55 protein-coding genes and 1 tRNA gene (1 of these 56 cut by a window edge) are annotated in these 57,142 nt (G+C 57.3%); 44 read left to right on the top strand and 12 right to left on the bottom strand.

Annotated elements, in window-relative coordinates; genetic code table 11:
- Positions 1-1,361 precede the first annotated feature (1,361 nt).
- Both MHK05_RS11915 and MHK05_RS08055 read left to right on the top strand, forming a co-directional pair.
- Positions 1,362-2,816, top strand: coding sequence for an NlpC/P60 family protein (locus MHK05_RS11915; RefSeq protein ID WP_239205975.1), 1,455 nt, complete (start codon positions 1,362-1,364; stop codon positions 2,814-2,816).
- 31 nt (positions 2,817-2,847) lie between these two features.
- Positions 2,848-3,921, top strand: coding sequence for a ferrochelatase (locus tag MHK05_RS08055; RefSeq protein ID WP_239205977.1), 1,074 nt, complete (start codon positions 2,848-2,850; stop codon positions 3,919-3,921).
- Here MHK05_RS08055 and MHK05_RS08060 read toward each other — a convergent pair.
- Positions 3,918-4,691 (bottom strand): Rv1486c family protein, encoded by a 774-nt coding sequence (locus tag MHK05_RS08060; protein WP_239205979.1) that lies wholly within the window; start codon positions 4,689-4,691, stop codon positions 3,918-3,920. The genes MHK05_RS08055 and MHK05_RS08060 overlap by 4 nt on opposite strands.
- Positions 4,692-4,724: 33 nt before the next feature.
- Between MHK05_RS08060 and MHK05_RS08065 the strand changes: the two genes are divergently transcribed.
- A complete protein-coding gene (locus MHK05_RS08065; protein ID WP_239205981.1) occupies positions 4,725-5,564 on the top strand; it encodes a DUF3097 domain-containing protein in 840 nt (279 codons plus the stop codon).
- Here the strand turns inward: MHK05_RS08065 and MHK05_RS08070 are convergent.
- The 3 genes from MHK05_RS08070 to MHK05_RS08080 all read right to left on the bottom strand — a co-directional run bounded on the left by MHK05_RS08070 (position 5,561) and on the right by MHK05_RS08080 (position 7,072).
- Complete coding sequence (locus tag MHK05_RS08070) at positions 5,561-6,139, bottom strand: hypothetical protein (RefSeq protein ID WP_023021534.1); 579 nt, start codon at positions 6,137-6,139, stop codon at positions 5,561-5,563. The genes MHK05_RS08065 and MHK05_RS08070 overlap by 4 nt on opposite strands.
- A gap of 54 nt (positions 6,140-6,193) precedes the next feature.
- Positions 6,194-6,910 (bottom strand): TVP38/TMEM64 family protein, encoded by a 717-nt coding sequence (locus tag MHK05_RS08075; RefSeq protein ID WP_239205983.1) that lies wholly within the window; start codon positions 6,908-6,910, stop codon positions 6,194-6,196.
- Between the two features lie 76 nt (positions 6,911-6,986).
- A tRNA-Leu gene (locus MHK05_RS08080) sits at positions 6,987-7,072 on the bottom strand.
- Positions 7,073-7,299: 227 nt separating this feature from the next.
- On the opposite strand from MHK05_RS08080, the gene MHK05_RS08085 reads away from it, so the two are divergent.
- Positions 7,300-7,839 (top strand): YbhB/YbcL family Raf kinase inhibitor-like protein, encoded by a 540-nt coding sequence (locus MHK05_RS08085; RefSeq protein WP_239205985.1) that lies wholly within the window; start codon positions 7,300-7,302, stop codon positions 7,837-7,839.
- The gene (locus MHK05_RS08090) at positions 7,839-8,231 is read left to right on the top strand and encodes a hypothetical protein (RefSeq protein WP_239205987.1); all 393 of its coding nucleotides are present in this window, start codon (positions 7,839-7,841) and stop codon (positions 8,229-8,231) included. The genes MHK05_RS08085 and MHK05_RS08090 overlap by 1 nt, the downstream gene beginning before the upstream one ends.
- A 98-nt stretch (positions 8,232-8,329) precedes the next feature.
- On the opposite strand, the gene MHK05_RS08095 is transcribed toward MHK05_RS08090, so the two are convergent.
- Both MHK05_RS08095 and MHK05_RS08100 read right to left on the bottom strand, forming a co-directional pair.
- Positions 8,330-9,445 (bottom strand): quinone-dependent dihydroorotate dehydrogenase, encoded by a 1,116-nt coding sequence (locus MHK05_RS08095; protein WP_239205989.1) that lies wholly within the window; start codon positions 9,443-9,445, stop codon positions 8,330-8,332.
- A 4-nt stretch (positions 9,446-9,449) separates the two neighbouring features.
- The gene (locus MHK05_RS08100) at positions 9,450-10,496 is read right to left on the bottom strand and encodes a YncE family protein (protein ID WP_239205991.1); all 1,047 of its coding nucleotides are present in this window, start codon (positions 10,494-10,496) and stop codon (positions 9,450-9,452) included.
- A 66-nt stretch (positions 10,497-10,562) separates the two neighbouring features.
- On the opposite strand from MHK05_RS08100, the gene MHK05_RS08105 reads away from it, so the two are divergent.
- The 9 genes from MHK05_RS08105 to MHK05_RS08145 all read left to right on the top strand — a co-directional run bounded on the left by MHK05_RS08105 (position 10,563) and on the right by MHK05_RS08145 (position 20,267).
- A complete protein-coding gene (locus tag MHK05_RS08105; protein WP_239205993.1) occupies positions 10,563-11,417 on the top strand; it encodes an undecaprenyl-diphosphate phosphatase in 855 nt (284 codons plus the stop codon).
- Positions 11,418-11,442: 25 nt separating this feature from the next.
- Entirely contained in the window at positions 11,443-12,681 is a 1,239-nt protein-coding gene (gene mshC, locus MHK05_RS08110) for a cysteine--1-D-myo-inosityl 2-amino-2-deoxy-alpha-D-glucopyranoside ligase (protein ID WP_239205995.1), read from the top strand.
- 24 nt (positions 12,682-12,705) lie between these two features.
- Positions 12,706-13,089: a hypothetical protein gene (locus tag MHK05_RS08115; protein WP_023021542.1), complete on the top strand. Its 384-nt coding sequence runs from the start codon at positions 12,706-12,708 to the stop codon at positions 13,087-13,089.
- Positions 13,090-13,217: 128 nt separating this feature from the next.
- Positions 13,218-13,934, top strand: coding sequence for an HAD family hydrolase (locus tag MHK05_RS08120; protein WP_324291866.1), 717 nt, complete (start codon positions 13,218-13,220; stop codon positions 13,932-13,934).
- Positions 13,935-13,992: 58 nt separating this feature from the next.
- Positions 13,993-14,256: a phosphoribosyl-ATP diphosphatase gene (locus MHK05_RS08125; RefSeq protein WP_239205997.1), complete on the top strand. Its 264-nt coding sequence runs from the start codon at positions 13,993-13,995 to the stop codon at positions 14,254-14,256.
- Positions 14,257-14,285: 29 nt separating this feature from the next.
- Positions 14,286-15,131 carry an ATP phosphoribosyltransferase gene (gene hisG / locus MHK05_RS08130; protein ID WP_239205999.1) on the top strand — a complete coding sequence of 282 codons (846 nt, stop codon included), beginning with the start codon at positions 14,286-14,288 and terminating at the stop codon, positions 15,129-15,131.
- 110 nt (positions 15,132-15,241) lie between these two features.
- Complete coding sequence (gene aspA / locus MHK05_RS08135; protein ID WP_239206001.1) at positions 15,242-16,801, top strand: aspartate ammonia-lyase; 1,560 nt, start codon at positions 15,242-15,244, stop codon at positions 16,799-16,801.
- A 352-nt stretch (positions 16,802-17,153) separates the two neighbouring features.
- On the top strand, positions 17,154-18,461 hold the full coding sequence (locus MHK05_RS08140) for an anaerobic C4-dicarboxylate transporter (protein WP_239206003.1): 1,308 nt from the start codon (positions 17,154-17,156) through the stop codon (positions 18,459-18,461).
- 138 nt (positions 18,462-18,599) lie between these two features.
- On the top strand, positions 18,600-20,267 hold the full coding sequence (locus MHK05_RS08145) for a formate--tetrahydrofolate ligase (RefSeq protein WP_239206005.1): 1,668 nt from the start codon (positions 18,600-18,602) through the stop codon (positions 20,265-20,267).
- A gap of 12 nt (positions 20,268-20,279) precedes the next feature.
- On the opposite strand, the gene MHK05_RS08150 is transcribed toward MHK05_RS08145, so the two are convergent.
- The gene (locus MHK05_RS08150; RefSeq protein WP_239206007.1) at positions 20,280-21,110 is read right to left on the bottom strand and encodes a RecB family exonuclease; all 831 of its coding nucleotides are present in this window, start codon (positions 21,108-21,110) and stop codon (positions 20,280-20,282) included.
- Positions 21,111-21,156: 46 nt separating this feature from the next.
- Here MHK05_RS08150 and MHK05_RS08155 point away from each other — a divergent pair, with 46 nt between their 5' ends.
- The 13 genes from MHK05_RS08155 to MHK05_RS08215 all read left to right on the top strand — a co-directional run bounded on the left by MHK05_RS08155 (position 21,157) and on the right by MHK05_RS08215 (position 36,401).
- Positions 21,157-22,410 carry a M18 family aminopeptidase gene (locus MHK05_RS08155; RefSeq protein ID WP_239206009.1) on the top strand — a complete coding sequence of 418 codons (1,254 nt, stop codon included), beginning with the start codon at positions 21,157-21,159 and terminating at the stop codon, positions 22,408-22,410.
- Between the two features lie 28 nt (positions 22,411-22,438).
- Positions 22,439-23,275, top strand: coding sequence for a tRNA (adenine-N1)-methyltransferase (locus MHK05_RS08160; protein WP_239206011.1), 837 nt, complete (start codon positions 22,439-22,441; stop codon positions 23,273-23,275).
- A 73-nt stretch (positions 23,276-23,348) separates the two neighbouring features.
- Positions 23,349-24,914 (top strand): proteasome ATPase, encoded by a 1,566-nt coding sequence (arc, locus tag MHK05_RS08165; protein WP_239206013.1) that lies wholly within the window; start codon positions 23,349-23,351, stop codon positions 24,912-24,914.
- Entirely contained in the window at positions 24,911-26,443 is a 1,533-nt protein-coding gene (gene dop / locus MHK05_RS08170) for a depupylase/deamidase Dop (protein WP_239206015.1), read from the top strand. The genes arc and dop overlap by 4 nt, the downstream gene beginning before the upstream one ends.
- 54 nt (positions 26,444-26,497) lie before the next feature.
- Complete coding sequence (locus MHK05_RS08175) at positions 26,498-26,689, top strand: ubiquitin-like protein Pup (protein WP_005324778.1); 192 nt, start codon at positions 26,498-26,500, stop codon at positions 26,687-26,689.
- 38 nt (positions 26,690-26,727) lie between these two features.
- Positions 26,728-28,107 carry a Pup--protein ligase gene (gene pafA / locus MHK05_RS08180; RefSeq protein WP_239206107.1) on the top strand — a complete coding sequence of 460 codons (1,380 nt, stop codon included), beginning with the start codon at positions 26,728-26,730 and terminating at the stop codon, positions 28,105-28,107.
- 38 nt (positions 28,108-28,145) lie between these two features.
- A complete protein-coding gene (locus MHK05_RS08185) occupies positions 28,146-29,132 on the top strand; it encodes a helix-turn-helix transcriptional regulator (protein WP_239206017.1) in 987 nt (328 codons plus the stop codon).
- Positions 29,133-29,134: 2 nt separating this feature from the next.
- The gene (locus tag MHK05_RS08190) at positions 29,135-30,091 is read left to right on the top strand and encodes a helix-turn-helix transcriptional regulator (RefSeq protein WP_239206019.1); all 957 of its coding nucleotides are present in this window, start codon (positions 29,135-29,137) and stop codon (positions 30,089-30,091) included.
- 97 nt (positions 30,092-30,188) lie between these two features.
- On the top strand, positions 30,189-30,452 hold the full coding sequence (gene tatA, locus MHK05_RS08195; protein ID WP_239206021.1) for a Sec-independent protein translocase subunit TatA: 264 nt from the start codon (positions 30,189-30,191) through the stop codon (positions 30,450-30,452).
- Positions 30,453-30,561: 109 nt separating this feature from the next.
- Complete coding sequence (tatC, locus tag MHK05_RS08200) at positions 30,562-31,656, top strand: twin-arginine translocase subunit TatC (protein ID WP_239206023.1); 1,095 nt, start codon at positions 30,562-30,564, stop codon at positions 31,654-31,656.
- A gap of 21 nt (positions 31,657-31,677) precedes the next feature.
- A complete protein-coding gene (locus MHK05_RS08205; RefSeq protein WP_239206025.1) occupies positions 31,678-34,494 on the top strand; it encodes a DEAD/DEAH box helicase in 2,817 nt (938 codons plus the stop codon).
- Between the two features lie 32 nt (positions 34,495-34,526).
- Positions 34,527-35,654, top strand: a complete 1,128-nt coding sequence (locus MHK05_RS08210; RefSeq protein ID WP_239206027.1) for a M24 family metallopeptidase — start codon at positions 34,527-34,529, stop codon at positions 35,652-35,654.
- Positions 35,655-36,401, top strand: a complete 747-nt coding sequence (locus MHK05_RS08215; protein ID WP_239206029.1) for an SDR family oxidoreductase — start codon at positions 35,655-35,657, stop codon at positions 36,399-36,401.
- On the opposite strand, the gene MHK05_RS08220 is transcribed toward MHK05_RS08215, so the two are convergent.
- Positions 36,398-37,204: a precorrin-3B synthase gene (locus tag MHK05_RS08220; RefSeq protein ID WP_239206031.1), complete on the bottom strand. Its 807-nt coding sequence runs from the start codon at positions 37,202-37,204 to the stop codon at positions 36,398-36,400. The genes MHK05_RS08215 and MHK05_RS08220 overlap by 4 nt on opposite strands.
- Before the next feature lie 85 nt (positions 37,205-37,289).
- Between MHK05_RS08220 and MHK05_RS08225 the strand changes: the two genes are divergently transcribed.
- The 3 genes from MHK05_RS08225 to MHK05_RS08235 are packed head-to-tail and all read left to right on the top strand — an operon-like array spanning position 37,290 to position 40,320.
- Complete coding sequence (locus MHK05_RS08225) at positions 37,290-37,892, top strand: FxsA family protein (protein WP_239206033.1); 603 nt, start codon at positions 37,290-37,292, stop codon at positions 37,890-37,892.
- Positions 37,892-39,421 carry an apolipoprotein N-acyltransferase gene (gene lnt, locus MHK05_RS08230; protein ID WP_239206035.1) on the top strand — a complete coding sequence of 510 codons (1,530 nt, stop codon included), beginning with the start codon at positions 37,892-37,894 and terminating at the stop codon, positions 39,419-39,421. The genes MHK05_RS08225 and lnt overlap by 1 nt, the downstream gene beginning before the upstream one ends.
- A gap of 5 nt (positions 39,422-39,426) precedes the next feature.
- On the top strand, positions 39,427-40,320 hold the full coding sequence (locus MHK05_RS08235) for a polyprenol monophosphomannose synthase (protein WP_239206037.1): 894 nt from the start codon (positions 39,427-39,429) through the stop codon (positions 40,318-40,320).
- A 78-nt stretch (positions 40,321-40,398) separates the two neighbouring features.
- On the opposite strand, the gene MHK05_RS08240 is transcribed toward MHK05_RS08235, so the two are convergent.
- Positions 40,399-40,782 carry an RNA polymerase-binding protein RbpA gene (locus tag MHK05_RS08240; protein WP_023021567.1) on the bottom strand — a complete coding sequence of 128 codons (384 nt, stop codon included), beginning with the start codon at positions 40,780-40,782 and terminating at the stop codon, positions 40,399-40,401.
- Between the two features lie 121 nt (positions 40,783-40,903).
- Here MHK05_RS08240 and MHK05_RS08245 point away from each other — a divergent pair, with 121 nt between their 5' ends.
- The 4 genes from MHK05_RS08245 to MHK05_RS08260 all read left to right on the top strand — a co-directional run bounded on the left by MHK05_RS08245 (position 40,904) and on the right by MHK05_RS08260 (position 43,639).
- On the top strand, positions 40,904-41,254 hold the full coding sequence (locus MHK05_RS08245) for a hypothetical protein (RefSeq protein WP_239206039.1): 351 nt from the start codon (positions 40,904-40,906) through the stop codon (positions 41,252-41,254).
- A gap of 3 nt (positions 41,255-41,257) precedes the next feature.
- Positions 41,258-41,959 (top strand): YceI family protein, encoded by a 702-nt coding sequence (locus MHK05_RS08250; protein ID WP_239206041.1) that lies wholly within the window; start codon positions 41,258-41,260, stop codon positions 41,957-41,959.
- 13 nt (positions 41,960-41,972) lie between these two features.
- Entirely contained in the window at positions 41,973-42,137 is a 165-nt protein-coding gene (locus MHK05_RS08255) for a hypothetical protein (protein ID WP_023021569.1), read from the top strand.
- A gap of 593 nt (positions 42,138-42,730) precedes the next feature.
- Positions 42,731-43,639, top strand: a complete 909-nt coding sequence (locus MHK05_RS08260) for a Dyp-type peroxidase (protein ID WP_239206043.1) — start codon at positions 42,731-42,733, stop codon at positions 43,637-43,639.
- Here the strand turns inward: MHK05_RS08260 and MHK05_RS08265 are convergent.
- Positions 43,636-44,949: an SAM-dependent methyltransferase gene (locus tag MHK05_RS08265; RefSeq protein WP_239206045.1), complete on the bottom strand. Its 1,314-nt coding sequence runs from the start codon at positions 44,947-44,949 to the stop codon at positions 43,636-43,638. The genes MHK05_RS08260 and MHK05_RS08265 overlap by 4 nt on opposite strands.
- Before the next feature lie 232 nt (positions 44,950-45,181).
- Here MHK05_RS08265 and MHK05_RS08270 point away from each other — a divergent pair, with 232 nt between their 5' ends.
- The 4 genes from MHK05_RS08270 to MHK05_RS08285 all read left to right on the top strand — a co-directional run bounded on the left by MHK05_RS08270 (position 45,182) and on the right by MHK05_RS08285 (position 49,742).
- Entirely contained in the window at positions 45,182-46,525 is a 1,344-nt protein-coding gene (locus MHK05_RS08270) for an NAD(P)/FAD-dependent oxidoreductase (protein ID WP_239206047.1), read from the top strand.
- A gap of 246 nt (positions 46,526-46,771) precedes the next feature.
- Positions 46,772-47,584, top strand: a complete 813-nt coding sequence (gene thiM / locus MHK05_RS08275; RefSeq protein WP_239206049.1) for a hydroxyethylthiazole kinase — start codon at positions 46,772-46,774, stop codon at positions 47,582-47,584.
- Positions 47,585-48,214 (top strand): thiamine phosphate synthase, encoded by a 630-nt coding sequence (gene thiE, locus MHK05_RS08280; RefSeq protein ID WP_239206051.1) that lies wholly within the window; start codon positions 47,585-47,587, stop codon positions 48,212-48,214.
- Positions 48,207-49,742 carry a bifunctional hydroxymethylpyrimidine kinase/phosphomethylpyrimidine kinase gene (locus MHK05_RS08285; protein WP_239206053.1) on the top strand — a complete coding sequence of 512 codons (1,536 nt, stop codon included), beginning with the start codon at positions 48,207-48,209 and terminating at the stop codon, positions 49,740-49,742. The genes thiE and MHK05_RS08285 overlap by 8 nt, the downstream gene beginning before the upstream one ends.
- Here the strand turns inward: MHK05_RS08285 and MHK05_RS08290 are convergent.
- Positions 49,739-50,341: a class I SAM-dependent methyltransferase gene (locus MHK05_RS08290; protein ID WP_034655351.1), complete on the bottom strand. Its 603-nt coding sequence runs from the start codon at positions 50,339-50,341 to the stop codon at positions 49,739-49,741. The two genes, MHK05_RS08285 and MHK05_RS08290, sit on opposite strands and share 4 nt — an antisense overlap.
- A 108-nt stretch (positions 50,342-50,449) precedes the next feature.
- Here MHK05_RS08290 and MHK05_RS08295 point away from each other — a divergent pair, with 108 nt between their 5' ends.
- Positions 50,450-51,523, top strand: a complete 1,074-nt coding sequence (locus MHK05_RS08295) for a magnesium and cobalt transport protein CorA (RefSeq protein WP_239206055.1) — start codon at positions 50,450-50,452, stop codon at positions 51,521-51,523.
- 23 nt (positions 51,524-51,546) lie between these two features.
- Positions 51,547-52,713 carry a saccharopine dehydrogenase family protein gene (locus MHK05_RS08300; protein WP_034655349.1) on the top strand — a complete coding sequence of 389 codons (1,167 nt, stop codon included), beginning with the start codon at positions 51,547-51,549 and terminating at the stop codon, positions 52,711-52,713.
- Here MHK05_RS08300 and MHK05_RS08305 read toward each other — a convergent pair.
- On the bottom strand, positions 52,710-53,156 hold the full coding sequence (locus MHK05_RS08305; protein WP_239206057.1) for a PaaI family thioesterase: 447 nt from the start codon (positions 53,154-53,156) through the stop codon (positions 52,710-52,712). The genes MHK05_RS08300 and MHK05_RS08305 overlap by 4 nt on opposite strands.
- Positions 53,157-53,215: 59 nt before the next feature.
- On the opposite strand from MHK05_RS08305, the gene gnd reads away from it, so the two are divergent.
- From gnd to MHK05_RS08325, 4 genes are all read left to right on the top strand, one after another.
- A complete protein-coding gene (gene gnd, locus MHK05_RS08310; RefSeq protein ID WP_239206059.1) occupies positions 53,216-54,667 on the top strand; it encodes an NADP-dependent phosphogluconate dehydrogenase in 1,452 nt (483 codons plus the stop codon).
- A 105-nt stretch (positions 54,668-54,772) separates the two neighbouring features.
- Positions 54,773-56,074: a DEAD/DEAH box helicase gene (locus MHK05_RS08315; protein ID WP_239206061.1), complete on the top strand. Its 1,302-nt coding sequence runs from the start codon at positions 54,773-54,775 to the stop codon at positions 56,072-56,074.
- 19 nt (positions 56,075-56,093) lie between these two features.
- Positions 56,094-56,942, top strand: a complete 849-nt coding sequence (locus MHK05_RS08320; protein WP_239206063.1) for a 3-methyladenine DNA glycosylase — start codon at positions 56,094-56,096, stop codon at positions 56,940-56,942.
- Positions 56,943-56,982: 40 nt separating this feature from the next.
- On the top strand, positions 56,983-57,142 hold the beginning of the coding sequence (locus MHK05_RS08325) for a hypothetical protein (RefSeq protein WP_239206065.1). Its footprint extends 686 nt past the window's final position; the window shows 160 of its 846 coding nt (coding positions 1-160); its start codon is at positions 56,983-56,985; the stop codon falls past the right edge of the window.

Below are 57,142 nucleotides of genomic sequence, written 5' to 3' on the forward strand. Positions count from 1 at the left end.
GGTCAACTCTTAGGGGTTGACTCGGGGTGGGGGAGTGGTCGATTTGCTTCCATACTGTCCACAGGGGGCGGTTTGACGCGCGTGTCCATCCAGTTCGTGCGTGATTAAAATCACAATAACGGGATGGTAACAAAATCATTGCAGGTTAGGTGCTCATGTTGAGTCATGTGAATTAACTTGACTCACGTGAATTGCGGGAAAATTGTGCGAAGCGGGCGTGTCGTGACGTAAGGTTCGGGTGTCGACTCAGGGGACATTTCTTGCTTCCTGGGTTCATGGGCTTAGCCTTGACTGTCACGAGAGAACTCGCATGGGTATGTGGGGAAGCACGCCTCGAGCGAATGATGGAACATCGAGTGGCCGTCCTTGAAAGTCAATGAACCGGGCTCCATCGAAAGAGATTGGGGATGCAAGTTAAAAACTTGAGCGATTGCAATGTTCGAAAAAATTAAACATCAACCCACCTTCCGTTTATGAGGTGAGACGGGTTCATTAGAACTCCACCGTGTGGAACTTTTGGTGCGAATCTTTCGATAGGGCAGAGCGCGAAGCTCAGAGCCACGAAAGGGGCGCACGGATAGGTCCATAGGGTTTTGGGGCTAGGAACTCCTGTTCACTCCGCCAGGGCCAGCTTCGTGTGGCCTGTTCATGGTTTGTGGCTGCTTGCCCTCGACGGCTCAGGATTGTTTTAAAGGGCTAGACCTTTTAACAAAGTCAGCCGGCGCCGCGGCGAGTCATGCCAGAACCCGTAGAGCAGTTCTCACGGCGCTCAGTGCAATAGAACGTGATCGGGGCATGCGGAATCTTGGGTTGTAAAACGCATCCTGGAACGTATGTCGCAAATATCGCGAACGAGTAAGTGGACTTCGCAGTCATGGGAACTTCTGCTGTGAACAAAGGATATGTGTAGACCTTTTGCGCCAGCCTGTTGATTTTGGGCGAGTAGGCTTTTAACAAATTCAGCCGGATCCAAAGGTGTCTGATTTTCGCTGTTGTGGGGAAACAGTAGCGATTTAAGGCAGTCGGCTGGAATGCGATAAAGGTCAGGTTTTCCAGTTACAGCACGAAAAGTCCCTGGACTGTTGGGTGGTCCATAGAAACAACACGCCCGGAGTGAAGTCTCAGCCAATTGAGGCAGTCCATAACCATTTACCCCTCTAGTGTCTACGGGCGCTTGAGAATAGCTTCGCGTACCTATCTTTATCATCTCGAGGCGATTTTCTAGTTACCCCGGTTAGACATGCGATAACGCCTGCGTTTGTGCGAAATAGGCAGGCGGGGAGCCCGGGCATTCCTATGCCCGGAAGCGGTGATGGGCACTTCTTAAAGGAACTGTGTGGGTCCAATCTAGGAGTATTTCAGTGGCCACCATTCGCCTTCCGCGCATTCGACATGTTCGCGCTTTCCTTGCTGCAGTAGTAGGTACCGCAGCCGTATCAACTCTTTCTACCGTAGCGCCAGCAGGCGCCGATGATTCACCGGCGGACAATGCTGGTGTAATCCAAGCACACGACTCAGAGCGTGCGGCAATCGACCGCGCGGTTAACAACGCAGACTCTTTGCAGGGGGCTGTTGAGGCTTCGCGTGCAGAGCTAAGTCGAGCGGAAGCTGATGTCGCTGAAGCCGAGGATCGTATCGCTCGGATCCAGAGCCAAATGGAACAAGTTAGCGACGATCCAGGGGCGAATGAAGAGTACCTTGCTAGCCTGCAGGGCGAGTTGGATCAGGCAGACAAAGACAAGCGAGACGCCGAGAATCGTGTGGTGCAAGAGCGTCGAGAGTTAGCACAAAATGAGGCTCGACTGAACGCTACCCAACGGTTTGCGGAGGCAACTTCTGCTCGCCAGCAGGGAGCGCAATCCCAGGCGGCGAACGAAAGTGGTCTTCAGCTCTCTCAGCAGGACACGCTTGATACCGGCCTAAATCCAGTTAATGAGCTTGACAATCAAAAGACTTCCGACGCAGTGACGGTCAGTCCTGAAAACTTGACCGAAGAAATCAAGTCAGAAAACTTTACCGATGAGGTTGTTGGAGAGGGTGCCCCGCAGGTTTCTGCTGACCCGAACGTGTCCAATAATTCGGCAGAGCGAGGTGCTATCAACCAGGGCGGTACCGCTCCGGAAGCTGAATTTGGAAACGCCCTCAATCAGGGTGCTACACCAACGTTCCAGAACGTTGACTTCACAACTGGGTCCTCTGTAAATGATGCGCTCGGACTTGCGAATGATATCGCTGCTGCAGTTGATGAGGACGATGTGCGCACCCTCATGCAAGGCTCATCTGACTTGCTTGGATTGGGAAGCCCGAACACTGCACCCGCTGCTAGCGCTGATGCGCCTGAGGTGGATGAGGTGACGGAGTCTGACGATGCTATTGCGGGCGCAGATGCTGGGCGTGATGCTCAGATTGAGGCCGTCATTTCCCGTGCTGAATCTCAGGTTGGTGTGCCTTATGTTTGGGGCGGCGGCGATAACAATGGTCCTACCGGTGGGCTCCGAGATGGCGGAGTGGCTGACTCTTTCGGTGATTTCAACCAGTCGGGCTTCGATTGCTCTGGCCTCGTAAAGTACGCCTACGCGGCAGCTGGCTTGGACCTGCCTCACTACACTGGCGCACAGTACCAGCAGGGCAAGAAGGTTCCTCGCGACAACGCGAAGCGCGGTGACCTTATCTTCTACGGTCCTGGTGGCAACCAGCACGTAGCTATCTACCTAGGTGATGGGCAAATGATTGAGGCGCCACAGTCTGGTCAGACTGTTTCAGTAGTTCCAGTTCGCTGGGGTGGTGCTACTCCCGACGTCGTGCGCCTTCTCTAATCTCCAACTTTTGGTTGGTATTGTTTAGGGCATGACTGACGCACAACAGAATGCCCAAAACTTCGACGCCCTCCTCGTCCTTTCTTTCGGTGGCCCGGAAGGAAACGAGGAGGTCGTTCCGTTTTTGGAGAACGTTACCCGTGGTCGAGGAATTCCTCGCGAACGGCTTGAAGTGGTGGGTGAGCACTATTATCACTTCGGAGGCGTAAGTCCGCTCAATGCGCTCAACCGTGAAATTATCGAGCATGTCCACGGTGAGCTGAAGAAACGCGGACATAATCTACCGGTTTATTTCGGCAACCGGAATTGGCATCCCTTTGCCAACGAGACCGCAGAACAGATGTCTCGGGACGGTATCCGTAAAGTAGCTGTATTTGCCACCTCCGCATGGGGTGGGTACTCCGCGTGCCGGCAATATGACGAAGATATTCAGCGCATGCGCGAGCATCTGGCGCAGCAAGGCCTGCCGGAGATTGAATTCACGAAGATTCGTCAATTCTTTGATCATCCGAAATTTGTGGCCGAAATGGCCACTGCCGTAACGGAGGTCTGGGAACAAGTTTCAGCTGATAAGAAGGGGACTACCCGGCTTTTGTTCACCGCGCATTCTGTCCCCGTTGCGCACGATAACGTTGGCGGCGCGGAAGGCGATAAAAACCTCTACTCCCGCCAGGTGGCTGAGGCGGCGCGGTTGGTGGCGTTGCAGGCTGGCATTTCCGATTATGACCTTGTATGGCAGTCACGCTCAGGCAATCCACGCACTCCGTGGCTAGAGCCCGACATTGTTGATCACACCACTGAGATTCACCAGAACGAAGGTGTCGACACGGTTGTGGTTTGCCCAATTGGTTTCATCTCCGACCATATGGAGGTTATTTGGGATCTCGATTCCGAGCTGCAGAAGGCGGCCGAGGATATGGGGGTCAGGGTCGTGCGTACCCGTACTGTAGGCCCGACCCCTCGGTTTGCAGAAATGGTGGTTGACCTTATAGAAGAGCTGGAGCATGGCCGCGAGCAGGAAACCAGTGGGCAGGTGACCGTGCAAGGGTGCACGATCAATGGTGCGCCGTGTGCGGCGGGATGTTGCGATATTTGGTCTCTTTAACGCGCGAACTCTCCGAGTGCATAGGCAACGCCCGTCATGCGGGCCTGCCGGATGTGGCGCCACAAGCGAAGTAATTGCGGGTCAAGGCTGTGATCGTTGATGCGGTCGGTAACCGTTTCGATGATCGCGGCCACTCGGTCGGCGCGGGCGAAGAGTTTGGCTGCTCGGGCCGGCGTTGATTGGGGAAGGCCGGGGGTGTCATAAAAGTCGCTTAAAGTTCCCACGGTGAGGCGGGGGTTGGGCAGTGCTTCAGTGCTATACCCAGTTGCGGCGATAAGGTCAGCGGATTCACTGGTTGCTTGAGCAAGCAGTGCGTCGGCTTCCCCAGGGCTCAGCCAGGCGGGGGCAGGGAGCTGCTGCTTTTCGACGATTACCTGCCACGCGGTGTGGCTGCTATGGATATGAGGTATGAGGACTAAGTTGCGCGTGGGATTATTGGTGCGAACTATGATTGCTCCGGCTGAACTTTGGATAGCTGCGTGATAGGACTCCGATCCTGCGGGTAGGGCAGGGGGCTCTCCCGGCCCGGAAAGCGCGAGGCGTACAACGGGTTCCGCGCGCTCACCGCGCTTCGCGGTAAGTTCAGCGGTCTCTGCGCGCAGCATCGCCAGCACATCGACGAACGGTGCTTCATCCACACTCTCCGGACGCCCGCCCAGTTCTTTAAGAGCATCTAGCAAATCATCGGTGGTTTCGTGTCCCCACAGCCACGAGCCCAGCCAGACAGCAGTGTTTTGTAAAGGTGACCATACTTCGGCGCGCATATCCATGACGAGCCAGTCTAATAGATAGACTAACGGGCCATGAGTTTTGATCCTTATGGCGGAGACATATTTGCTGGCCACTCGCGGTCGAAGCCGCGTCAATATCCTGAGGTGCCAGCTGAGCCCGGAATGGTAGTGGAAGTACGTGGTGACGACTTTGTGGGTGCTGTCATGGGGGTGGATAAGACCGTTTTCGGTGAGGTAGTTCGCCTTGAGGATCGCCACGGTGTGGAACGCGTTTTTAATTTGGTCAAAGGCGGGTTCCTAGTGGAGGGTAAGCCGGTTACGCTTACCCGATACGTTGAAAAGCAGGCGCCCCGCAAGTCCAACTCCGGTTCCCGCCGCGTAGAAAACGTGGAGGCTAAGGTTGCCGCGCCCTCGCGCATTTGGGTGGAAGGCGTCCATGACGCCGCTATTGTGGAAAAGGTGTGGGGCCACGACCTACGCGTCGAAGGCGTAGTGGTGGAATACCTTGAAGGCCTGGACAATTTGGAAGACCGCTTGGCGGAATTTCAGCCCGGCCCCGGTCGCAGGGTAGGTGTGTTGGCTGACCATCTCGTCCAAGATTCCAAGGAAACCCGGTTAACGGAAACCGTGGGAGAGCATGTCCTGGTCACTGGTCATCCATTCATCGATATTTGGGCAGCGGTGAAGCCGCAGCGCGTGGGATTGCGTGCATGGCCAGAAGTACCTTATGGCGAGGACTGGAAGACCGGAATCTGCAGGCGGGTGGGTTGGAGCGACCCTAAGGACGGCTGGCGTCATGTGTATAACGCCGTGCACTCTTTCCGTGACTTAGATTCCAGTCTGATTGGCGCGGTAGAGCGGCTCGTGGACTTCGTTACGACGCCCGAACTGAGCAAGTCTGATTTGCTCTAAGGCTGGGTAAGATTGGCGCGCTCAATCAGGTTGACGGCCAACTGCCATCCAGCCAATTCCGCGCTCCAACCGGCCGCCTGGAGGCGCTGCGACATGGCTTGTTTAGAAATCCCTAGCTCTTCGGCGGCCTCATTTTGGTTCAGCCCAGCACGCACGAGTGAGGTAGCCTCGCGCCCCTCGATGGTGCGCTTGTGCAAAACATATCCCAGCAGGGCAAAGGTGGCCGCGATATCGCTTGCCTCGGAAGCGCGGCCACGCTTGTTGATCTTGGCGTAGACCTGGCCCATACGGGCGGACTTCCGCAACGCGGCGGTAGCTATTTGGCGTGCCCCCTCCTCATCTTCTTGGTTGCCGGGGCTTATACCGATGCCGATGGCCCAGTCGCCGTCGGCAAGCAAGGCCATGACGACGTCGCAGACGGCCGTTGCTGAATCAACTACGGCGCAAATATCTTCCACGCCAAGCACATGGAACTCTCCAACGCCAGAAAGAGTTGATAGGGCCGACGCAGAACGCTGGACCAACTCTGCGCGACGCACGGAACGGCCACGGTAGCGGGCGTGGACAGCAAGCATGGAAAACCTCCCTTTAAGAACCTAATGCGAAATAGTCTACCGCTCGAACTTGACTTAAGGGCGAGTGGGAAGTCGCGAATCCATATACAGCCCGCTCGCTCCAATCGCAGCGAAAACCACCATAGCGAGGACGATGCCGGGAGAGGTATGTCCGGTGAGGGTATCGCCGAAGAACACGCCCAAAGCCGTAGTAGGAATAGATCCGACAAGGGTGGCCAAGGTGAAGTGGCTGAGCTTTACCGGAGTAAGGGCAGCAACGTAGTTCAGGAGGCTAAACGGGACGCCGGCTACCATCCGGAGGGAAGCTATGGCCAGCCACCCGCGCCGCTCGAGATGCGCGTTGATTGTGAACACTGCGGGATGGGTCAGGTGCGGGCGGATCCAGGCTCCGAGGAGCTTGCGGACGATAAGAAAGGACAACGCCGCTGATACCGTCAAGGCGCACAGGGAAAGCGCGAGTCCCTTCCACGGGCCAAATAATAGTCCTGCGGCTACCGTCCAGAAGGTTCGAGGAAAGGGAAACTGGGTAAATATGACATAACCTAGGGTGAAGATGAAGGGGAACCATGCGCCAAATCGGGTGGAGGCATTACGCAGACGAGCCACATCCGGCAGATCGTAGAAATAAAGCACGGCGAGGAGGGCGAGTACTGCAGCGAGAACGGCTATCCACCGCTGCACGGTCCACCGCTGGATTGAGCGCCAAGCGGACCGAGCGAGCGAAAGCAGGAAGTGGCCGAAATTGCGCACCCAACTCAGAAATGTGGTCATGGGGAAATCGTAGTCCTTGAGGGAGTGCAGGATAGAAAAATCCGACGGCTACCTCGTGGTAACCGCCGGAAGTCTGTGCCCGAGGGGGGACTTGAACCCCCACGTCCGTTAATAGGACACTAGCACCTCAAGCTAGCGCGTCTGCCATTCCGCCACCCGGGCAGGGTGTTTGTCAGCCTCTCGGCTGGGCACTCCGATACTGTATCTTGCGTGGGGTGTGCTTTACAAATCGCCAGCGTAGGGCGCCGAAAAGTCCATGCGTGAAGGGCGGTGAAATACATGGGTGTAATCCGGCCTAAGCGTCGTACTGGGGTACGACTGTAGTGTGACCATGGCGTGCGGTTACACCACATCGACATCGCCTTGTGAGGTGGGGTACAAATGGGTCTATGACTTCTTATGCAGATGACTCCCGCTTCCCTGGACCAGATCCCGACGCACCGCTGCGTGATGTTCCTTCCTTTGTTCTTTCTTCCACCGACGTGGTCGAAGGCGATGAGCTGCAAGAAAAGCTTCGCGCTCCGGAAAGCGTTTCCCCTCAGCTTGCGTGGTCCGGTTTGCCTGAAGGCACTAAGTCCCTGGCTGTGACCTGTTTCGACCCGGATGCACCCACCGCTTCTGGTTTCTGGCACTGGGCGGCCTTCAATATCCCCGTTGAGGTATGCGAGTTGCCTACCAATGCTGGTGCTGCAGAAGACCTGGGCATTGACGGTGTTATTAGCTTGCGCAACGATTCGGGCGAGCGCACCTACTATGGCGCCAACCCGCCTGCCGGTCACGCACCTCACCGCTATCTGTACGCAGTCCATGCAGTAGACGTGGAAAAGCTCGATATCAACCCAGATGCAACCCCGACTGTGCTCGGTTTCAACCTGCATTTCCACGCGCTCGGCCGTGCCATTTTGTGGGGCTGGTACGAGGCAAAGTAATGGCAAGTAGCTCTAGTGCATCGCAGGCTAGCCGTCCGGCGACCCTGCGTGTCGGCGGCGCCTTCATGGTGGTCGCATTCGTGCTGGCTCTCTTCGCGCTAATCTCTGTCTTTTCGGATGGCTGGGGAGCCGACTTCGCATGGACGTATTCGAAGGTGGCTATTGTTGCCGCCGCGTTCCTCGTCGGGGCCTTTAGTACCATGAGTAGAAGCCAGGCGGGAAGCCGCGCCCAGGTTGTGGCATTAGTGGTTGCGATCGTAGTCATTGCGGCGAGCCGCTTCTTACCCGGCGGGATTTTATTCACCCAAGCGCAGTTTTGGGTGGTGTTCTACGCCGGCTTCGCAGTCCTGTGCGCACTTATTCTCAGGCGCAGCGCTATGGCGCAAGCCTAGCCAGTACCGTGTTTAATCAATGAAAGTCCGCCCCCAGCTGCTTAGGGTAGAGCAGGTGGGGGCGGACTTTCTTGTTCAACCAAGAGTCTCTATAGGGATTAATCCACCGGTTTCCATGGCAGGCCAGAGCCAACCGCTTGGGAAATATTACGCAAGCCGTGGGCGCGGATTTGGGCGGCAATGCCACGGTGGATATCGCGGATCCAATCCGGACCGCCATAGATGAGGCCGGTGTAGCCCTGCAACAAGGAAGCGCCGGAAGTGATGCGTTCCCACGCCTGCTCCGGCGTGGAGATGCCCCCGACGGAGATGAGGGTGAGCTGGCCTCCGACACGCTCATTGAGACGGCGCAGCACCTCCAGAGAGCGCTCGGCTACCGGGGGACCAGATAGGCCACCGGCCCCCATTTCCGCTACCTCGGCAGGAGGGGTCTTGAGCCCCTCGCGGGAAATGGTGGTATTGGTCGCCACGATACCGTCGAGACCAAGTTCAAGGGCTAGGTCTGCCACGGCATCTACGTCGGCATCAGAAAGATCGGGAGCGATTTTCACCAACACTGGAACGGCGGTGCACTCTTGCACGGCAGAAAGAATGGGGCGCAGCGACTCCACTGCTTGTAGGTCGCGCAGGCCCGGGGTATTCGGCGAGGAAACGTTGACTACAAGGAAGTCAGCCAAGTCGCCCAATGCGGAAGCAGAGCGGCGGTAGTCTTCCACAGCTTGGTCGGCAGGGGTGACTTTAGTCTTGCCAATATTAATGCCAATAACATCGCTGTAGCGGCGCTTGCGGAGGTTTTCTGCAGCGGCCGCTGCACCCTCATTGTTAAACCCCATGCGGTTCAAGATGGCCTTATCTGCCTTAAGGCGAAAAAGCCGCGGCGCAGGATTTCCCGGCTGTGCCTGGGCGGTGACAGTGCCCAGCTCTGCAAAGCCGAAGCCAATCGGGGACCAGGCATCAGCCGCCGCAGCGTTCTTATCGAATCCGGCGGCAAGGCCCAGTGGGCGGGGAAACTCTACGCCAAAGACCTCTTGGCGCAGCACCGGATCGTTGACCGGCAGCACCTTTGCCAAGGCCCGGTTGGCCGGTCCGACCGCTTGGAGTCCACTCAGGGCGGTGTTGATGATTCCGTGGATTCGCTCCGGGCTGAGCTGAAACATGCCTCGCAATGCCACTTGGTAGGCCTGCGCGCGCAGTCGATCGATTGTGCTGGTCATGGTGTTAAGACTCCTTCTTCAGGTGCGGGGTGTCCACGAACTGGAGGCCGTGGCCGGTGGCGGAGGCGGCGACAAAGGTGCCATCGGCAAGCACGGCAATGTTTTGCGCATCCGGCACGGTAGAGATATCTCCGCGCAGTTCCGGAACGCCTTTATTTATCTCATAGGCATGAGCCTTGTTCGTATCTGTGGCGCTGACCCACGCCAGATTGTGCTCCTTGTCCCAAGCTACGCCCCACGGGGTGCCATCTACGTTTCCGTATTGGTGCAGGCGGATAACGTCATCAGAGGTGTAGACGGCCAAGCGGCCGCCCTCGGTATCGGAGGCAAGAATAACGCCATTGTCGCCCACCGCGATGCTGCCGACGCCCTGGCCAACACGCAGGCGGCCGCCAGCGCGATCATTAGTCCAATCCACGTTTTGGATGGTGGAATCCTCGCGGTGGATGCGTACCACTCCATCGTCACCCGCGGAATTGGGCACGGCTAGTAGCTGGTCCGACCCGGCCTCGACCGTGATGTCGCCTTCGCGCTTGCCATCTTTATAGATGCCGACGGTGGCGGAATCTGCTGAGGTGGCAAATATCTCGCCGCTGGAAAGCTGGGTGGCAGCAGTAACAGGAGTCTCCTCCTCCATACGGACCTCCTCGGGAGAATCCGGGGAGGAGGGATCGATGAGCAGGACCTTTTCCGGGCAGGCCAGTACAAAGCCCGACGACGATGAACTTAGATCACCGCACTCCGCAGAAATGTCTAAAGCAGTTGCCTTATGGCCCGCAAACTCTTTATGGCTGCCGATAAGGAGCTGGTCCTTAGTGCGCACCGCAAGCGAGTTATCGACGGCAGCAAGGTCTGTGATGTCTTCCTTAAGGCCTACGACGGTGCCCTCCGGGTCCGCCTTGACAGGGGAGGCCGCTGGGGTGGCATTGCCCTTGACCGCGGTTTCTGGGTCGGCGCCTACGCCCACATCGGGCTGGCAGGCAGCCAATGCGGTGGCGCTTAACGCCAGCAAACTGGATAAGACAAGTGCGGTGCCGGATTGAGATTTCACGGCTACTAATCCTAACAGTGCGCGTTGTAAAAACCCGAAGCTTAGCGCGGCTGTAGTGTGAAGCAGGTGATTTCTAATACCGCTACTGACGCTGTTTCTTGGGCGCAGGTCATTGTTTTATCGATCGTGCAGGGGCTGACCGAGTTTCTTCCGGTCAGTTCTTCCGGTCACCTGCGCATTGTTTCCGAGCTTTTCTGGGGCAAAGACGCCGGCGCTTCCTTTACTGCCGTTATTCAGTTGGGTACCGAGCTGGCTGTGCTGGTCTATTTCGCTCCTATGATTTGGCAGATTCTGTCCGGTTGGTTCCGCGGTTGGACCGATAAATCTTCTCGTGGCCAAGACTGGCGCATGGGATGGATGGTCATCGTTGGCTCCATTCCCATCGGTATCATCGGCTACGCCTTCGAAGACGCAATCCGCGGAGCGCTACGCAACCTGTGGATCACCGCCGCCATGCTGATTCTTTTCTCCTTTGTGTTCATCGCCGCAGAAAAGCTAGGAAAAAAGGAGCGCGGTTTCGAACAGCTGACTATGAAAGACGCCATCGTCATGGGCCTGTGCCAGTGCTTGGCACTCATCCCAGGCGTTTCTCGCTCTGGCGGCACCATCTCTGGTGGCCTGTTCTTGGGGCTGGACCGCGAGGTGGCCACGCGCTTTAGCTTTTTGCTCGCCATTCCAGCAGTCCTGGCTTCGGGGCTTTTCTCGCTTCCCGACGCCTTTTCTCCCGACGCCGGCCAATCCGCTACCGGCCTCCAGCTTCTGGTAGGCACTGGCATCGCCTTCGCCCTGGGCTACGCCTCCATTGCATGGTTGCTGAAGTTCGTGGGCAACCATTCCTTCTCGTGGTTTGCCGCTTACCGCATCCCAGTCGGTGTTCTCGTTATGATCCTATTGGCGCTGGGAGTCCTGCAGCCGTTGTAAAGCACACCGCGTTAGTATGGTGGCTATGCATTCTTGGCCTATACCTTCTTTCCGCCCTGTGCCGGGTGAAGCGGCGCAGCTGCACTTGTATGATTCCGCGAATCAAACCATCGCTCCCGTAGAGGTCGCAGGGGATACGGCCACCATGTACGTGTGTGGCATTACGCCCTATGACTCCACCCATTTGGGCCATGCTGCCACGTACCTGACGTTTGACCTTATCTACCGCGCGTTCTTGGACGCCGGGAAGAAGGTCCACTACGTCCAAAACATCACCGATGTCGATGATCCACTGTTTGAGCGCGCCGAACGCGATGGGGTGGACTGGCGCGAGCTCGGTACGTCTCAGATCGAGCTTTTCCGCTCCGATATGGAGTTGCTCTCCGTCTTTCCGCCGCAAGATTATGTCGGCGCCATGGAGGCCGTCGATGAAATCGTGGAGATGGTCCAGAAGCTTCTTGACGCTGGTGCGGCCTACGTCGTAGATGATCCCGAACACCCGGATATCTACGCCTCCATCGAGGCCACCGAGCAGTTTGGATACGAGTCCAATTATTCTGCGGCAGAGATGCAGACCTTCTTTGCAGAACGCGGCGGCGATCCAGACCGCCCAGGAAAGAAGAACCCGCTTGATGCACTCATCTGGCGCGCTCACCGCGAGGGTGAGCCCGCTTGGGAGTCGCCCTTTGGTCCTGGCCGTCCGGGCTGGCATATTGAATGTTCCGCTATTGCCACCGATCGTTTAGGTTCGACCTTTGATATTCAAGGTGGCGGTAGTGACTTGAAGTTCCCACACCACGAATTTTCCGCCGCCCACGCCGAGGCGGCCCTAGGCGTGGACCGCATGGCAAAGTTTTATGTACACACAGGCATGATCGGCCTCGACGGGGTCAAGATGTCTAAGTCCTTGGGCAACCTTGTCTTCGTCCACAAGCTAGTAGGAGCAGGCGAGGAGCCCTCCGCTATCCGCCTGGGCGTCTTCGCTGGGCATTACCGCGATGAGCGGGATTGGTCGGATGAAGTGCTCAAAGAGGCAAAGCACCGGTTGTCCGCGTGGCGGGAAGCAGTGGCTACGCCAGGAAGCATGGCGGGAGCTCAAGGGGTCGTCGCCAAGCTGCGCGCGGCGATTGCCAATGACCTCGATACCCCTGCGGCGCTGGCTGCTGTGGATGAGTGGTCGCAGGCTGACCGTGGCACAGACGAAGAAGGAGCGGCCGATTTGGTTCGCACTGCCCTAAATTCACTCCTCGGCGTGCAGGTTTAGCCAAGATAGGGCAGTATCTACAGCATGAGCATTCGCGCCGATTTCCAGCCCACCGTAGATGAGTTCATAAGTGATCTGAAGTCCTTCGCCACCGGCGATTACCTCAAAGAGGAGGAAAAGGAGTTCTGGGAGGCTCCGTTTGATGCCAGCGTGCTTCCGGAGCTACGCGGTCACCTTGAGAATATGCTCGATGGGCTGGATGCCCTTCCGGATGATCCAGATGGCCCGCAGCTGGTAACCGTCTTGTCCAAGACCGTTCGTGCGTTGGCCGATTTTAATCGTGCCCAGCACGACGCTGTCCTCGAGCCGGAAGAGAAGGAAGAGCTATCTGAGCTTATCTACAACGCCTGCGCGGCAACTGGAGCAGATGACGAAGCTCTATCGCACATTCCAGAACTAGACTTTTAGTTCTTGTCCTCTCGCTTTTTAAGCGCCGGCCCGCGGCATAATCGCAGCCTGGCGCTTACTTCTGTGCCCTTAGCGCATGGTCGGTTTCACCACACAGCCTTTTTAAAGAGAAAGTTAGTTTTATTCTCGTGCAGCACCCCGATGCCGTTTCTGGTCTGACAAAGCCCGCCGCCATTTTCTGGGACATGGATGGCACGCTCACCAATTCGGAGCCGCTTTGGGCGGAAGCAACGTTCTATCTCTCGGAGCTCCTAGGGAAGCGTTTAACTCCCACCCAACGCCTTGCCACTGTGGGGGCAACTTTTGAGACGACTTTGGGGATCTGCGCAGATAATGCGGGCGTGACACTGCAGTCCGGTGACAGCGATCGATATCGCGCTCGGATGTTTGACTATGTCAAAGGGCTCTTCGCTCGCAAGCTGGAGATTTTTCCCGGCATTCCTGCGTTGCTGCATGAGCTGAAGGCGGATGGCGTGCCAATGATGGTGACGACTAATACCGAGCGCAACGTCGCCGATGCCGCCATTAGCGCGTTGGGGCGGCAGTACTTTGTCGATACCATTTGCGGGGATGAAGTACCTTCCGGGAAACCTGCACCGGATATGTACCGCGAAGCGGCCCGCCGCATCGGAGCAAAACCTGCGGATTGCTTGGTATTTGAAGATTCCGCGACGGGAATGCGCGCCGCAGTTGATGCTGGCTGTATAGTCATCGGCTTGCCCGAAGATGACGAGGTGGAGGTTCCGCCGGAGGTCACCGAGGTCTCCCAGCTCCGCAACTCGCGGCACCTCGCCGGTGCTCGGGCCTCCGAGGTCTATGAGTGGTTTAGCCAGATTTCGAAATAGCAGTAGAACTTTAAGGTTTTACTACATTCTCTAACTACCTGTGGAACAATAGGTAGGCGTGAAGAACTTTGATTCCCTTTTTGCTGAATTATCCGAGAAGGCTGCCCAGCGCCCCGCTGGTTCTGGCACCGTTACCGCTTTGGATAAAGGCGAGCATCACATAGGCAAAAAGATCATCGAAGAAGCCGGGGAAGTGTGGATCGCCGCAGAGTATCAGTCTGATGCTGAGCTAGCAGAAGAAGTGTCTCAGCTGCTCTATTGGACTCAGGTCATGATGCTCAAGCGGGGGCTTACCCCAGAAGACATCTACAACTACCTTTAAACAGCGCCCCACGGGACGGAAGGATCCGCATGATAAAAATTGCTGTACCGAACAAAGGCTCACTGTCAGAATCCGCCGTGGACATTCTTGCAGAGGCCGGCTACAAGGGGCGTGGACATTCCAAAACACTCAACGTGGTTGATGCGGATAACGGGGTTGAGTTTTTCTTCTTAAGGCCCAAAGATATCGCCATCTATGTTGCCCGCGGTGTTTTGGATCTGGGTATTACCGGTCGCGATTTAGCTCTCGACTCAAAGGCGAGCTTTGATGAGGTTCTGCCATTAGGGTTTGGAGGATCTACTTTTCGCTATGCAGCCCCGCAGGGGGAGGAGTGGGATATCTCTCAACTGGATGGTCGCCGGATCGCGACCTCTTACCCCAATCTTGTCCGTGCGAACCTTGCCGAGCATGGAATTGAGGCCGATGTTATTCGGCTAGACGGAGCGGTAGAGATCTCCATCCGGTTAGGCGTTGCCGATGTCATTGCTGATGTCGTGTCAACTGGTACTACCTTGCGCCAACAAGGGTTGGCGCCGTTCGGCGAGCCGATCATTGAGTCCGAGGCCGTAGTAATCAAGCGCACAGGGGTAGAAGTTAGCGAAGAAGAGCAGGTGGTGCTCGACCGCATGCAGGGAATTTTGCACGCTCGCACCTATCTGATGATCGATTACAACATCGCTCATTCCAACCTCGATGCGGCTGCTGGTACTACTCCCGGGTTAACCGGTCCTACGGTCTCACCTTTGGCGCGTGAGGGCTGGGTGGCGGTGCGCGCGATGGTTCCCAAGAAAAACGCCAACCAAGTCATGGACCGGCTTTCCCAACTCGGCGCAGAGGCGATCTTGGCTTCTGATTTACGCATCGCCCGCTTTTAGGGGGAGCGAATTTTCTGGGTCGGCCCAAATAGATTCAGTCGTGGCTAACATTAGCGCTTGAGGTTACTCATCCGAATATAAGTCTCGACAGGCAAAGGAGCCGAGCCATCATGGCAAAGTCCTCTAAGAAAGAAGAAAAGGACACCAAGTCTGCAGCAAAGGACGTGAAGAAGAAGGAAGCTGATACTTCCACTCACGCTGCACAGCAGAAGGTGGCCGAACAGAAGGCACCTAAGAACTCCAGCAAGAAGACTCGTACCGAGACCGACCTTCTTGGCTCTTTGGAAGTTCCAGCGGACGCTTACTACGGTGTGCACACCGTTCGCGCTATGGAAAACTTCCAGATTTCTTACGTAACCATCAACACTATCCCGCACTTCATTCGCGGCATGGTCCAGGTCAAGAAGGCGGCTGCCATGGCAAACCGTCGCCTTCACGTGTTGCCTAAGAAGAAGGCCGAAGCCATCATCTGGGCTTGTGGCCAGATCCTGGAAGAGGGCCGCTGCATGGACCAGTTCCCACTGGACGTTTTCCAGGGTGGTGCTGGTACCTCGCTGAACATGAATACCAACGAGGTCGTTGCCAACCTCGCTCTGGAATATCTTGGTGAGGAGAAGGGCTCTTATGACATCATCAACCCCAATGATGATGTGAACATGTCCCAGTCCACCAACGATGCTTACCCGACCGGTTTCCGCCTGGGTCTGCATGCAGCGGTTGACCACCTCATTGAGCGCATGGATGGCCTGCGCGCCGCGTTCCAGGACAAGGGCAATGAATTCCAGGACATCCTGAAGATGGGCCGTACCCAGCTCCAGGACGCTGTTCCGATGACCTTGGGCGATGAGTTCAAGGGCTTTGCCAATAACCTGAACGAGGAACAAGCATTGCTGCGCGATGCTCAGCGCCGCCTGCTGGAGATCAACCTGGGTGCCACCGCAATCGGCACCGGCGTAAACACCCCTGCCGGCTACCGCCACCAGGTCACCGCAGCCTTGTCTGAGGTTACGGGCTTGGAAATGAAGACCGCACGCGATCTCATTGAAGCAACCTCTGACTGTGGTGCTTACGTGCTGCTGCACGCAACCATCAAGCGCGCAGCGATGAAGCTCGCCAAGATTTGTAATGACCTGCGCCTGCTATCCTCCGGCCCTCGCGCTGGCCTGGCTGAGATTAATCTGCCAGCCCGCCAGGCTGGCTCCTCCATCATGCCGGGTAAGGTAAACCCGGTTATCCCGGAGGTTGTCAACCAGACCTGCTTCAAGATCTTCGGCAATGACCACGTCGTCACCATGGCCGCTGAGGCAGGCCAGCTGCAGCTAAACGTCATGGAGCCGGTCATCGGCGAAGCACTGTTCCAGTCCATTCGTATCATGGGCAACGCCGTCGATGCGCTGCACGAAAAGTGCGTCACGGGCATCACCGCCAACGCGGATGTGTGCCGCGCCTACGTAGAAAATTCCATTGGTATCGTCACCTACCTGAATCCGTTCATCGGCCACCACAATGGTGATTTGATCGCTAAGGAGTCCTTGGAGACCGGCAAGGGCGTCAAGGAACTCGTCCTGGAGAAGGGCCTGCTGGATGAAGCAACCTTGAACAAGGTTCTGTCCGTAGAAAACCTCATGCACCCAGAGTTCCGAGGCCAGCTCTTCATTGACGAAGACTAAGCCCACAGCGCTTTAGGAGCAGCAGGGTATAGTGCCCGCGGAGTAGGCCCCCGCAGTTGCCGCCACTTTTACTTCACATGGAAGTAAAGCAGGCGGAGGCTGCGGGGGTTTGTGCATGGTGAAGGGGCACTATTCACATTCATCTTTTATTCTCCTGTACAGGGACGATGCGTCTTAGAATACCGGTCATTTTATAGCGGAATCCTTATTTTATGTGGGAATCAACACAAACAGGCACTTTGAATGAATAAATCACCACAGCGGGTGCAAAATAGAAGATGTTGAGGACGGCATGCACTCTTTATGGAGATGCGTGCCCATAGTTTGCGTAGAGAGCGTATGGAGTACGTCCATGGTTATTGTTCATATAGTCATCGTTCTCGCGGCCATCGTTTTGGGTGCGAGGATTGGATCAATTGGTATCGGTATGGCCGGCGGCCTCGGCGTGTTGGCGCTTGGTCTCACCGGTGTTCCCATTACTAGGGAAGATATCCCCTTCGATGTTATCGGCATCATCATGACCGTCATCGCCGCTATCGCAGCAATGCAGCGAGCTGGCGGTATGGACTATTTGGTGCACATTGCAGAGAAGTTCCTGCGCAAAAACCCAAAGCGGATCACGTTCTACGCGCCAATTGTTACGTGGCTAATGACGGTTCTCGCTGGCACCGGGCACACTGCGTTTTCTACTTTGCCGGTTATCGTCGAGGTAGCTAAAGAGGGTAAGGTTCGTCCTTCGCGCCCGCTATCTATCGCGGTAGTCGCCTCTCAGATGGCAATCTGTGCTTCGCCTATTTCGGCAGCCGTGGTGTTGCTCGCTAGCCTGCTAGAGCCGACTGGGGTGGGCTATTTGCAGGTACTGGCGGTCGTTATTCCGGCAACGTTCTTGTCTATCTTCCCAGCTGCCTGGGTAGCCAATAAGTTTGGCAAAGAGCTTGAAGATGATCCGGTTTACCTGGAGCGAAAGGCACAAGGCCTGGTCAAGGAACCACTCGGCGCAGCGAACTACTCTCCGCAGAAGGGTGCCAAGGCTTCTGTTCTCGTGTTCTTGGTAGCCATCATCATCGTGATGGCGTGGGCCACCCTGACCTCGGAGCAGGTCGGGCTTATCGCCGACCCGACCCTTCCACGTAATGAAGCCATTATGACGGTTATGCTCACCGCTGCCACCATTATCGTTATGATGACCAAGGTCCCGGCTGGAGATGTTTTGAATACCCCGGTCTTCAAGTCCGGTATGTCCGCATGTATTTGTGTGCTGGGCGTGGCTTGGCTGGGCACCAGCCTTATCAACCACTACATGGACGATATTCAGTCTATGGCTGGCAGCGTTATTGAATCTTCGCCGTGGCTGCTCGCAGTGGTGCTATTCTTCGCTGCAGCGTTGCTGTACTCGCAAGCCGCTACGACCAAGGCCCTTATGCCGGCAGCCCTTGCCCTGGGAGTAAGCCCCATTACCGCAGTCGCTGCGTTCCCAGCGGTGTCCGCTCTATTTATCCTGCCGACTTACCCAACCTTGCTGGCAGCAGTGGAGATGGACGATACCGGCTCGACTCGTATCGGCAAGGCCGTATTCAACCACCCATTCCTGATCCCAGGTACGGTCAGCATCGTGCTCTCTGTCCTCTTGGGCTATGCATTCGGTTTCATCTTCCTATAACTAGAGGAAGATAAAACCATCCCCAAGGCGCCCTTCAGGGGCGCCTTTTTGTTTGCTGCATCAGCGGGCAACTTAATCCATTTCACTTTCTTGCCTAAATGAGCCCTATTTAACTCAACCGCTCGGTAGGCTTAGGTCATGACTACTCAGCCATCCGATGTTGAAATTGCCCAAGCCCACCAATTGCAGCCGATTGCAGAGATAGCAGCCAAGGTGGGCATCCCTGCTGACGCCGTGATTCCCTACGGCTCCACCAAGGCCAAGGTAGATATCACCAAGGTTGACTATTCCAAGGAAAACCGGGGCCAGCTGGTGCTTGTCACCGGCGTATCACCTACCCCTGCCGGCGAGGGAAAATCCACCGTTCTCATCGGCTTGACCGATGCCCTAGACCAATTGGGCAAGAAAGCGATAGTTGCCCTGCGAGAGCCCTCCCAAGGACCAGTGATGGGCATTAAGGGCGGTGCGGCTGGTGGCGGCTATGCACAGATTGTGCCCATGGAGGACATCAATCTGCACTTCACCGGGGATTTTCACGCGATTACCTCCGCAACCAACACCTTGGCCGCCATCATTGATAACCACATTCATCAAGGAAACACGTTGGGTATCGACCCACGACGCGTTACGTGGCAACGGTGCGTGGACGTCAATGACCGTGCCTTGCGCAACGTGGTCACTGGACTGGGCGGCCCAGCCCACGGCGTGCCCGCTGAAACCGGTTTCACCATTACTGCCGCTTCTGAAATCATGGCCATTTTGTGCTTGGCCACGAATCTTGAAGACCTGAAGAAGCGTCTTGGCGATATCACCATTGGATTCACCTACGATCAACGCCCTGTTACTGCGCGTGACTTGAACGCAGAAGGCGCGCTCACGGCACTGATGCGTGATGCCCTTAATCCGAACCTCGTACAGACCCTCGGCGGGGTGCCGGCCTTGGTACACGGTGGACCATTCGCCAATATTGCACACGGTTGCAACTCCCTATTAGCAACCCAAACCGCTCTGCAATTTGGCGATATTGTCTTGAGTGAAGCCGGCTTCGGCTCCGATTTGGGCGGAGAAAAGTTTGTCGACATCAAGGCACGCTTTGGTGATCTGGATGTTGCCGGTGCCGTTGTTGTTGCCACCATCCGTTCGCAAAAATACAACGGCGGCGTAGCCAAAGATAAGCTCACCGAAGAAAACGTAGATGCGCTCAAGGCAGGCATTGTCAACCTTGAGCGCCACGTAGAAAATCTGCGCAAATTCGGCATTAAGCCGGTGGTAGCGCTCAACCTCTTCTGGTCGGATACTGAGGCGGAACGCGAGTTCATGCGGCAATGGGCCGATGACTTTGGAGTGGCTTTGGAGGAAGCCAACGTCTGGTCCGAGGGCGGTGCAGGTGCGACTAAGCTGGCAGAGACCTTGCTGGAGAACCTGCAGGGCGGTGCCAAGCAGCTCTACGATCCGCAGCAGGGAATTGAAGCCTCCATCGAGACCATTGCTCGCGAGATTTATCGCGCCGATCGCGTGGAGTATGGAGCAAAGGCGCTTAAAGATCTGAAGTACATCCAGGACAACGGCTGGGACAAGCTACCCGTGGTCATTTCCAAGACGCAGTATTCCTTCAGCGATGATGCATCTGAATTGGGTGCGCCGGAAGGCCATACGCTGCATGTCCGCGAATTGCTGCCGCGCACCGGCTCAGGCTTTATCGTTGTGCTCACCGGCAATGTCATGACGATGCCGGGATTGCCAAAGAACCCGGCGGCCAACAACATAGACGTCGATAAGGACGGCCCTATCTCGGGCCTTTTCTAAGGCCGCGTGGAGTTAGGCCTTGTTATCCGCCGCGGAACCTGGCCACCCTGGGTACTGCGGCGGCGTGCCGCCGAATTCGGGGCAAAGATCCTGGTGGGCACACCAGCCACATAGCTTGGAGGGCTTGGGGCGGAAATCCCCGGCGCGCCCATCGGCTTCAATTTTGGCCCACAACTCGCCGAGATCGCGCTCGAAGTACTCCAGCTCCTCTCGGTTTGGGCTAAGAAACATCGAGTCCAAGACCTTGAGGTACATAAGCCGCAACTGGTGGGGGATAGTGCCTAGAATGCGCCAGTAGACTAGCGCGTAGAAACGCATTTGGAATTGGGCATCTTGTGAATAGCGGGGTAGTGGTTTCTTGCCGGTTTTATAGTCAACGACGCGGACCTCGCCGGTGGGAGCGCGATCCACTCGGTCGATGAAGCCACGAACGGGAACGCCATTAGGAAGGATTGTATTCACGTACATCTCGGTTTCTTGGCAATCAAAGCCTTGCGGATTTTCCATCTGGAAATAGCCTTTGAGTAATTCCCTGGCGGACACGAAGAAGTCATAAGTGTCTTCTTCTGGCACGAGCTCGAGCAGTTCCGCGTCCTTTGCGGTCATGTCTGCCCACGAGGGCTTAATCATCTTTACTGCGGCAGGATAGGTACGCTCTGCGCGCGGTAGTTTATGCATTTCTTCCAGTACGGCATGCACTAAGGTTCCTTTGACCTGCGCAATGGTTTTGGGTTCGGGCAGCTTGTCAATGGCTCGGAAGCGATAGAGCAGTGGGCACTGCTTGTAATCGGAAGCGCGCGAGGGTGACAGGGCAAGCGGGCGGGGTGTCGATGAAGTAGCCATGGTGTATCTAGCCTATCGTCGTGCGTTTCGTGGCAAGCTAGGAGGTATGAGTTATACCGAAGATTTCCTCGATTTCATCGCCGCTTCTCCTTCCTCTTATCACGCTGCGGAGGAGGTATCCCGCCAATTGCGCGAGGTGGGATTTGATCTACAGGATGAGAGCGAGGAATGGTCGGCCGCACCAGGTGGCCACGTGATGGTGCGCGGTGGCGCGGTAGCGGCCTGGTATGTACCACAGGGGGCGGATAAGACTTCTGGTTTCCGCATCGTGGGGTCACATACGGACTCGCCGGGCCTGGTGCTCAAACCCACGCCGGACTTTTCGGCGGCGGACTGGCAGCAAGTAGCAGTAGAGGTCTACGGCGGGGCTCTACTGCATACCTGGTTTGACCGAGAGTTGACCGTCGCTGGCCAGATTGTGACTAAGGACGGCACGCGGCATGTGGTAAATACTGGCCCTGTCCTGCGCCTGCCGTCTTTGGCCATCCACCTGTACCGCAAGGATGAGTTCAAACCAGACCGACAGCACAATATGCAGCCTGTCTTAAGCGTCGGTGACCCAGAGGCATCGATCTTGCAGGTAGTGGGGGAGAAGGCGGGCGTCGGCAAGCAGGATATTGCATCCTTCAACCTGATTACAGCCGATGCCGCCCGCGGTGAGGTCTTTGGGGCAGGAGAGCAGTTCATTGCAGCCGGACGCATGGATAATCTTTCTTCTGTACATGCCTCCTTGGCGGCGATGAAGAATGCTGCCAAGGACTATCAGGGCAAGGACATTTTGGTCATGATGGCCTTTGACCACGAAGAGGTAGGTTCCAGCTCCCGCTACGGTGCGGGCGGGCCTATTCTGGCGGACGCCATTACTCGAACGGCCCGGGCACTGGGAGCTAACGAGGAGGAACGCTTCCAGATGTTTTCCCGCTCGAGTTGTGTCTCGGCCGATGCGGCACATTCGGTGCATCCCAATTACGTGGGCAAGCACGATCCCACGCACCACCCGATAATCGGCAAGGGCCCAGTGACCAAGATTAACGGCAACCAGCGCTATGCCTCCGATGCCATCACAGTGGCGTTGTGGGAAGCAGCGTGCGACAAGGCTGGCGTGCCGGTGCAGCGCTTTGTGGGCAATAATGACGTGCCGTGCGGATCGACCATCGGTCCCATCACCGCAACCCGTTTGGGCATCGACACCGTGGATGTGGGCGTGCCCATGCTGTCGATGCACTCGGCGCGTGAAATGGTGGGCGAGCGGGACCAAGTATGGCTTGCACAAGCGCTTGAGGCATACTTAGTGGGATAGTAATCGCAACCTCGAGGAGTCTTGAGACATGGCTTATTCCGGCCCCTTTGCCTATGGCGACCGCGTGCAGCTTACCGACGCCAAGCGGCGCCACTACACGGTCATCCTTGATGAAGGAGGCCAGTTCCACTCCCACAAGGGCATAATTAACCACGATGACATCGTGGGCATGGATGAGGGTTCGGTTATTGAGTCCACCCTTGGCTCCTCCTTCCTACTTTTCCGCCACCTGATGGTGGACCACGTCCTGTCCATGCCGCGCGGTGCCGCGGTGATTTACCCCAAGGATGCGGCACAGATCTTGGTAGAAGGCGATATTTTCATGGGCGCGCGCGTGCTCGAGGCCGGTGCCGGTTCCGGTGCGCTATCCATGTCTTTGCTGCGTGCCGTCGGCCCAGAAGGCCATGTGTATTCCTATGAGGTGCGCGATGATCACCTTGAGTATGCGGTGGATAACGTGAAGGAATACTTTGGCGAGCAGCCGGAGTGGTGGTCGCCGCGCCTTGGTGATCTGGCAGACGTTACCGCTGCAGACCTGGGTGGGCCGGTAGACCGCGTTATCCTCGACATGCTCGAACCATGGGAACACTTGGAGACCGTGCGCGATCTCCTCATCCCAGGTGGCGTGTGTATGACCTACGTGGCAACGGTGCCACAGCTAATGAAGGTCATGGAAGGCATTCGTGAACTCAAGTGCTTCACTGAGCCCAAGGCATGGGAATCGCTGGTGCGTGAATGGAAGGTCGAAGGCCTAGCTACCCGCCCAGAGCACCGCATGAATGCGCACACCGCCTTCCTCATCTGGACTCGCCGCCTGGCCGATGGTGTCACCCCACCACGCCCGCAGCGCCGTGCCCGGAAGTAGGGCCGCTTTAACGCCCAGAATTTAAAGCGGAAGTGCCCTCTCTCGCTGCCCGCGCCGCGTTAGAGTAGTGGGCATGGATGAAGCCACGGACTATAAGCGGCAGGTCAGCCAGCTTGCCGCCCGCAATCAGAAGTTGGCGGGCTTATTAAAAGAATCGCGCGTGAAGCTGGAGCAGCTTTTTGCCGAGCTCAACGCGCTGGCTGAGCCGGCATCGACCTACGGTGTTTTTCTAGGTTATTCGCCGAACCACAGCGAGGTGGGAACCACCGCGGAGGTCTATACCAATGGCCGCATTATGCAGCTTAAGGTCTCGCCTAACGTGGAACCAGGCAGTCTCTCGGCCGGCCAGCAGGTTCGCTTGGGCGATGGCTTCGTGGTCGTGGAAGGGTGCCCGCCTGAGCGTACAGGCGAGCTAGCAACGGTGGTGGAGCGCCTCAGCCAAGACCGCCTGATAGTGGCAAATTCCTCTGGTGAGGAAAAGGTAGTGCTGCTAGCCCAAGCACTGCGCGAGGATACCCGGGTGTCTGCAGGCGAGGTAGTACTCGTGGATCCCAAAGCTGCAATCGCGCTGGAAAAGGTGGAGAAAACGGAGGTCTCCCAGCTTTCTTTGGAAGAGGTCCCGGATGTGCGCTATGAGGATATCGGCGGCCTAGACGAGCAGATTTCCCAGATCCGCGATTCCGTAGAGCTACCGTTTATCCAACCCGACCTCTATCACCAATTCGAGCTACAGCCGCCTAAGGGCGTGCTCCTGTATGGCCCGCCAGGGTGCGGTAAGACGCTTATTGCCAAGGCAGTAGCCCACTCTTTAGCCCAGCAATTAGGCAGCGAGGGCACGAGCTACTTCCTCAACATCAAGGGCCCAGAGCTGCTCAATAAGTATGTGGGGGAGACGGAACGCCGCATCCGCCTCATTTTTGAGCGGGCCCGCGAATTGGCCCAGCTCAGCGCTGACCGGCCAGTGGTCATCTTCTTCGATGAGATGGAATCGATCTTCCGCACTCGTGGCTCGGGTGTGTCCTCCGATATGGAAACCACGGTTGTTCCCCAGCTGCTCACGGAACTCGATGGAGTTGAGAGCCTGTCCAATGTGATCGTCATTGGCGCTACCAACCGCGAAGAACTCATCGATCCCGCCATCATGCGCCCCGGCCGGCTTGATATCAAGATCCGGGTCAACCGGCCGAATAAACAGGGGGCCCGAGAGATTTTCGCTCGGCACTTCACCGAATCCGTCCCGCACCAGGGCGCGTTGGACGAACTCATTAGCGCCGCGGTGGATGAGCTTTATGCCGATCGCCCCTTCGTACAGCTGCACTTTTCCAGCGGGGAACGCGAAATATTGCATTACCGCGACTTTGTCTCCGGCGCAATGATTGCCAATATCCTCTCGCGGGCCAAAAAGCTGGCTATCAAGGACGCTCTCCGGTTGCGCGCAGGCAGCGAGCAGGCGGCAGGCGGAGACCACGAGGGCATCGCCAAGCAGCACTTGCTCGATGCCATCGCTGCCGAGCGCGCCGAATCAGAATATGTTCCTACCTCCACCAACCCGGAGGAATGGACCAAGATCATTTCCCAAGACCATTCGGGTGCCCGCGTGGAACGGGTGGAGTTATTGACCACAAGGAGGAGCGCATGAGCCGCATTGTAGGTACCGAAACCGAGTACGGAATTGCAACCCCGGAGCTGCCGGAGTACTCACCTATTATTTCTTCCACTCACGCGGTAGTAGCTTATGCCGCGATGCACACAGGGGCTCGGTCACGCTGGGATTTTGCCGAGGAACACCCGCTGCGCGATTCTCGCGGTTTTGATCTCAAGCGTTACCAGACGGTGCCCGTTGTCGACCCGAATGCCATTGGAGTAGCCAATGTGGTCACGGCTAATGGCGCGCGCTTTTATGTCGACCATGCGCACCCAGAGTATTCCGCGCCGGAATGCACTAATGCCTGCGACGCCACGCTTTATGACGCCGCAGGGGATGCTACGCTCCTGCAAGCGGCTGCGGCCGTGGCGGGGCTGAGCGCGCAAGGAAAGTCCGTCCTTGCCAACCATGAGCCCTGTCCGGCCCTGCGTTTCTATAAAAATAACGTAGATGGAAAAGGCGCATCTTATGGCTCTCATGAGAACTATCAGTACTCCCGTGAAACGGACTTCGACACCATGGCGCAGGCCCTCATCCCTTTCTTCGTTGCTCGCCAGGTAGTCATCGGCGCTGGACGCATGGGACTGGGGGAGTTTGGTGAGGAGCCAGGTTTCCAGATCTCCCAACGCGCTGATTATATTGAGCAAGAAATCTCGCTGGAGACCACCCTCAATCGCGGCATTATCAATACCCGCGATGAGCCGCATGCAGTCCATGCTGACTTCGGCCGCCTCCACGTCATCATTGGGGACGCGAATATGTCGCAGACGTCTACATTGCTCAAACTGGGGATGACCTCTCTGGTGCTCGATGCCATCGAAGAGGGCGTGGACTTCAGCGACCTCCGCCTGCAGGATGCTGTGGCGGAAGTCCCACGCGTGAGCCGCGATCTTAGGCTTCAGCATCGGCTCACGCTTGCCGACGCCCGCCAGCTCACCGCTCTAGAGCTCCTTGCCGAATATCGCGCACGCGTCACCCCACGCACACCCACCGATCACAAGGTCCTCGCGGCCTGGGACGAGGTAGTTGCGCTACTGGATAAAGACCCGATGCAGGCCGCACACCTGCTGGACTGGGTGGCAAAGTATCGCCTGATTAAGGGCTATCTTGACCGCGGCGTCAATCCAGACGACCCCAAGCTGCGGCTCATAGACCTGCAATACGCGGAGATTGACCCGGCCAAATCGCTTCACCACGCTCTAGTGCGCAAAGGCCAGATGCGGCAGCTTTTTAGCGCCGCCGAAATTGAGCGTGCTTGCAGCTGTCCGCCGGAGGACACCCGCGCTTATTTCCGCGGCCGAGTAACGCAGAAATTCGGCGAGGATATCATTGCCGCAAGCTGGCAAAGCCTCACCGTACAAGTAGGGGAGGGCACCGCCGCACCGTGGGCCACAGTTCCCATGGATATCGCCACTGGTCTCACTCAGGCTGAATGTGGAGAGATGATTGACGCCGCCGACACGGTCGAGGATCTTCTCCAAGGACTCACTGACAGCGGGTTCCACCCCGAGTACCGTAATTAAAAACCACGAATTAAAGCAGGATCCAGCAGGATCCACAGAAAGGATTTCCCACCTATGTCCACTCACCAGTCTCAGGTCACCGGCGGTAATGGCGGCGATGACTCCGCTGGCGACGAGGAGTTTACCTCCACGCAGCTCAGCATCAATACCACCGGCACCGATGAACTCCTCGATGAGATCGACGGGCTACTAGAAAATAACGCCGAGGAATTCGTGCGCTCCTATGTCCAAAAGGGCGGGCAGTAAGGGTGACTGACCAGCGCCCTATCTTTGCCCGACGCATCATGGGCATTGAAACAGAATATGGCCTAACTACCAGCGCGGGCTCGAAGGAACGGACTCTGAGCCCCGATGAGGTAGCGCGCGTGCTTTTCCGGCCCATCGTCCAGGAGCATTCCTCCTCCAATATTTTTTCAACCAATGCCAGCCGCCTCTACCTCGATGTCGGTTCCCACCCCGAGGTAGCCACCGCCGAGTGTGATAGCTTGAGCCAGCTTTTAGCCTATGAATGCGCGGGCGATGCCATTGTCAACCGGCTCGGCGAGCAAGCAGAGCAAGCCTTCGCCGCCACGGGCCACCCGCGTGCGGTGTACCTTTTTAAAAACAACGTGGACTCGGCTGGCAACTCCTTCGGCTGCCATGAAAACTATCTCATTGGCCGCCACATGGTGCTCAAGGATTTGGGGCTCGCGCTTTTGCCGTTTCTTATCACCCGCCAGCTCATTTGTGGCGCTGGCATGATCCAACCCGCTAAGGGCGATAAGCCCGCCCAGTTTCTGCTTTCGCAGCGTGCGGACCAGGTGTGGGAAGGCGTATCTTCTGCCACCACCCGTTCGCGTCCCATCATTAATACCCGCGATGAGCCGCATGGCGATTCCAAACGTTTCCGCCGGATGCACGTCATTGTAGGAGATTCCAATATGGCCGAGCCCACTATGGCGCTGAAAGTAGGCTCAACGCTGCTTATCTTGGAAATGCTGGAAGCGGGTTTTGAGCTGCCGGAATTTGATATCGAAAAGCCGATTCACCATATCCGCGCCATCGCGCGCGATATGACGGGTTTGACCGAACTGCCGCTTGCCGGAGGTGGCTCCGTTACCGCGCTGGAGGTGCAACAGCAGCTCTGTATGCGCGCAAGCCAATGGCTGGAAGAAAGGGAAGACGCTGGTACCCCTACCTCCGAAATGCGACGCGTGGTTGATCTCTGGCAGCGCACCTTGCGTGCCATTGAGACCCAAGATTTTTCCGAAGTGGACAGGGAAATCGACTGGGTCATTAAACTCGCCCTGCTTGAGCGCTACCGTGCGCGGCTCGGTGGGCAGTGGGACCACCCTAAGCTGGCCCAGATTGATATGACGTATCACGATATCCGTCCTGGACGCGGGCTCTACCATGTACTGCTGCGCAAAGGTCTTATCGATCGCTGGATTGAGGATTCTGATATTGAACGCGCGATGGACACAGCGCCGGCGACCACGCGCGCTGCGCTGCGCGGCCAGTTCTTGGCTACCGCGCGTAACTGTGACGCCAATGTCACCGTTGATTGGACGCGGCTGAAAGTCAATCGGCCCGAACCGCGAACCGAGGAACTTTTGGATCCCTTCATTGCCCACGATGAACGAGTCGATGCATTGCTAGACTATATGCGTTCACACCACAGCTAGACCCACCATAGAGTCATATCAGGGAGACAACACAGCACGTGGCAGCACACAACCCCACGCCCAAACGACATGATGAGGCGGTAGAACGGCTCACCAACCTCTCCTTCGCGCTACAAGGCGCGGCAAACTCCGGCGGTAGCCCTGATCGCAGCGCTGCATGGATTCGTCGCCACGTTGCCGGGTACGGCGATAAGTCGGGCGAGGCTTTTGCCAAGTCCTTGGCGCGCGATATAGCGACCCTCCAACGTGCTGGGGTGCCCATTGTGCATTCCGGTGGTGAGGATGGCGCGCGCTACCGTCTTGACGCGAGTAGTTACCAGCTACCGTCGGTGGAATTTTCTCCGGAAGAGGCCATGGTTTTAGGCATAGCAGGGGGAATGGGTACCACGGGAGGCTTAAGCGATTTCTCTTTATCTGGGTGGACCAAGATTGCCGCCAGCGGCGCCTCGCGCAACCTTTCCGGCGCGCCGGTGTACACAGCGGTCAATGACATCACCCGCCTTGCCCCGGAAGTTATTACCTCTGTCCTCGCTGCGGTGCGCAACCGACTGCGCATTACTTTTTCCTACCGCGCAAACCCGGCCGCTAAGCCAGTACGCCGCGTGATGGATCCTTGGGGAGTGGTCAACCGTGATAGCCACATTTACATCGTGGGTTTCGATGTGGACCGCGGCGCCCCACGTGTCTTTCGTGCGCTTCGCGTCTCCGATATCAAACGCTCACATCATCCTGCAGAACACACCGTGCCAACAGAGACCTTGCAGGTCTTGGTAGAGCGCGCATTGCAGCGCGGAGAAAAGGTAGACGCGCGGCTTATTATTCCGGTGGGAAAGGCACAGGAGTTAATGGATGCGGGCGAGAAGCAGCCTGATGGCACGGTAATGCTGCGCAACGTGGATAAGGATTGGCTCGTGCGCACAGCGGCCGGGTACGCGCCAGAGGTACAGGTGGTCGAACCTGCCGGGGTGCGCCAGGAGGTCATTTCTCTTCTGCGCGCCGCCGCGCAACGGCAGGAAGGACGCTAGATATGGCCGATGCATCGCAAAAGCTCCAGGCGCTCGTGCGCTCTTTGAACCTGATTCCTTACTTTAAAAATCACCCCGACAAGACGCCGATGGAAGCGGCTACGGATTTGGGAATGGAGCCCGGTGAGCTGAAGGAGGCCCTCGATCGTCTATTTTGTTCCGGCACGGGCCGCAATACTGAAGATCTCATTGATCTCAGCTTCAGCTACCGCGACGGGGTAACCATTTACAATGATCAAGGCCTAAGCCAAGCGTTGCGTCTTACTCCCACCGAGGCCGGCGCCTTGCTCCTTACCTTGGAGTCACTGCAGGCAATGCCGGGGCTCATTGACGCCCAGGCTGTCGAATCCGCCGCTGCTAAACTACGCGGCATCATGGATGAAAAGACGGCAGCAATCTATGATTCGCTGTCTACTCCGGCCCCTGAAGAGACGGATATCCAAGCGCTTTTGACTCAAGCGGTCAATGAACGAAAGCGAGTGAGGCTGCGCTACTGGAGTGCTTCATCTAATGCAGAATCCGAGAGGCTGGTGGACCCAGCCCGCATCTTCATCGTTGATTCTGAGCCTTATCTAGCGGCATGGGAAGAAGCTAAGCAAGCCCATCGCACCTTCCGGATCGACCGTATAAGGACCGCTCACATGGAAGAAGAGCAGTCGCAGCCGCACTTAAAAGACCTCGATTTCGATGCCGTTTCACCCTTTAATTTGGGCAATGGGGACACCGTGAAACTAGCAATTAACCAAGAATTCACGTGGCTGGCTGAGTATTACGATATGCGGCTGGGCGAAGACCTAGGAAATGGGGAAGTAGCTGCGACGATGCCTGTGGGATCAGTGGACTGGCTGATTCGTTTTGCCTTGGGTCAAGCTGATAGGTTGCGAGTAGTTGCTCCTCAATCCGTGGTTAAGCTCATTGCGGAGCGAGGAAATGCCGCTTTGAGCGGCTATACTCAATAGCCAGTTACTTGCCCGTTAACTGCGCCCGCCCGCTGGAAGATTTTCCGGCAGTACCGCTGCTCGGCATGCTGGCGCACTAGTTGAAAGAGGTTTCTCCATGAGCCTAGGACCTATGGAAATCGGCCTAATCGTTCTCGTTATCGTCTTGCTATTCGGTGCAAAGAAGCTGCCGGATCTGGCACGTTCCATGGGCCGTTCCATGCGCATCTTCAAATCTGAGGTTAATGAGATGCAGTCCGAGGATACCCAGCGTTCCCAGGCGCAGGCACAGCTGAACCAGAAGCAGCAGTCCGACGAGGAATTCTGGAATCGACCGGACATGCAGCCGGGCCAGCAGAGCAACACCAACCCTCAGCAGTAAACGCCCCCAGCCCGTCGTTGCGCGAACACCTCTGCAGCGCGTGGATACACTCTCGTAATCCGCGCAGCAGGGAAGTGTTCGCTTCTTTGCGTTTGAAAGAGCCATACTGATGTCGCCACAGTCACAACCTGTTTCTGCCCCGAAGGCAAGCAAGAACGTGAAGGGGAAGCTGCGTTTTTCGCGCAAGCAGAAGAACCCTACCGGGGAGATGACCTTGGTGGAGCACCTGCAGGAGCTTCGCCGCCGCGTCATCATCGCCGTTTTAGCGGTGGTCGTCGGCGCCATCATTGGCTTTATCTGGTACCAACGCGCACCGTTCGGTATCTCCCCGCTGGGTGAGATCCTCCGCGAGCCCTATTGTGCGCTGCCAGCAGACAAGCGCGCCTCTTTCAGTGCGGATGGCGAATGCCGTCTTTTGGCCACCAGCCCTTTTGAAATGCTCCTGCTGCGCTTGAAGGTAGGCGCTCTGGCGGGCACCGTATTGTCCTCGCCGGTGTGGCTATATCAGATTTGGGCCTTCGTAGTCCCTGGCCTCCATAAAAATGAGCGTCGCTACACCTTGAGTTTCGTCTCTGCCGCAGTGGGACTATTCGTTGCTGGCGCCGTGCTCGCGTATTTCATCCTGTCCGTTGGGCTGGAATTTCTCATGGGCATCGGTGAAGAGTACCAAACAGCAGCGCTGACAGGTGAACGCTATTTCTACTTCCTTTTGGCATTGCTGCTGATATTCGGCATCAGCTTTGAAATTCCCCTGCTAATTGTGTCGCTCAATCTTATTGGCGTGCTGGAATATGAGCATGTCAAGGACAAGCGGCGGATCATTATTGTCGTCGTGATGATTTTTGCCGCCTTTGTCACCCCGGGCCAGGATCCCTTCTCGATGGTGGTTTTGGCTGGATCCCTCATTCTTCTTATTGAGATTGCATTCCAGTTCTGTCGCCTCCACGATAAGCGCATGCAACGCCAGCGCCCTGAGTGGATGGACCTCGACGATGAGTCTGCCTCACCGCTCGGCGCAGGACCAGGAGCGGTCGGCGGGCCTACACCCGTCGCGGCGCCAACCCAGGTACACCCTTCGCCCGCTCCTTCTCAGCAGGTTTCTCAACCAGTCCAGGAGGCACAGCAACAGCAGCCGCAGACGTGGACCACCGGCAGCAACGGGACTTCGTCGAACAGCGGCGGCTTTTTCGACGATGTCCTCTAGGCACGGGTAGCCTGGGGAGTCATGACTGAAACTCATCTAGATTCTTTTTCTGCAGCCCTGCCATACCCCTTGGATGAGTTCCAGGTTAAGGGCTGCCAAGCCGTGGAAGATGGGCACGGCGTCCTGGTGTGCGCGCCGACCGGCGCCGGCAAGACCATCGTGGGCGAGTTTGCGGTGTCGCTAGCATTGAGCCGGGGAACCAAATGCTTTTACACAACGCCGATTAAGGCGTTGAGCAACCAGAAGTATCACGACTTGGTTGAGGAACATGGTGAGGAAGCCGTCGGCCTGCTCACCGGTGATGTATCAATCAACTCTGATGCAGAGATCGTCGTTATGACCACCGAGGTGCTGCGCAATATGATCTACGCAGAATCCGCAGCACTAGATCGCCTTACCCATGTGGTCATGGATGAGATCCACTTTTTGGCCGATGCTTCGCGCGGCGCAGTGTGGGAAGAGGTAATCCTCAACCTGGCAGATCATGTCTCCATCATTGGTCTATCTGCCACAGTGTCCAATTCGGAAGAATTCGGCGATTGGCTTTCCACTGTGCGTGGCGATACCACCGTCATCGTTTCCGAACACCGCCCAGTTCCGCTCGACCAGTGGATGATGCTGGGACGTAAGATTTATCCGCTTTTCGAACCCGAATCCGGCGGACAAGTCAACACCGAGCTGGAGCGTAGAATCCAGCGCCTTGAGGCCGGCGATACCGACGACGGTCGCGCAGACTATAAATCCGGCAAGGGCTTTCGCGCCCGCGCCCGCCACAAGGGCGGCGGGCGTAGTGAATTCCGCGGAAAGGGAAGGGGACGCTCCGGCGCTTCTCGCCAGCAGGATCGCTATCGCCCCTTGGGCCGCCCCGAGGTGCTCAAAGTACTCCAGTCCCAAGACATGCTGCCGGCCATTACCTTCATTTTCTCCCGCGCTGGCTGCGATGGCGCACTGTATCAATGCCTGCGCAGCCGCATGGTGCTTACCTCCCAAGAAGAAGCGCAGCAGATCAAAGAAATCGTCGATGCTGGTGTAGAAGGTATCCCCGAAGAAGACCTCCAGGTCCTAGACTTCAAGCGCTGGCGCGAAGCCCTTTCCCGAGGCTTTGCGGCACACCATGCAGGTATGCTGCCGGCCTTCCGGCACATCGTGGAAGATCTCTTCGTACGCGGCCTCGTCCGCGCCGTCTTCGCTACCGAAACCCTGGCTCTCGGCATCAATATGCCGGCTCGCACCGTGGTGCTAGAAAAACTCATCAAGTTCAATGGTGAGGCCCACGTTGATCTCACCCCGGGCCAGTACACGCAGCTAACTGGCCGCGCGGGTCGTCGCGGCATCGATACCTTGGGCAATGCAGTCGTGCAATGGGCCCCCGCAATGGATCCGCGTCAAGTAGCTGGCCTTGCTTCTACCCGTACCTATCCTCTCATTTCCACCTTTGCGCCGGGCTACAATATGGCGATCAACTTGCTGGGCATGCTTGGGTTCGAAGACTCTCTTCGTTTGCTGGAAAAGTCTTTTGCCCAGTTCCAAGCCGATGGCTCGGTGGTGGAAGAAACCCGTGAAATTGAGCGCGCGGAACATCGAGTACGCGAGCTGCGCAGCCAGCTGGATGATGCCGTGGCGTCGCTAGCACCTCCTGCCAAAGACGGGGAAGATCCCGCCGAGGTACTGATGGACTACGTCCGCCTGCGCCGCGAACTCAGCGCTGAAGAAAAGCAGTCCAAAATCGATAGCGCTAACCAACGCAACCAAGAGGTTATTGCGGTTCTGGGGCGTCTGCAGCTAGGTGATGTTATCGCCATGCCCGGCAAGAAGCGCCCTATTCTCGCTGCGGTTGTCACGCCCGCTAACCAGACCGCTGATCCCCGCCCGTGGATTACCACGGAATCTGGGTGGTCTGGTCGGATCGACGCCGCCGGGATCAATAATCCTCCCATTCAGGTGGGGCGCATTAAAATCCCCAAGCCGGTACGCAAGAATCCGCGGCGCAATACCCGTTATGTGCAGGATGTCTTGCACCGAGAGCACTTCGACCGCCCCAAGCGAATGAAGTCGCAGCCCCGTACTCGGCCCAATAAGCGGGTAGGGCAGTTGCGCGATCAGCTACGCGCTCATCCCGCGCACGAGTGGCCGGCTACTGATCGCGAGCAGCTGGCGGGCTTGGCACAAAAGCTCGCGCGGCGCGAGCGTGACCGAGACAAGCTCCAGTCCAAGGTAAATAAGGCTACAGATACTTTGGGCCGCACCTTTGAGCGCATTGTGGACCTCTTGGCTGAGATGGATTACGTCGAATTTACTGGGGTGGGCTCCGAACGCACGCCAGTAATTACAGAGGAAGGAGAACGCTTAGCCAAAATCCACAGCGAATCCGATCTGCTGGTGGCACAGTGCTTGAAGCGCGGGATTTGGGATGAGCTGGATCCTGCCGAGCTTGCCGGCGTTGCTTCATTGTGCTGTTTCGAAAACCGCAAGGCTACCAGTGGGCAGCCGGAAGCAGCTACCGAGCGCATGGCCGATGCCATGAATGGCACGTGGCGCGTTTATACCGAACTCACCGCCGATGAGCAGCGCCACCGTCTGCCGCCCACTCGTGAGCCGGAGGCTGGTTTCGCCCTGGCCGTCCACCAATGGGCAGCCGGTGCCCCCTTGGGCTATTGCATGGCTGCCGCTAATGAAGCCGGCGCCGAACTTACCCCCGGTGATTTTGTCCGCTGGTGCCGGCAGGTCATTGACCTCCTGCAGCAGGTGGCGAAGACCGGCTATGACGGCGAGATTCAGCGCAATGCCCGTCGGGCTATCGATGCCATTCAGCGCGGTGTGGTAGCCATTGGCGCCTAGAGGCCGCGGCTTGGGCGAGTAGACTTTGGGATATGACTGTTACTCAAACTTTTTCCGCTGATGTCTACGCCCAGCGCCTGCAGGCCGCGCAACAGGCCGCTAAGGACAAGGACATCGATCTGCTCCTCATCGGTACGGGTCCAGACTTTGCCTATCTCACTGGCTCTTGGGTTTCCTCGCACGAGCGCCTTACCGTTTTGGTCGTGCCGCAGCAAGGCAAGGCCTGGATCGCAGCGCCTAATACCGATATCACCGATATCAAGGCCGCTCCGGTAGGAGAGCTGGATGTAGAGCTGCGGGGTTGGAACGACGGCGATAATCCCTATGAGCTAGCACTAGATGGTGCAGGCGCTGCTCTAAACAACGTGGCCCTGGGGCAGTCGCTGACTGCAGATCACGTCCTGCGTTTTCAGGATCTGATCCCACACGCTAATTATCAGTTGGCTACCTACGCGCTGGCGGAGCTTTTTACCCGCAAGGATGAAGCTGAGATTGCTGAGCTGCGCAAGGCTGGCCAGGCCATCGATGCGGTCCACGCACAGGTGCCAAAACTCCTCCAGCCGGGCCGCACCGAGGCGGAGGTGGCTCAGAAATTGGAAGAGCTCATCTTGCAAGAGCACATAGTTATCGATTTCGTGATTGTCGGCTCGGGTCCGAACGGCGCCAACCCGCACCATAGTTTCTCGGACCGTGTGTTAGCGGAGGGCGAGCCAGTCGTCGTCGATATCGGCGGCACTTTGCCTTCTGGTTACCACTCCGATTGCACCCGCACCTACGTGGTCGGCGGGGACGTTTCCAAGGCACCGCAGGACTTTCAGGATGCTCATGCCGTGCTTGCCGACGCCCAAGCAGCCGCCCGCGCCGCAGCCCACCCCGGCAGCACCGCCGCCGAGATCGATGCCATCACCCGCAAGGCGATCGCTGCAGCCGGCTGGGGCGACAACTTTGTCCACCGCACCGGACATGGCATTGGTCTATCTACGCACGAAGAGCCGTTCATTATGGAAGGCAATGACCTCACATTGGAAGAAGGCATGGCCTTTTCCATTGAGCCGGGCATCTACGTGGAAGGCAAGTGGGGCATGCGCTTGGAGGATATCGTGGTGCTTACTAGCGATGGCTACGAGTCCCTCAACCTAGCTCCGCGTGAAGTCCGTTAAATGGCTGGCGTATTAATACTTGGCGGTCGCAGTGATATCGGCGGCGAAATAGCTCGGCGGGTGGCTCCCGGTAAGGACATTGTGCTCGCTGCTCGTGGCACCCACGGAATGGACGGTAGAGAACAGCAGTTGCGGGCGGCGGGCGCGCGCAGCGTGCACTTGCTTGATTTCGACGCCGCAGATTTTCCGTCCCATGCTGGAGTTGTCGATCGCGCGATAGAGCTAGCAGGACCTCTGGAGATTGCGGTTGTAGCCTTTGGCATCCTGGGTGACCAGGAGCGAGCGGAACGCGATGCTTCCCACGCGGTCGACATCGCCACGATTGATTACGCGGCGCAGATTTCCCTGCTCACCTTAGTTTCTGAGCGCATGCAGCGCGGCCACATCATCGCGTTTTCCTCGATCGCAGGGTGGAGGGCCCGTCGAGCGAATTACGTCTACGGTTCTACCAAGGCTGGTCTTGACGCCTTCTGTCAAGGTTTGGCCGATAAGCTGCACGGCAGTCGGCTAGGACTCATTACCGCACGCCCCGGCTTCGTGATTGGCAGCATGACAGAAGGAATGAAACCGGCGCCGCTTTCGGTGCGTCCAGAGGATGTGGCCGAGGCCGTGGTCAGCTGCATAGACCACGATGCACGGCGCGGTAGACCGCGTTCGCGCACCATCTGGATCCCCAGAGCTCTACAGGCCCTAGCGTGGATCATTCGCCTCGTGCCGCGCCCAATCTGGCGTCACATGCCACGCTAGAGTCTGCGATCCTGCTGCTGTGCGCGAAGCAGTGGGGAGTTGATGTCGAAGATGAATCCACGCGGGGCGAGTACGCGCAGAACCACCTCGGCATCGCCCTCAGCGATATTGTGAAAGACTAATCCACCCCACGGGGTGACGGTGATGTCTACCTCCAGCTGCCCAATGAGCTGTGCAAACTCGGCTGGAATTGCGCCTTTATGAACGCCTGCGCCCAGATCAACGATGCCCGCAGGCAGATGCTCATCCAGCCAGCCAATGGGGCCGGGTTCTGCCAGGGCGGAGCTTGTGTGTTCCTCGGCCTCCGCGCGCTGGAGTGCTTCCTCATAATGACGGGCGGCGGCGTGTGGGGTAAGTGGGGCAGTAGGGGCGTCGACAAGCGGGGAGCGCCCAAGGTGCAAAGAACCATCCTTGTCGATGTTTAAACTCACACCAGCGGCACCCGCGGGCAAGCTATCCTCTTCCGCGATGACTGCAAGACCTGGCCCGCCTTCTATCGCACCCAATTCAGCCGCAATATCTTGGGCCGCCTGCTTGGCCGCTGCCGATAGGGGTGAGGCCAGCACCGGCACCGTGGCGGCATGTAGATGCAGGCCCTGGAGCCGCCGCTTAAGCGCCTCCGCATCCGTAATTCCGCGCAGCTCGATGGCAGAAAACCGGTCGATGTACACAAATCCATCCGCGCAATCACTGGCGCATTCTGCCAAAGTTACCCAATCTGGGGCGTGGGTGCTGCCGCCGGCAACGTGGATGCGGGTGCACGTGCCGTACTGAGGGTCGTCGAAAAGCGCAGGAGTAAACATGCGCACCAGTTTAACCTGCCGCAGCTGCAGCATAGTTCACGAGTGTTGCCAGCGCATTTTCAGTCTGCCTCGTTAAACTGAGGCCATGCCGTTTTTCTATTTTGCTCTCTACATGGTCGCAGAAACCCTGACTTTCTGGGCTGTATCCACATGGATCGGTGTAGGTTGGGCGCTAATCGCGCTCTTTGTCACCATGTTTTTCGGAATGTCCATCGCCGGCATTGAAGTCCGGCGCTTGATGGGAAAGCAGGTCGAACGCACAGGAGACGGCACTTACGTTGTCCGCGGCGGCAATATGGGCAAGACTGCCAGCAACGTAGGTCTTACCTTGGTAGGCGGCATGTTGCTCTCCTTGCCTGGCTTCCTAACCACGATTCTCGGCGCCCTACTTATTTTATCGCCCACCCGTGCAATCATCCGCACAGTTATGGCAGCGTCTTTGTACCGCAAGATCGAGAATATGGGTGTCAAGATCTACGAGGCAACCCCGATGGCGCAGCAGCATGACACGTATGGCGATTTTGTCTCCTTCGGCCGCGGACAAGCCGCACACAGCGGGCACCCGAGTACTCAGGACGCTGGCCCACATGAGGTCTTGGATGAGGAAGAGATTCGCCGGTGGACTGAAAACCTAGATCCGGATGACTTTGGCCCTGCCGGTGGCGAGACCAAGGGCGGCAAGAGCTAGTGTTGCCTATCCTTGCCCGCCTTTTAGTGGCGGGCCTTTCTGGTCTGCTTACTTATGCCGCCATTGAGCCCCGCGGCTGGTGGTGGGCCGCAGTAGTAGGTATGGGCTTGCTCTATGTGAGTTTGATGCCTTGGGGAACTAGGCACGTCTCCGCCCGTCTGGGCGCACTACTCGCGGTAGCGCATTCACTCGTGCTCTATCTTCTCACCTTGCCCTGGATCGGTGAATTGGTGGGAAGCGGGCCGTATATTGCGTTGGCAGTATGGCTTGCGGTTTACGCCATCCTATTGGGCTTTGGCGGCGCTGCGGTGGCACGGTGGAAGTACGGTTTTATTGCTTTCCCGTTCGTCTACCTCGCGGTGGAGGTGCTGCGTTCTTCTCTACCTTTCGGTGGTTTTTCCTGGGTCAAACTGGCTTGGGGGCAAATCGACGGGCCGCTAGCCAAGCTAGCGCCGTGGGGTGGCACCTCGCTTATCACCGTCGCCACAGTACTGTGTGGCTGCGGAATCGCCGCCTTGGTGATTCAACGCGGGTGGAAGGCCAAGGCCGTCGCACTGGTGACAGTTATTCTTCCCCTTGCGACCGCGACGGTAGCGGGCTTGAGCATCAACCGCGACGACTCCATTGTCGGTGAAGCAAAGGTTGCTGCCATTCAAGGAAACGTGCCTCGCATGGGCCTAGATTTTGCTGGGCAGCGGCAAGCGGTTCTCAATAATCATGTGGCTGAAACGAAGAAGCTGGCCGCGCGCGACAAGGACATCGACCTCGTCATCTGGCCTGAAAACTCATCCGATATCAATCCTTTCCATGACGGTAGGGCAGCCGCGGCAATCAGTGGTGCCGTTGATGCGATTGATGCCCCCGTTCTGGTTGGCACCGCTACGCGCGATGACGTGGGCGCCCGCAATACAATGCAGGTCTTTGCCCCTGGCCACGCGGTAGGGGACCACCACTATAAGAAGTACCTGCAGCCTTTCGGTGAGACCATGCCGATGCGGGATTTCTTTGCCAAATTTTCTGACTACGTGGATTTTGCCGGGGACTTCAAACCCGGCGATGGTCCAGGTGTGGTTTCCATGGCGGGCGTGCCGGTAGGCGTGGCAACGTGTTACGAAGTCTCTTTCGACAACGCCTTTAGAGAATCGGTCAAAAATGGCGCACAATTACTGACTACGCCAACCAATAACGCCACCTTTGGCTACTCGGATATGACTTACCAGCAATTGGCCATGAGCCGGCTGCGTGCGATGGAAACAGACCGTGCCGTGGTGGTGGCGGCGACCTCTGGAGTATCTGCCATTGTTCACCCCGATGGCCGCGTCAGCCAGTCCACGGAAATTTTCACGCCGGCCGCTCTCGTGGAGCAATTGCCTTTGCGTAGCGGCGAGACCTTTTCCGTTAGGTTTGGTTCGCCCCTGCAATGGCTCATGGTTATTATTGGAACAGTCTGCGCACTGGTAGCTTTGCGCACAAACCGCCTGCGACGCACCCCGCGCCGCTCCGGCACAGATACATACGTAGGAGCATAAACACTGTGAGCACGCTTGAAGCCTCGACCTTGGTCATCATCCCGACCTATAACGAGATCGAAAACCTCCCTCTCATTACTGGACGCGTCCGCGCGGCGGTCCCAGAGGTGCATATCCTCATCGTGGACGATAACTCGCCCGATGGCACCGGCGACAAGGCCGATGAGTTCGCAGCGCAGGATGACCATATCCACGTTCTCCACCGCGAAGGCAAGGGTGGCCTGCTAGGCGCCTATATCGCTGGCTTTGAGTGGGGCTTGGAGCGTGATTACCAGGTACTGTGCGAGATGGATGCAGATGGCTCCCACGCGCCGGAACAGCTCCACTTGCTGCTAGAAGAGGTAGACAAGGGTGCGGACCTAGTGATCGGCTCCCGCTATATTCCGGGCGGCGAGACCGTCAACTGGCCGGCTTCTCGCGAGTACCTTTCCCGCTTGGGTAATATCTACATCTCCGTGGCGCTGGGCGCTGGCCTGTCCGATATGACCGCCGGTTATCGTGCCTTCCGCCGCGAACTCCTCGAATCCATTGATTTCGACGAGCTATCCAAGGCGGGCTATATCTTCCAGGTGGATCTGGCTTTCCGCGCGGTTAAGGCCGGCTTCGATGTCCGCGAGGTTCCTATTACCTTCACCGAGCGCGAATACGGCGAGTCCAAGCTTGATGGTTCCTTCGTGAAAGATTCCCTGCTAGAGGTAACCAAGTGGGGCGTTGCCCACCGCACGGAGCAGCTGCAGGATTTCGGCGACGCCGTATCCAAGCTGGTCAATCGTGAAGTCAAGGATGGCTCCATTCACGATCTAGGCGTGCAGGCCCGCAAGAGCGCCGGCTGGGCATCTGACTTCGCCGGGGAAATTGCTCACCTAGCAAAGCACCAGATTGCACAGTTGAAGAAGTAGCCCATGCTTCAACGCTAAAGGCCCGTACCGTTTCTTAGTAAACCTAAGGAGGTACGGGCCTTTAGCTGCCGCAGAACCTTATGAGTTCTTTTGCTGCTGTTCCTGCTGCTCCTTTAGCAGGCGGGCTGCGGAACGGCGGCGGGAGCGCAGGTGGTTAATGCGCTCTTCTAGGAGCTCGTCCAACTCCTCAATGGAGCGGCGCTCACGCAGCATATCCCAGTGGGTACGTGGCGGCTTAGCCGGCTTAGACTCAACGCCTTCACCTTCTACAAGGTGGCCTAGCTTGCCGTTTTTGCACATCCATTCCTCAGGGATTTCAGCATCATCCGCAAAAGGCACCTCATAAATCTCGCCGTCTTCGGTGCGGTACTTCACCATTTGGCGTGGTGCGAGGTCGTGGTCGCGGTCGGTTTCGTAGCTGACTGCGCCCATACGGCTGCCACGGAGTACGCGATCTGCCATGCAACATCATCCTTTTCAAAGAGATCCCTGATTGAGTGCGAAGCAAAACTTCGCCTAAGAGCTACTTATTATAACGAACACCCTCGCGTCTTTGTTCCCAGCCCGCCTAAAATGCACTAAAATGTATCGGGTGATCCGTACAGCTAGTCGTGAACGCAACGTCGGTTCCTGCCAATGGTGTGGGAAGGACATTGATCAAGGCGGTAGAGGGCGGCCACGTAAATTCTGCAGCGCCTCGTGCAAACAGCGCGCGTATGAGCAAAGAAATAATGTTAGTGGCACGGGAATTCCCGCTAACGCTGTGATCCTTACTCCGGAGAAGGCAGAAAGTTTGCGCGACGGACTTTTTGAACTACGTTGTTCCGCAGAAGATATCAATACCGCCGCGGAGGAAGGCGCTAGTGCGCAGGAGCTTGCCGGTTTGTGCGAAGAGCTTGTTGCCCTGGCCCGACGCCTAGAAGGACTTCGATAGAAGATGAAAAAGCTTTTTTATAACCGCAAGCTCGTCATCACCATCTTTGTGGTGCTCATTGTATTGCTCACCGCCGTGGCCATTGGCCCTATGGTGTATTCGCTTCTCAAGGGCGCCGGTGTAAAAACAGAGCCTATTTCCGCCGATGGAGCTAAGGCCGCGTCTACGGAACTAGATGGATCCTGGCAGGTAGCCAAGGGGCGTGCTGATAATCATACCTCGGTTGGTTTTACCTTCAATGAGATTCTACCTGCAGAAAAGACCACCACATCTGGTTCGACCACCGAGGTGACCGGTCAGGCAGAAATTTCTGATTCCACCCTCAAAACCGCGACGGTCACCGTGGATATGGATGAGTTGTCTACGGATAAAAAGGTCCGCGACCAAAACATGAAGTCCAAACTCTTTGAGACGCAACTTTTCCCGGAGTCTTCCTTTAAGCTCACCAAACCCGCTTCGCTTGCCGACGTCCCAGATGACGGCACCATTGGCACGGTAAAGCTCACCGGTGACTTGACCATCAAGGATGAGACACACGAGATTTCCCAAGACTTTGACGTTCTCCGCGACGGGGATAACATCGTCATCGGCGGCACCGTTCCAATTAACCGCCTTGATTATGGCGTAGAAACCCCGGAAATGTTGGCAGCAAAGGTCGAGGAAAAGGGCGAGGTCAATCTTCGCATTTCCTTCAAGAAGGACTAATAAGGACGAGCCTATGAACACCCGCCAAATGATCCCGTTTATGTGGCTGCGCCTTCTTATAGTCATCGGCTTTACCATTTTCGTAGCCGTTCAACACATGTGGGTCATCGTAGCGATTTCTGCCTGCTTGGCGCTTTTGACTATATGGCAGCTGTGGAGTGCTTACCGTAATCGTTAAATAAGACATCCAAAGCGAGCGGTAGTTGCCCCGAATATCGTCAATGTGACTTTATATAGTGGTGTGATTACATGCTCCAGTAGGGCGTATTTTTGCCGAAATCCACCCGTCCGACCACCCATCGGGAGCCACACGCCATAGATGGCTGGCGCCCGTGGTACGGAGGGGCTCAATAGTGCTTAATAGTTAAGGCGCCTGGCGTCGCAGAGGCAGACTGCATACCGGCGGCCCTCAATAGGATTAGCCAGCCAGCTTGGCGGACCAGTGGCCACTGGAGTGTGTCGCGGCAACTGCGCGACATCGCAAAGCAGAGCTTCACAGCAGAAGGCGGAGCGAAGATAATCGCCGCAATAAAAGGAGCAGGCGGGGATTCTGATAAGACCGACCAGAAGGCTCGAGGTATGCCAAGGTATAAATGAGGAACTGCCCAACAATGGATAAATGTCCGATAATGTACATTATGTCATTTTATCTGGGTGCCATTTCCCCTAGTGCGCAATCGCGCGCAATGAATTCTTCGCCGCATCTCCATTGCCCGCGATTTGTCCCCCGCTAGCATTCTGTGCCCCTTAAGGGTGCGTAAAATCGGCATTATGACGATTCAGCATGTAGTAGATAAGCCTTCCCGCGCAGCGCTCTTCTTGGTCCTTGAGATCAAGGATGGCGGCGAGCAAGCCACCCGCGATATGCTTTCGGGGTTCGCTGGACTGTTTAAGTCCGTAAACTTCCGTTATAACGACGGCGAGCTTTATACCGTAGTCGGCATTGGCGCCTCCATGTGGCCTCGTTTGACCAGCGCACCTATGCCCGAACACCTCAAGGAATTTGCTGCTATTGACGCCGCACATAAGGCACCGGCAACACCGGGCGATATTCTCTTGCACTTCCGTGCCAATAATTATGACCTGTGCCACGAAATGGCTCGCCAGGTACTCAATCAGCTGGGTGAGGCTGCAACGGTCATCGATGAGACCCAGGGGTTTAAATACCTTGACCAGCGCGACCTGCTCGGCTTTGTAGACGGCACCGCCAATCCCCTCGCCGAGGAAGCTTTGGATACCGTATTGCTTGACGACGCCGCCGATTACCCTCGTGGCTCCTATGTCACCGTACAAAAATATATCCACGACCTCGACAAGTGGAACGAGCTGAGCACCGAAGAGCAAGAAAAGGTCATTGGTCGCACCAAGGCTGACGATATCGAGCTCGATGATGGTATTAAGCCTTCCAATTCTCACGTTGCTCTCAACGACCTTGAGGAAGATATCTACCGCGAGAATATGGTCTTTGGTTCTTTTGCTGCTGGTGAGATGGGTACTTACTTCATCGGCTATGCAAAGGATCCAGAAAACGTCATGGAACGTCTGCGCAATATGTTCATCGGCAAGCCGGAGGGGAACTACGACCGCATTCTAGACTTCTCCACCGCTCTTACTGGCACCAACTTCTTTGTGCCCAGCGCGGACCTGATGAAAAACTTCGACGAGCTACCGCCCGCCTAGCGTCGTCCCCCACGGTTGCGGTGGGCCAATCCGAATTGCACCGCGTCAATCATTCCGAGCGTCATTAAGGCCTCGCGGAGGGCAAATTGGAAGGTCCACAGGCGGCGGAATACTGGGTCGAACCCAGCCGCCGCGGCCTCCCGCAGGTGCCCATCAAAAAAGGATCGTTGCTGACGCAAAGATTCTAGGTAGTGTGTCCCCACGTGTGTTTCCGATACGATGCGCAGGTTCGAGTTCTTATCGACGAGCTGGTGCAGCTCCGCGGTAAGCGGATAGTCCAGTGCAGGCCACACATATGCACGCAAGGCCTGAATCGACGCCTTTCCGGCGTCGGTCATTGCTTCGGTCGCCACAAGGGACTGAATTCCTGCCCGGCCATTAGGGGTTAAGAACCGGTCGACTGCGCGAATATACTCTTTGCGCTCCTGTGGGCTAAGCTGTTCTATCTTTTCCACGGTGACGATTGCGTCATAGTGTCCGCGCCATTGCTTGGGATTTGGGACAACCCCGGGAATGCGTTCCACATGGATGGAATCATCTGCCCCCTCGAGCACGAGCGCCTCACGCATATGACTTATCTGATCTACGTCGCTGGTCAATACGTCTACCGTTGCGCGCCGCTTGGTTGCGCGCATGGCAGGCTGCATTCCAGCGGCTGGGTACACCAATAGGTGGGTTCCGGCGCCGGTGCGAGTGACGTCGAGAAGCCAATCAGCGGCGCGACGCTGGGCATCGCCCAAATCATCTCTGTCCACACTCGTGGGCTCGCTTAGCGTCGTGACATCCACGAAGTGGCTTTTCGGTTCCTTGCGGCCGGCCTTGGGGCTATAGCTTTCTACTGTCTCCCTAATGGTCGTCGGCACACCGCTAGAAAAGATGCCACCCACATGGCTTAAACCATCACCGGAATAGAGCCGGACCAACTCCATCGGCAACTCCCCTGGCTCCGAATTGCCGGCGCCTAGCATCTTGGCCTTGGGAAGATATCCCACCCCCAGCAACCGCCCAAGCACTTTTACCAGCTGGGAGGACGAGCTGACGGACCACTCTCCTGCCATAAAGCTTTCTGCGAACCCCAGCCATCCACTGGCGGCGATTCGTTCAAACAAGGCATCGTGTCCGACCTTGAGATCTGGTCCGCCCTCTACTTCCAAGTCGAGTTCCAATCCGGCGTCATCGCAAGCCTTGGCAAATTCAGCCTCTGCACGGCGAGCCTTTAAACCAGGCCAACGAGATGAAGGGACTGTAGCCACATTGGGCCAGGAATCTGCATCGATGGAGCTCAAATGCTCGGGGCGGATAAAACTCATAATGCCAGGTGCGCTCCTTGGTGGGCGGAGGAAGTCACTATCGGCAATTACCTTAGTCAGCTTGGCACGCACCTCGGCTTAGGCGCTCCGCACAGGCGCAATGGTTCCTGCCGCGAAAATAATAACGATGCACGGAAGTTTATCAGTCAATGAGTATGCACGTTCTGTTAGAAGTGTTTACACTGAATGGGTACAAAACATTAGCTTTCTTGAGGAAGGTCGCAATAAATCCATGACTGATACCGCTTATCGTCCCAATGGTGGCCGTCACCACGTTGTCGTGGTTGGCGCTGGCTTCGGTGGTCTCAACACCGTCCAGAAGCTAAAGAACGCCGATGTAGAAATCACTCTCATCGATAAGAAGAACCACCACCTGTTCCAGCCGATGCTGTACCAGGTAGCAACAGGCATGATTTCCGCCGGTGAGGTGGCCCCGTCCACCCGCCAGCTGCTGCGCGATCAGGATAATGTTCACTTCGTCAACGCCGAGGTTACCGATATCAACCTGGCTGACCAGACCGTCACTGCTGAGCAGGATGAGTTCTCCCGCACTTACGCATATGATTCCCTGGTGGTTGCAGCGGGCTCCGGTCAGTCCTATTTTGGCAACGACCATTTTGCCGAGTTCGCCCCAGGCATGAAGACCTTGGACGATGCCCTCGAGCTGCGCTCTCGCATCATCTCCGCGTTTGAGAAGGCTGAGCTTACCGATGACCCAGCGGAGCGCGAGCGCCTGCTTACCTTCATCATCGTTGGTGCTGGCCCAACCGGCGTCGAGCTGACCGGCCAGATTGCCGAACTAGCAAACCGCACCCTCAACGATGTCTACTCCAACTACGGGACCACCTCCGCCAAGATCTACTTGCTTGACGGCGCCCCACAGGTACTGCCGCCGTTTGGCAAGCGCTTGGGCCGCAAGGCACAGCGCACCTTGGAAAAGGAAGGCGTACAGGTTCACCTCAACGCCATGGTGACCGATGTGACCGCGGATACCGTCACTTATAAGGACATGAAGACCGAGGAGGAGACCACCCTGACGGGTGCTACCAAGATCTGGTCCGCTGGTGTGGCCGCTTCCCCGCTGGGCAAGATAGTTGCAGAGCAGGCTGGCGTCGAGGCAGACCGCGCAGGTCGCGTCTCCGTCAACGAAGATCTGACTGTGGGCGAGCACAATAACGTCTACATGGTCGGTGACATGATCTCCCTCAACCGCCTGCCAGGTCTGGCACAGGTTGCAATCCAAGGTGGCGCGCACGTCGCTAAGCTCATTCAGGCCAAGGTGGACGAGGAATCTACCGCTAATGAGAAGGAAGCCTTCGACTACTTTGACAAGGGCTCCATGGCAATCGTCAAGCGCTTCAACGCCGTCGTTAAGCTGGGCAAGACCGAATTCGGTGGCTTTGCTGGTTGGGTAGCATGGCTCGGCCTGCACCTGACCTACGTCATTGGTCTGCGCAGCCGCTTGGCCGTGCTGGTGAACTGGGCTACCAATATTCTTTCCCGCGACCGCGGCAACCTAGAAATCACCACTCAGCAGCGCATCGCGCGCAACATCATTAACAAGAACGAGAAGTAATTACTCCTCGACCGCATCACCGCCCTCCTGCCTCAATGCAGGGCAAGGGCGGCGATGTTCTATTTTCCTGTCGTTACTCATTGATAGCGATAGCACCACACCAACTGGGCACTGGAGCGCCGATTTTCGCACATAGTTTCCGTGACCTTTGTTAGGCTGAGAATCGCAACATGGGGTGCCGCACACGGTGCGGCTGAGAAATACCCATCGAACCTGCACTCAGTTAGAACTAGCGAAGGGATAGTTGTGGGATATAGTTTTCTCCGCGCACACGATGCCGTGCGCGAGTCCACACCACTTATTCAATGTTTGACCAATAAGGTCGTTTCCAACGTCACCGCCAACGCCCTCTTGGCCGTTGGCGCCAGCCCGGCGATGGTTGATACTCCGGAGGAATCCCGCGAGTTTGCACAGGTAGCCGGCGGTGTTCTCATCAACTGTGGCACGCCTAGCTCCGAACAATACGGCGGCATGCGCGAGGCCATCGCGGGTGCGAATGCCGGACAGACCCCCTGGGTACTCGATCCGGTAGGCGCCGGCGGTCTCCCCCAACGCACCAAGTTCATGCACGAAGTGCTGCCCCTTGGCCCAGGGGCAATCCGCGGCAATGCTTCAGAAATCATTGCGCTCGCAGGTACCGGACAGGGCGGCCGCGGTGTCGAATCTACTGATGAAGTGGAAGCCGCGTTAGATTCCGCACTAGCGCTTTCCCGGGACACTGGCGCTGTAGTAGCCATTTCCGGCCCACGCGATCTTATCGTCCACGCCGGTGAAACCACGCGCGCTGCCTTCCTGCACTCCGGTCATCCGATGCTCCAAAACGTCATTGGTACTGGTTGTTCACTCGGTGCTATCTGCGCAGCATATTTGGCGGCGTGGGAGGATCCTTTCGAAGCAATCATCGCGGCCCACGCACACGTGGGAGCCGCAGGCAGCGTGGCAGCTGAAAAGCACCACGCGCCAGGCTCCTTTGCCGTTGCTTGGCTGGACGCGCTCTACGATGTCCCGACGGCGGACATCGAGGGACTAATCAAGCTCACAGACGTCGAAGGGGTTTAAATGGCAATCGACTGGTCGCTTTACCTTGTCACAGATCCAGATCTGGCAGGCGGGCGAGAAAACGTGGTTCGCATCGTGAAGGAAGCTGTACGCGGTGGGGTTAGCGTCGTCCAGCTGCGGGATAAGGAAGCTAGTGATGAGCAGATTGAACACACCGCCCGCGAGCTGCTGGCCGTGCTCGGCAATGTTCCGCTTTTTATCAATGACCGCGTGGAGGTAGCAGCAAAACTCGGCTGCCATCTACACATTGGTCAAAATGACATGGCCTTTCGTGAAGCCCGAGGGATGCTGTCCGATGAGCAACTTATCGGCTTGTCCATTGGCAACCACGCCGAACTTGCTGCCATTTCGGATGACGCCCGCCCGGATGTCATCGGTATTGGCCCTGTGTATTCGACGAACACGAAGAAGAACGCCCCGGCGGGGATGGGGCCAGATGCAGCAGCGGCCCTCGCCCGCGCCGCACGGGAACGCGGCATTGATTCCGTCGCCATCGGCGGCATTAAAGACCATAACGCGCACGAACTGGCGGGAAGCGACTTTGACGGCATTTGCGTAGTCAGCGACATCATGGCGGCCGCAGACCCTGCAGCAGCCGCCGGCCGACTAAAGGAGGCTTTTCATGCCTAAAGGTATCTATCCCCGAGTACTGTCCATCGCGGGTACAGACCCCACGGGCGGAGCGGGCATCCAGGCTGACCTAAAGTCCATTGCCGCTGCGGGCGGATATGGCATGAATGTGGTAACAGCCTTGGTAGCCCAAAACACCCAGGGCGTCCGCAGCGTACATGTCCCGCCAGTGGAATTTCTGCAAGAGCAGCTAGAAGCAGTCATTGACGATGTGGAGATAGACGCGGTAAAGATTGGCATGCTTGCTGACGCCGCCATTACCGCCAAGGTCGCAGATTTCCTACGCCGCCTGCCGGAGGATGTTCCCGTGGTCTTGGATCCGGTCATGGTGGCTACCAGCGGGGATAGGCTGCTGGAGCAGGAAGCCGAACAGGCCGTGCGAGATCTGTGTTCCCGGGTGGATATCATCACCCCAAACTTGAAAGAATTGGCTGTTCTCACCAACACCGAGGAGGCAGGCGACCTCGAGCAGGCCATCGCCACCGCTAAACAATGGGCGAAGGAAGCCTCTACTGCAGTTGTGGTCAAGGGCGGTCACCTCGATTCCGATATCGCAGACAATGCGGTAGTGAATCCGGATGGGTCCGTTCACCGCGTCTCCTCGAGCCGGGTGGACACGAAGAATACGCACGGCACAGGTTGCTCCCTCTCCTCTGCTCTGGCTACCCGGCTTGGAGCCGGCGATAGCCACACCGCAGCGCTTACGTGGTCCACCCACTGGCTGCACGAAGCCATTGTGCACGCGGATGCGCTCCAGGTGGGCAAAGGGCACGGTCCCGTGGACCACCTGCACCGCTCGCAGCGCCTCATGCGGGCGGCCTCTACCCTGCCACAGCCCTACCTTTCCGGCAGCTTGAAGGAACCAGAAAAAGTCGAGCAGCCCCGCGTTCCTGCGGCCGGACCACACACGCAACGTCTGTGGGACCTGGCGGGAAATCACTGGGAGGCTATCAAGGCTCTGCCCTTTATTCGGGCATTGGGAACGGGCGCTTTGGATAGAGAAGCCTTTGGGTTCTATCTCGACCAAGATGCCCAGTACCTCAACGCCTACTCCAAGGCCTTGGCTCGCCTAGCCAGCCTAGCCCCTGCAGCGGCACAGCAACTGCACTGGGCCGAAGGAGCGCATGATTGCTTGGCGGTTGAGGCCGAGCTGCACCGCGGCTGGCTCCAAGAGGGCATCACTACCGCAGCTTCTAGGGTTACTAGCGCCTATACGGACTTCCTTATCCGTTCAACTCATACGGATGACTACGTGGTAGGCGCTGCGGCAGTATTGCCCTGCTACTGGCTTTATGCAGAGGTAGGCCTACACCTCGCAGATTTCGATTCCCCAGAACATCCCTATCACTCCTGGCTTTCCATGTACGGCGGTGAAGACTTCCTCAACGGAGTCCGCGCCAGCCTCGACATTGTCGAGCAGGCTCTCAGCGGGGCGGATGAGCGCACTCGTACACGGGCCGAGCGCGCCTACATCACAGCGAGCCACCATGAGGTAGATTTCTTCGACCAAGCCGATAGGCGCTTTTAGGCCAGAAGGTCCGACCCCGGACGCGAAAGGACGGCGACGAGGAAGGTGGAATGCTCCGAGAATAGCTTCATGTCCCACGAGGAGAAGGTGAAGTCGACTCGGTAGCCCACCTTCTGCGCCATATCAAGAAAGTCGGAGAACTCCCAGCCCCGGCCCTCGCCGAAGCCGGTGACCAGGCGACCACCTGGTTTGAGAGAATTAAAGATATTGCGCAAAGCGGGCTCGCGGCCTTCTTTTGCTAGAAAGCCCATCACATTGCCGGCAGACACGGCGATATCAAAGGGGCCTTCCGGCACCTCTTCCTCGCACAGGTCTCCAACGAACCAGTGGCCGTCCGGAAAGTCGTGCTCTGCGTGCTCAATAAGAATGGGATCTACGTCGACTCCCACGACGCTGTGGCCGCGGCGAAGCAATTCGCCACCGACTCGGCCAGTGCCACAGCCGGCGTCGAGGATGGTGGAGTTGCGCTCGACCATGGCATCAATAAGCCGGGCCTCGCCATTGATGTCCTTGCCTTGTGCGGCAAGCAGCTTCCATTTGCGGGCAAAATTATGGGAGTGCTCGGGATTAGCTTCGGTTACTTCTTTCCACGTAGGCATAGATTCGATTATATTACCCGCCTTCGGTGTAAGATTTACCCGCTGCATAAAATCGCCGTCGAATTTTTGCGAACTTGTCCGCACTACCGCGCAAAGGAGGCTGAAACGATGCCATCCGTACCTTCACCCTTTAGGGGCCGCAAGAAACCCGAGCCTCCAAGTAAGCCCACCTCCCTGCCGGTACCACCGGAGCGCGCCATCGAACATTGCCGCGTCTTTGTGGATGGCGAGGCGCTACCCGGGGAGTATTCCACCAGCTCCGCGCTGGAAGCCATAGAAGAATACGGACGCGGATTTATTTGGGTGGGCCTGCACGAGCCCTATGAGTCCCAGATGACCAAGGTAGCCTCACAGTTTGGCATTCACGAACTCATCGTGGAAGACGCAGTTATGGCTCACCAGCGTCCCAAACTCGAACGCTACGATGACCAGCTCTTCGTCGTCGCCCGCTCCGTGAACTATCGCGACCACGATGAAGTAACGGATAAGCGCCAGATCATTTCCACCGGTGAGATCCAGATGATCATGGGCTCCAACTTCATCATCACCGTGCGCCACGGCGCAAAGCTGCCCAACTTGGCTTATACCGTGGAAGATGAGCAGGACTTGGTAGAGCTTGGCCCGGTGGCCATGGCCTGGAAGATCCTGGATATGATGGTGGACCGCTACTCGGAAATCTCCCGCCTTATCAGCATTGAGGTCGATGAGCTGGAAGAAGAAATCTTTACCCCGAACCTCAAGTTTGATGTGGACCGCATTTACATGTTCAAGCGTGAGGTGCTGGAGATGAAGCATGCCATCGACCCACTTTCGGTGGCACTGAAATCCATGGTCTCTGACCACAAGGATCTGATTTCTAAGCAATTGCGCTCGTATCTGCGCGACGTCAACGACCACGAGCTCGTAGTCAAAGACCAGGTCTCCAGCTTCGATGAGCGCCTTACCTCGCTTATCGATGCCTCGGTGGCCAAGGTAACCATGCAGCAAAACTCAGATATGCGCACCATTTCTGCGGTCGTTGGCATGTGGGCTGCGCCCACCCTGGTGGCCGGTATCTACGGTATGAACTTCGACATCATGCCGGAACTGCATTGGGCTTTGGGCTACCCCATGGCGATTATCATTATGATTGTGGTCGTTGTGGGCCTGTGGGCTTGGTTCCGAAAGAACCACTGGCTCTAAAGACTGCGGTACGCTCGTATACTATGAGCGATATCACTGTCTATGGTGCCACCGGGCTTGTCGGGCAATTGGTGGCGCGCTACCTTGCCTCGATTAACGCGCCCTCTGTGACTCTGGCCGGCCGGAACCGACCGGTGCTAGCCGCGCTGCGCGATGAACTCAATCAGCACTGGGACATCGCCATCGCCGCCGCCGATGATGCCGACGCTGTGGAGCACATGGTGGAACATACCAAGGTACTAATCACCGTGATCGGACCCTACAGCCTTTATGGGGATAACGTCGTTGCCGCCTGCGCGCGCCATGGCGTAGACTATGTTGACCTGTGCGGTGAGGTTCCCTTTATTCGCCGCAGCATCGATTCCCACCATGCCGTGGCCGAATCTACAGGTGCGCGCATCGTTCATTCCTGCGGCTTCGATTCCGTCCCCTCGGATATTGGCATGCTCAATCTCTACCAGGCGGCAGGAAAGCCGTTTGCACGGGTGCAGATGGTCGTCGACAAGCTCAAAGGCGGAATCTCACCGGGCACCATCGAGTCTTCCCTGCAGGTCTCGCATGCCGCGCACGCGGATAAAGATGTGGCCCGCAACCTGCACAATCCTTACTCACTAGACCCGGATCCCAAGGCCGGGCCACGCTTAGACGGCCTCCAAAATGACTTCGAAATCAAAGAAGTCGACGGCGTGGGCTGGGTGGGTCCATTTTTCATGTCCATGTTTAATACCCGCGTGGTGCGCCGCTCCAACGCTCTGCTTGGGCGGGCGTGGGGCAAGCGCTTGTTTTATAAGGAAGCGTGGTTTGCAGGGACTGGGCTAGCCGGTCGTGCACGGGCCTATGGACTGGCACTCGCCACCAAGCTGCTTTTTGATGGCACCCAATCACGCTTGCGCCCCGTGGTGGAAAAGGTCCTGCCCACGCCTGGGCTTGAAGGCGCGCATTTCCAAGTCAGCCACCACGGCGTGACTGAGGACGGCGAGCGCTGGCATGCAACCGTCTCAGCACAAGGCGACCCTGGCTACGAGGTTACCGCCATGATGCTGAGCCAGGCTGCACTCTGCCTTCTCGAATCGCGCGCCGACTCTGACCGCACAGGAGGCGTGCTTACCCCGGCCACCGGACTAGCTGAGCCGTATTTGGAACGGCTATCCTCCCACGGGATGTCCTTTACTGCCGAGCGGGTGAGCTAACGCAAAATCATGGTGCGCAAAGTGGTGCGGGCAATGAGCTCCCCGCCTTGGCGCATCTCAACGCTCCACAGGTGGGTGCGCCTACCAAGCTGCACTGGTGTGGCCACAGCCTCCAGTCCCCCCTGTCCCGTAGAGCGGATAAAGTCACTGGAATTATTCACTCCTACTGCGGGGGCGTCGGCAGCCACCACGCTCGCGATGGAGGCCACGGTTTCTGCAATGGAGCAGTACAGCCCGCCATTGGCCACTCCCCAGGGCTGATGATGCTCGGGCTTAACCTGCAGTTTCGCACGCGCCTCGCGCGGGCCTATATGGGTAAATTGCAGCCCTATCAATTCCGCAAGGCCGCCATTGAGGGCATTAAGTGACGCCAATTCTTCTGCAGTGAGTACCCGCGTATGAGCGAGGTGAAGCAAGTCATTGAGTTTCTGCGTATCCGACATAGTCCACCAGCCTAGCCATTGATGACAGCACCGCATCCCAGTGACGTAGGATAGGCAGCATGACTGATAAGAATGAACTTGCTCAAATTGGCGTCGTGGGATTGGCGGTCATGGGATCTAATTTGGCCCGTAACTTTGCCCGCAACGGCAATACCGTAGCGGTCTACAACCGCAGCCCTGAAAAGACCCATGCGCTCATTGAGGCTCACGGTGAGGAAGGCAATTTCGTGCCTTCGGAGACCATCGAGGACTTCGTGGCTTCTTTGGAGCGCCCACGCAAGGCAATCATCATGGTTAAGGCTGGCAAGGCCACCGATGCGGTCATCGATCAGCTGGCTGAGGCCATGGATGAGGGCGATGTCATTATTGATGGCGGTAACGCGCTGTTCACGGACACCATTCGCCGCGAGAAGGACGTAGCCGCCCGCGGCAAGCACTTTGTGGGTGCTGGCATCTCTGGCGGCGAGGAGGGTGCGCTCAATGGCCCGGCCATCATGCCTGGTGGCCCGAAGGAATCCTGGGAGACTCTTGGCCCGATTCTTGAGTCCATCGCCGCTAATGTTGATGGCACTCCATGCGTTACCCACATTGGTCCAGATGGCGCCGGCCACTTTGTAAAGATGGTCCACAATGGTATCGAATACGCCGATATGCAGGTCATCGGCGAGGCTTATCAGCTACTGCGTTACGGTGCAGGCATGGAGCCGGCCGAGATCGCGGAGGTATTCCGCGAATGGAACTCCGGCGACCTTGACTCCTATCTCATTGAAATAACCGCCGAGGTTTTGGCCCAAAAGGATCCGGAGACTGGTGCCCCGCTTGTCGACGTCATCGTAGACGCCGCCGGTCAAAAGGGCACCGGCCGCTGGACTGCCATCAATGGCTTGGAGCTCGGTGTTCCCATTACCGGCATCGCCGAATCGGTCTTCGCCCGCGCGCTTTCCTCCTCCACCGCGCAGCGCAGCGCTGCCCAAGAAGGCCAGCTGCCTGCCGGCACTATCCAGGAGCTGGACGTGGACAAAGCCGAGTTTATTGAAGACGTGCGCCGCGCCCTTTATGCAGCCAAGCTCATTGCTTACTCCCAAGGCTTCGATGAGATCAAGGCTGGATCCGAGGAATTCGGATGGGATGTGGACCCTCGCGACCTAGCTACTATCTGGCGTGGCGGCTGCATCATCCGGGCGAAGTTCCTGGATCGCATCCGCGCAGCCTACGACAATAATGCAGACCTTCCTGCCCTCATCCTCGATCCTTACTTCAAGGGTGAGCTGGAAGACCTCATCGATCCGTGGCGCCGAGTAGTTGTCGCTGCCACTCAGCTGGGCCTACCGGCCCCAGTCTTTGCCTCTTCCCTCTCCTATTACGACAGCCTGCGTGCCGAGCGCCTTCCCGCCGCCCTGATTCAAGGCCAGCGCGATTTCTTCGGCGCACACACCTTCAAGCGCACCGATAAGCCAGGTACCTTCCACATCGAGTGGTCTGGCAACCGCAGCTTGACCCAAACCGACTAGATTCGTATTGCTTTGATGGGGCCCTTCGGGGCCCTTTCCCATATTTAGCAGGCGCTTCCACACGAATGCGGCGATCCGCCTTATTGCCGATAGTATGGGTAAACAATGACTACCTTTGCCGATCTCGGCTTACCCCAGCGCCTAGTGCACGTATTGCGTGACCAAGGCATCACCGAACCATTTCCCATCCAAAGCGCCGCGATTCCCGACGTCCTCGCAGGCAAAGATGTACTCGGCCGCGGCCCTACCGGTTCCGGAAAGACCTTTACCTTCGGTTTACCCATGCTCGCCCGCCTTGCCGGAACGGGTGCTTCCAAGCCCGCTCATCCCCGTGCGCTCATTCTTGCGCCAACCCGGGAGTTGGCCACCCAGATTTACCAGCGTCTTGATGAACCTGCGGCAACGCTTGGCTTGAGAGTTCTCGCCGTGGTGGGTGGGGTAAATATCAATCACCATATCCGCTCGCTGGCACGCCCCGTCGATGTTCTCGTCGCCACCCCTGGCCGCGCCCAAGATCTCATAAACCAGGGAAAGCTGCATTTGGATGCGGTCTGCATCACCACCCTTGATGAGGCCGACCAAATGGCCGATATGGGCTTTCTACCCCAGGTACGCAAACTCCTGCGGTTGACCCCAGCAACAGGTCAGCGATTGCTGTTTTCGGCGACCCTCGACGGGGACGTCAATAAGCTGGTGGAGCAATTCCTCCACGATCCTATTGTCCACTCCACAGCTCCGGTTCAAGCTGCGGTGGACTCCATGTCCCATCATCTCTTTTTCGTCGGTGACCGTCCGGCGCGGAATGAAGTTGCCTTGCGAATTGCTGCTCGCCAGGGCAAAACCATCATGTTCATGCGTACGAAGCACGGGGTGGATAGGCAGGTCAAAAAGCTGCGCCGTGCTGGCATCAATGCTTATCCGCTACATGGAGATAAGGGGCAAGGCGCGCGCACCCGCGCCATCGAGGGCTTTAGCGATGGCAGCGTACCCGTGCTGGTTGCCACAGATATTGCCGCGCGCGGTATCGATGTTGCGGATGTTTCCCTCGTCGTTCATATCGATCCACCCGCAGAACGCAAGGCATATCTCCATCGCGCGGGGCGCACGGCACGTGGCGGCGCGGCGGGGACCGTCGTTACTTTGGTCATGGATGAACAACGCGAGGAAATATCCGCGCTTATTAACAAAGCAGGGGTCACAGCTACTGAGCACGATATTTCTGGCCGCGATAATCCTGCAGGTGCACCTGTGCTCAAGGAGGTAACGGGTGCTCGCAAACCGAATGGTCCCGCCCTTCCCCCGCCTGGGCAGGCCACCCCCCAGAACCAAGCGAAGCCCGCAAAGAAGATATCCCCATCTCAACGCCGCCGCACAGGTAGTAGAAACACCCGTCGCCGCGGCCGCTAAGACAAGGAGGAATGCCCTCGTGCACACTTTGAGCCCGGATGATTGGCAAGCTCAGCTACAACAACACGAAAAGCAAGCCACCGACCGCTTAGAGCGTTTCCGCCACCCTGGCAGCTATCACCCTGTCTTCGATTTTCTCTTTGAGTACTACCCCGTCCGGCCTTCCCACTTGAAGCGTTGGCACCCGGGTGTAGGAATAGCGCTAGAAGGCACTCCCCCACACGCCGAATGGCGCGACTACCACGCCACCCCAGACGGCGTAACCGTCGATGTGGCTGGCTTTCTACAACGCCGCGGTAGCTCGGTTCGTTATATCTCGAATCTTCTTCGCCACTCTGCAAGCAACCCCGCCCACTTTGACTGCTTTGGCCTGCACGAATGGGCGATGGTTTACCACACAGACACCCCACGCCATTCGCTTCCTTTGCGCCTAGGTGCAGAAGGCACAAACCGAGTTGTGGATGAACACTCAATTAAGTGTTCCCACTACGATGCCTTCCGTTTCTTTACCCCACCAGCTCGTCCGCTTAACCTCACCGTGCTGCACCGCGAAGACCAGCCCGCAAATGACCAAGCGGGCTGCGTACACGTCACGATGGATCTTTATAAATGGGCGTGGAAGCTGGGCCCTCTGGTTCCTGGCAAGCTATTCCTTGAGTGCCTGGATTTGGCGATTAAAGCACGCATCCTAGACATGGAGGCCTCTCCTTATGACTGCCGTGACTGGGGTCTCGGAGTAGTGCCCATCGAAACCCCTGAAGGCAAAGCCGAATATGTCTCTCAGCAGCGTTCCCTGGCGCAGAAGGCCGAACCGCTGCGAGCCAGGCTTGTCGCTGTGATAGATCAGGCACTCGCCCCGCTACAATAAGCCACTAACAACGGCAGTTTGCTTGGGAGGAACACACCACATGGCACGGCATTCAAATGGGAAAAATACCTTCGCGGTAGCGGGATGGGTTATTGCAGTGGCTGTCATCGCGCTTCTGGCCATCATCGCCTTGGTGGCCTTCCTCTTGCGAGGTACGGACAATGCCGATGAGGACGATACCGCTGCTCCCGCAGCTGTTG

This window comes from Corynebacterium nasorum, from assembly GCF_022347325.1.
GTDB lineage: Bacteria > Actinomycetota > Actinomycetes > Mycobacteriales > Mycobacteriaceae > Corynebacterium > Corynebacterium kefirresidentii.

Coding starts and splice junctions, on each gene's coding strand:
- tatA (WP_239206021.1), top strand. CDS start 30,189: ATGAGCCTAGGACCTATGGAAATCGGCCTAATCGTTCTCGTTATCGTC.
- MHK05_RS08095 (WP_239205989.1), bottom strand. CDS start 9,445: ATGACCAGCACAATCGATCGACTGCGCGCGCAGGCCTACCAAGTGGCA.
- MHK05_RS08225 (WP_239206033.1), top strand. CDS start 37,290: ATGCCGTTTTTCTATTTTGCTCTCTACATGGTCGCAGAAACCCTGACT.
- MHK05_RS08305 (WP_239206057.1), bottom strand. CDS start 53,156: ATGTCGGATACGCAGAAACTCAATGACTTGCTTCACCTCGCTCATACG.
- MHK05_RS08085 (WP_239205985.1), top strand. CDS start 7,300: ATGACTTCTTATGCAGATGACTCCCGCTTCCCTGGACCAGATCCCGAC.
- MHK05_RS08115 (WP_023021542.1), top strand. CDS start 12,706: ATGAGCATTCGCGCCGATTTCCAGCCCACCGTAGATGAGTTCATAAGT.
- MHK05_RS08205 (WP_239206025.1), top strand. CDS start 31,678: ATGACTGAAACTCATCTAGATTCTTTTTCTGCAGCCCTGCCATACCCC.
- MHK05_RS08140 (WP_239206003.1), top strand. CDS start 17,154: ATGGTTATTGTTCATATAGTCATCGTTCTCGCGGCCATCGTTTTGGGT.
- MHK05_RS08055 (WP_239205977.1), top strand. CDS start 2,848: ATGACTGACGCACAACAGAATGCCCAAAACTTCGACGCCCTCCTCGTC.
- MHK05_RS08265 (WP_239206045.1), bottom strand. CDS start 44,949: ATGAGTTTTATCCGCCCCGAGCATTTGAGCTCCATCGATGCAGATTCC.
- MHK05_RS08270 (WP_239206047.1), top strand. CDS start 45,182: ATGACTGATACCGCTTATCGTCCCAATGGTGGCCGTCACCACGTTGTC.
- MHK05_RS08190 (WP_239206019.1), top strand. CDS start 29,135: ATGGCCGATGCATCGCAAAAGCTCCAGGCGCTCGTGCGCTCTTTGAAC.
- MHK05_RS08295 (WP_239206055.1), top strand. CDS start 50,450: ATGCCATCCGTACCTTCACCCTTTAGGGGCCGCAAGAAACCCGAGCCT.
- MHK05_RS08145 (WP_239206005.1), top strand. CDS start 18,600: ATGACTACTCAGCCATCCGATGTTGAAATTGCCCAAGCCCACCAATTG.
- MHK05_RS08210 (WP_239206027.1), top strand. CDS start 34,527: ATGACTGTTACTCAAACTTTTTCCGCTGATGTCTACGCCCAGCGCCTG.
- gnd (WP_239206059.1), top strand. CDS start 53,216: ATGACTGATAAGAATGAACTTGCTCAAATTGGCGTCGTGGGATTGGCG.
- MHK05_RS08290 (WP_034655351.1), bottom strand. CDS start 50,341: ATGCCTACGTGGAAAGAAGTAACCGAAGCTAATCCCGAGCACTCCCAT.
- MHK05_RS08160 (WP_239206011.1), top strand. CDS start 22,439: ATGGCTTATTCCGGCCCCTTTGCCTATGGCGACCGCGTGCAGCTTACC.
- MHK05_RS08260 (WP_239206043.1), top strand. CDS start 42,731: ATGACGATTCAGCATGTAGTAGATAAGCCTTCCCGCGCAGCGCTCTTC.
- aspA (WP_239206001.1), top strand. CDS start 15,242: ATGGCAAAGTCCTCTAAGAAAGAAGAAAAGGACACCAAGTCTGCAGCA.
- MHK05_RS08240 (WP_023021567.1), bottom strand. CDS start 40,782: ATGGCAGATCGCGTACTCCGTGGCAGCCGTATGGGCGCAGTCAGCTAC.
- hisG (WP_239205999.1), top strand. CDS start 14,286: ATGATAAAAATTGCTGTACCGAACAAAGGCTCACTGTCAGAATCCGCC.
- arc (WP_239206013.1), top strand. CDS start 23,349: ATGGATGAAGCCACGGACTATAAGCGGCAGGTCAGCCAGCTTGCCGCC.
- MHK05_RS08285 (WP_239206053.1), top strand. CDS start 48,207: ATGCCTAAAGGTATCTATCCCCGAGTACTGTCCATCGCGGGTACAGAC.
- thiE (WP_239206051.1), top strand. CDS start 47,585: ATGGCAATCGACTGGTCGCTTTACCTTGTCACAGATCCAGATCTGGCA.
- MHK05_RS08315 (WP_239206061.1), top strand. CDS start 54,773: ATGACTACCTTTGCCGATCTCGGCTTACCCCAGCGCCTAGTGCACGTA.
- MHK05_RS08250 (WP_239206041.1), top strand. CDS start 41,258: ATGAAAAAGCTTTTTTATAACCGCAAGCTCGTCATCACCATCTTTGTG.
- MHK05_RS08300 (WP_034655349.1), top strand. CDS start 51,547: ATGAGCGATATCACTGTCTATGGTGCCACCGGGCTTGTCGGGCAATTG.
- MHK05_RS08075 (WP_239205983.1), bottom strand. CDS start 6,910: ATGACCACATTTCTGAGTTGGGTGCGCAATTTCGGCCACTTCCTGCTT.
- MHK05_RS08220 (WP_239206031.1), bottom strand. CDS start 37,204: ATGTTTACTCCTGCGCTTTTCGACGACCCTCAGTACGGCACGTGCACC.
- dop (WP_239206015.1), top strand. CDS start 24,911: ATGAGCCGCATTGTAGGTACCGAAACCGAGTACGGAATTGCAACCCCG.
- MHK05_RS08255 (WP_023021569.1), top strand. CDS start 41,973: ATGAACACCCGCCAAATGATCCCGTTTATGTGGCTGCGCCTTCTTATA.
- MHK05_RS08070 (WP_023021534.1), bottom strand. CDS start 6,139: ATGCTTGCTGTCCACGCCCGCTACCGTGGCCGTTCCGTGCGTCGCGCA.
- MHK05_RS08150 (WP_239206007.1), bottom strand. CDS start 21,110: ATGGCTACTTCATCGACACCCCGCCCGCTTGCCCTGTCACCCTCGCGC.
- tatC (WP_239206023.1), top strand. CDS start 30,562: ATGTCGCCACAGTCACAACCTGTTTCTGCCCCGAAGGCAAGCAAGAAC.
- MHK05_RS08215 (WP_239206029.1), top strand. CDS start 35,655: ATGGCTGGCGTATTAATACTTGGCGGTCGCAGTGATATCGGCGGCGAA.
- MHK05_RS08245 (WP_239206039.1), top strand. CDS start 40,904: ATGTATCGGGTGATCCGTACAGCTAGTCGTGAACGCAACGTCGGTTCC.
- pafA (WP_239206107.1), top strand. CDS start 26,728: ATGGGCATTGAAACAGAATATGGCCTAACTACCAGCGCGGGCTCGAAG.
- MHK05_RS08065 (WP_239205981.1), top strand. CDS start 4,725: ATGAGTTTTGATCCTTATGGCGGAGACATATTTGCTGGCCACTCGCGG.
- MHK05_RS08060 (WP_239205979.1), bottom strand. CDS start 4,691: ATGGATATGCGCGCCGAAGTATGGTCACCTTTACAAAACACTGCTGTC.
- mshC (WP_239205995.1), top strand. CDS start 11,443: ATGCATTCTTGGCCTATACCTTCTTTCCGCCCTGTGCCGGGTGAAGCG.
- MHK05_RS08175 (WP_005324778.1), top strand. CDS start 26,498: ATGTCCACTCACCAGTCTCAGGTCACCGGCGGTAATGGCGGCGATGAC.
- MHK05_RS08090 (WP_239205987.1), top strand. CDS start 7,839: ATGGCAAGTAGCTCTAGTGCATCGCAGGCTAGCCGTCCGGCGACCCTG.
- MHK05_RS08155 (WP_239206009.1), top strand. CDS start 21,157: ATGAGTTATACCGAAGATTTCCTCGATTTCATCGCCGCTTCTCCTTCC.